This is a genomic window from Pseudomonas sp. W5-01 (assembly GCF_046540435.1).
Taxonomy (GTDB): Bacteria; Pseudomonadota; Gammaproteobacteria; order Pseudomonadales; family Pseudomonadaceae; genus Aquipseudomonas; species Aquipseudomonas graminis_B.
This window is the reverse complement of record NZ_JAXCIP010000002.1, coordinates 57,672-115,342: the sequence shown is the minus strand read 5'-3', so window position 1 is coordinate 115,342 and position 57,671 is coordinate 57,672. Positions and strand designations below refer to the sequence as shown.

Here is a 57,671-nt window from a genome sequence, read left to right as displayed (position 1 = left end):
AACGCCAGAACGCGACCGACGTAGGGATAACTGCGCAGCAGGTCGAGGTTGAAGTCAGGCCGGAACACCGGCTCGGCCGATTCGCCTTCGTGCAACGCGCCTTCGTCGCCGTACAGGCACAGCACGTCAGGCGAGTGGGCCGCGCGTTCGGCAAGGATCAGCAACGCACAATCGGTCAGCCGATCCCCCGCCCGCAGCAAGTAACACCAGTCGCCCCGCTCAAGCTGGGGCAACAGCTCATTGAGTTGCGCCAGCCAGTCGGGCTGCAGCGGCAAGGTGAACACGCGGCCGTCGAGCACGGGCGTCTCGCAGGCGCTGGACAGCACCAGGGTCAGTTCGGCGGCATACAACTGTGCGTCGAGACTGCCAAGGGTCATGGCGACTCCGGCGGCACTGGCGTGTTCGTCGAGCACCACCGCCACCATCTTCGGCTGCGACGGCCAGGTGGCGACGTTATCCGCCACGCGCAGCCGATCGGCGCCAAACAGGGTTCGGAAGCTCAGCCACTGCTGGTACAGCTCGGCAAAACTTTCGCTGTCGGTGCCGACTCGCCACGGCAAGGAGGCCTGTCGGTCACCGAGCATGCGGCTGAGGGGCAGCTCTTGCCAGACGCGAGGCTGCACCAGCGCCTCAGTCAGCGGCACAAAGCGCACCCAGCCATATTCGGGGGCGTCTTCGCCGGTCCGCGCCTTGAGCATCTTGCCCAGCCATTGCCGCTCGTCGCTGATCAGGTCCCTGACCCACTGCTGGCGGCTCAAACGGTCCGGGTGCAAACGTTCGGCGCTGAGGACATCGTTGAGCATGACCATGTTGCCGCGCTTGAGCAGGCACACGTAGAGCACGAAATCCACCAGCGCGGTGAAGCCATCGCCGACTTCCCTGAGCGCCGGCAGAATCACCTGCACGTCGCTGCGGCGCATCAGTGAGCTGCTGAATCCGCCGAGAAAGTTGGTGGGCGAGATATCGAACACCGAGAGCAGGTCGGCGCCGTAGAACACCGAGCTGGATTCGGCGAGCGGCGCGTTCTCGATGCGCACCGGCAACTGAACGTCCTGGGGGTCGCAGAAATAACGCTGGGCCAGCACCAGGCTGACGTCGTCATGCTCCACCAGAATGCTCGCCTGACGCGCGACGGCCGCCGGAAACAGCCGATCGTCGTCGCAGAAGAACTTGATGAACTCACCCTGCGCTTCGTCCAGGCACACCAGCAGGTTGCCGACGAAGCCCTGACGCTTCGGGTTGCGCACATAACGCAGCGTGACCGGGCTTGAGTCGAGGTATTTTTCGACCGTGCGCCGGATCTCGTCGGTCGCGCTGTCGTCGCAGACCACCACTTCAAGGGGCCGATAGGTCTGGGCCAGGGCGTCCAGCAGGGCTCGCTGGAAAAAGCGCGGGTTGTAGGCGGGAATGACGAGGCTGACGAGGGGAGCTGAATTCACGGGCGGGACTCACGAGCGGCGCCGCACCCCGGGGAGAGGATCGGCATAACCGCTGACAATACGGTTGACGCTCAACGGTGGCGACACCTGTTGGTCAGGTGTCGCGCGCCGCTGGGCCGATTACAGCTTGCTGAACAGGTTCAGCGCGGACAGTTGGGTGAACACCAGCTGCGAGGCTTGCAGCATGGTTTTCTGCAGGGTCAGACGGGCGATGGCATCGACCGGGTCGGACGCGGTGATCGTGCCCGATTCGGTGGTGCCGTTGTCGATCATGGTCTGGTTGGTCACGCTCTGATCGGTCGCGGTCTTGGCCCGGGCACCGCCTTCGCTGGTGGCATTGATGATCTGCTCGGCCGCACTTTTCAGGTTGCCGATGGTGGAGGTCATCGTGGCCTGCAGTTTCTGCTGGGCAATCGGGTCGCCATCGACCTTGCCGTTGAGCGCCGTGATGACCTTGGACAAGGTGTTCAGCACGTTCTGGCTTTGCTGGGTCGAAGACTGCGCGGTGAACTGGTCACCTGCCGCCATCGCCGGCGGCGTGCCGCTGAAGGTGAACGTCACGCCGGAGGCCGTCGCCGTGTTACCGCTCAGCGTGCCGGTGGACACCGCTTTGCTGGTCGCCGGGTCATAGGGCGCTGCGTACAGATTGAAGTTGGTGGCATCCGTGAAGCGCACGACAGCGCCGCCCGACGGGAAGGTTTTGTCGAACGCGGCCTGATCGGTCACCACCGAGCTGGTGATCACATCGGTCGAGGTGTTCGCCGGCAGACGCGAAGTGCTCACGGTGCTGGGGGAAACACCCAGCTGGAAGGTGTGGTCCTTGACGGCCGCGTCGGCGGCGCTGGTGCTTGCGTACTGATCTTTGGTCAGGTTGATGTTCAGGTTCAGTTCCAGGCCCCGGAAGGTGATGGCCTGGTTCGCCGAATTGGTGGACGCAAACTTGCCCGCAGCCGACGCCTCACCTGTCACATCCTGGTTGTTCTTGTCCAGGATGGTATAGGCCGTGCTGCTGGTGAAGGAGATCTTGTAAGGCTGACCGGCGGTGAAACTGGTGTCGTAGGTGGCGGCATTGCTGACGCTGCCGCCGGACAACGAGATCACGCCGTCATCCGCGCCAGCGACCAGGGTCGTTGAGGTGCGCGTGGTGTTGGTCGCTTGTTCGAATGCATCCCAGCCGGTGGTGTTGCTGGCCATGGAGATGCCGGTGCCAACGGCCAGCAGGTTGCGCGTCTGGTCGCCCTGATAGCTGTAGGTGCCGTCGGAGCTGACGGCGTATGGCGCGGTGGTGCCCTTGGACCCGGAGAACAGGTAGGTGCCGTCGGCGTCCTGGCTGTTCATCAGGCCAAGAATCTGCCCCTGCAACTCCTTGAGCTCGGAGGCGTTGGCCTGGCGGTCCTTGTCGGTGAACGAGGTGTTCGCCGCGCCCAGTACCAGCTCTTGCGCGCGCTGAATCGCCGAGGTGATCGACGTCAAGGCCGTCTCGGTCTGCACGACGGTGGTATTGATCGTGTCGATGTTGGATTTGTACTGATTGAGCATCGTGCCCTGCTGCTGCAACTGCAGCACACGGCCCGCGCCGACCGGATCATCGCCGGCCGTGTTGAGCTTGACCTGGCTGGCCACTTCGTCACCGGTTTTGGTGACGTTGGCGTAACTGCGCGAGTAGTTCGTGGCGCTGGTTTCGTAAAACTGGGTCGTTGAGATACGCATGGATTACGATTCCTTAAAGACTGTTGATCAGCGTGCTGAAAATGGCTTGAGCGGCTTTGATGATCTGCGACGAAGCGGTGTAGTACTGCTGATACTTGACCAGGTTGGCGGCTTCTTCATCCAGCGAAACACCGGAAACGCTGTCGCGCGCACTCTTGGCCTGGGTAAGGACGGCGGTGGTGGCCGTCGAATCATTCTTGCCCTGCGCCGCCTTGCTGCCGACGGTGGTAATCATGTTGGCGTTGGCGCCGCTCAGGCTCATACCCGTGCCATTGCCGGCTGCGCTGTCGAGGGTCTGTTTGGTCTGCAGGGTACCGACCGAGGTCGCGTTGCGGTTGTCCAGAGACCCGGCGCCAGTCATGGCGATGCTGTAGGTGTCGCCACTGTTGGCCGAGCCGGCGAGGGTCATGCCGAACTTGAACGACTGCGCGGTGCCCGACGAGTCGGTGTAACCCACTTCCAGACTGATGTCGTTGGACTGGCCTGGAACAATTGAACCCTTGATCGCATTACCAGATTTGTCTTTGACCGCCGCGCCCTGTGCATCGACCAGCGAATAGCTCTGAGCACCATTGGTGACATCGCCCATGAGCAAACGCATCGGCGTCGAGGCCGTCAGCGCGTTTCGCAGATCGGCCGTCGCGGTCGGGTTGTAGATGTCGGCCTGGGTCGACAAGACAGGCTGGGTGAACGTGCCCGAGCCTTTGCTCACGATGGAGCTGCCGGTCAGCGGACTGGCAGAGGCGATGGCTTTCGGGTCGGTCATCACCACCTTGATACCGTCGGCACCGGTCTTGGTCGGGCTGATCTTGAAGCTGTCACCCTCGGTGGAGGTGCCATTGAATTTCAGCGAGAAGCCGTCGATGACCGGCGCAGTGGTGGCGCTGGTGTTGTACGAACCCATGTCCCTGCCGTCCGGCAGCCGCTTGACGCTGTACTGGCCGCTGGCATCGGTGAAGGTCACCTGATAATCGTTGGTCTGCAGCGCGCCGCTGTTGGCAATGGACACCGCGAAGTTGCCCGAAGACTGATCGTTGGTCGTGTTGGCAAGGCTGCGCTGGCTGGTCAGGCTCGGGTCATTGACGCTGGCGAACAGGTTGGTGCCGAATTTGCCGTTGGCGTCGACACCCTGGTTGAGCTGGCTGTTGATCTGGTCGGAAGCGACCACCGCCAGACGGCCCAGCTCGCTGGCGGCCGGCTGCAGCACGTCGCTGCGATAACGCAGCAACCCGCCAAGCGAGCCACCGGTTACCACACTGGAGACATCAACTTCGTTGTTCTGATATTTCAGTTTTAGCGCATAAACGCTGGGGTCGCTGTCACTGGGCACGGCGCTCAGGGTATTGGCGGTGGTGCCGGTGACCAGCGGCTGGCCGGTGCCGATGTACACGTCATAGCTGCCGTTGTTTTCAACGACCTTGGCGCCGACCAGTTCATTGAGCTGACGTACCGCCTCGGTCCGCGAATCGAGCAGCGTGTTGGGCTGACCGCCGGAAGCCTGGGTCTCGGTGATCTGCTTGTTGAGGACGGCAATGGACGACGCCAGTGCATTCACCTGCCCTGTTGCCGTGGTCAGCTGGGTATTGATGCTGGCGTTCTGGTCCTTCATCTGCGCCGAGATGGTGTTGAACTGACCGGCCAACGCCGATGCACTGGTCAGAAATGTCGTGCGCGCAGCCGTGTCAGTCGGCCCGGACGCCAGAGCGCTCAGGTCAGTGAAGAACTTCGCCAGCACGGTGCTCACGCCGGTCGAGCTGTCGGACAGCATCGAGTCGAGCTTGCTGGCCTGGCTCAGGTACGCGGTGGCGTCGGCGTTGAGCGATGTGCTGGTCTGCAATTGGTTATCGAGGTAGCCGTTGTAGATGCGGCGCACGTCGGACAACGTCGTACCGGTGCCGATGAAACCGACGCCGATGTTCTGCTGAGCCCCGGCGGCGGTCATCACTTGCTGACGCGAGTAGCCCTGCGTGTCGACGTTGGCAGTGTTGTTGCCGATCGTCGTCAATGCTGCGCTGCTGGCGGTGAGTCCCGAAAGCCCGATTGAGATCAGTGACATGGTTCAAACCTTATAAAGTCGTGGAAGAGCCCGAGGCGGATGCGTAGGTCTGGTAACTCTTCATCTGTTTCGCTATCTGAGAAATCTTGCTGGCATAAGACGGGTCGGTTGCGTAGCCGGCCTTCTGCAGCTCTTTCACAAACTGTTCCGGGTTATCGGCGGATTTCAGGGTTTCTTGATAGCGATTGTTGTTCTGCAGGAAGCTCACCAGGTCGTGGAAGCTGCTGGCGTACGAGTCGTAGGCGCGGAAGTCCGCGGTTTCCTTGACCATCTGGCCGTCGCGGAACTCGCTGGTGATGGCGCGGGCTTCCGGCCCTTTCCAGCCGCCCTGGGCCTTGATGCCGAACAGGTTGTGGCTGCTGCCGCCATCGGACTGACGCATGATCGATTTGCCCCAGCCGGTTTCCAGCGCCGCCTGGGCCACCAGCACGCTCGGATCGACACCGATGCGCGCAGCGGCGTCCTTGGCCAGCGGCATCATCGTGGCGACGAAGTCATCACGGTTGGCGAATGCACTCTTGCCCGGCGCGAGCGGCGTCTGCACGCGGCTGCGCACATAAGCGTCGGCGTCGGCGGCGTACTGCGGCCCGACCGTCCAGTCGCCATTTTCCTTGGAACCTGCGCTTTTCGCGGCGGCCACGGCATTGGAGACGGCAATGCGGTTCTTCAGTGTGGTAGCGCTGGTGCTCGCGTCCTGGGCGGCGGCGGTGGCGGTGTTCGGGACGATGCCGGCCATGATGCGGTCGCTGAGTTTGCTCGGCAGCGAAAGGCGACGGGAATTGAGCGCCGCCACGTCGCTATGCACGGTACCGTCGCCGGCCTCCGGCGCGGTCACCGAACGGGTGGCCCACAGCGGACGCTGGGCAATGCGTGTGGCCAGGCCGGCCTGTGCAGGCGCGTCGGCTTTGCCGTCGACCTTCGCCTCCGTTTTGCCGCCGGCGACAAGCCCGGTGTTGGCCGGGGCGATTTCGGCGCCTTTGTTTTTCGACAGCTGACGCATGAGCACGTCCTGCAGACCAATACCGCCACCCTCGCGCGACATGCTCACCGACAGTTGCTGGTCGTACATGTCCTGATACTGCCGCGTCGCCGCGGTGTTCATCGGGTTGTCCTTGGCCAGCACTTCGTTGGCCGAACGCATGGCCTTGAGCATCTGGCTGACGAACAGCGACTCGAATTCCTGCGCGACTTTCTTGAGGTTGCCCTCGCTGTCGCGATCACCGGTTTTCATGGCAGTCAGACGGTTGAGGTCGGTATACGCCCCTGAATCACCTGAACCTGCCTTTGAGACAGTCGTACCGCCGCTTGGAATGCTCATTCAGTCTGCCTCTTAAATCACGATCAGGTCGGCTTGCAACGCGCCAGCCTGTTTCAGTGCTTCGAGAATCGCCATCAAGTCGCCTGGCGCTGCGCCCACCTGGTTAACCGCGCGGACAATTTCATCCAGCGTGGTGCCCGGACCGAACTTGAACATCGGGTGCATTTCCTGCTGGGCGTTGATCTTCGAGCGCGGGACCACAGCGGTCTGGCCGTTGGAGAACGCGCCCGGCTGGCTGACCACCGGATCTTCAGTGATGGTCACGGTCAGGCTGCCGTGGGTGACGGCTGCCGGCGAGACCTTGACGTTCTGGCCGATAACGATGGTGCCGGTCCGCGAGTTGATGATGACTTTGGCGGAGGTCTGGCCCGGATCGATTTCCAGGTTTTCCAGCACCGACAGGTAATCAACACGCTGGTTGGGGTCCAGCGGCGCGGTCACCCGCACAGAGCCGCCGTCCAGCGCTTGAGCGACGCCAGGGCCGAGCATGTCGTTGATCTTGTCGACGATGCGCTTGGCGGTGGTGAAGTCGTTGCGATTGAGGTTCAGGGTCAGCGAGTTGCCCTGGTTGAAGCCACTCGGCACGGCACGTTCAACCGATGCGCCGCCCGGGATACGGCCGGAAGACGGAACGTTGACGGTGATCTTCGAACCGTCGCGGCCTTCGGCATCAAAGCCGCCGACCACCAGGTTGCCCTGGGCCACGGCATAGACGTTGCCGTCGATACCCTTCATCGGGGTCATCAACAGGGCACCGCCGCGCAGGCTTTTCGAGTTACCGATGGACGACACGGTGATGTCGATCTGCTGGCCCGGCTTGGCGAACGGCGGCAGGTCGGCGTACACGGCCACGGCCGCGACGTTTTTCAGCTGCACGGTGCCGGAACCCGCCGGCACCTTGATGCCGAACTGCGAGAGCATGTTGTTGAAGGTCTGCAGGGTGAACGGCGTCTGGGTGGTCTGGTCACCCGTGCCGTTGAGCCCCACCACCAGACCGTAACCGATCAACTGGTTGGTCCGTACGCCGGAAATGCTGGCGATGTCCTTCAGGCGCTCGGCGTGGGCGCCCAGTGCGGTGGTGAACAGCAGCGCTGCCGCTATCAGTTGCTTGAACGTGATCATGGCTATCCCGCTATCAGAAAGGGAACAACGGGCTGAGGAAGAATCGGTCGAACCAGCCTGGCTGACTGGAATCGGCAAACGCGCCTGTACCGGAATAAGTGATGCGTGCATCGGCGATACGGGTCGACGACACGGTGTTGTCGGTGGCGATGTCGTCGGCGCGAATCAGGCCGGCGATGCGCACCAGTTCGTCACCGGTGTTCAGGGTCATCCACTTCTCGCCGCGCACCAGCAAAATGCCGTTAGGCATGACGTCAGCCACGGTCACGGTGATCGAGCCGGTCAGGCTGTTGCTCTGCGCGGCCTTGCCGTCGCCCTTGGTGGCGCGGTCGCCGGTGTAGCCGGCGTCCAGGCTGAGATTGCCGCCACCGACCGGGTTGTTGGTGCTGACGCCAGCGCCAAACAGCGAGGTCAGGCCAAGGCTGGTTTTACTGGTCTTGCTGATCCCGGAGCTGGCGGCTTTGCTGGCGGCCATCTTCTCGGAGAGCGTGATGGTGATGATGTCGCCGACGCGATAAGCCTTGCGATCGCCATACAGGTTTTGCTCGAAACCGGCCTGATAAATCGATCCGTTGCTGGCCGCTGAAGGCAGCGGCGTGCGCGGCAACACCGGCGCGTAATAAGGGTCATTGGGTTTGGCCGCAGGCGCAACGCAGCCGGTCAGCAGCGCGATACCGCACACAGGAGCTGCCAACAGGGAAAGCCGCAATACAGAGAGCCGTTTCATGACACTTAAAACCTCGCGGTGTAGCAGGCGTTTTTCAGGCGCCCCTCGTAATTGATCAGGTGTTTCACAGCAGGACATCAGGCGTTTCAAGAGCGGCTTACAGGTTCTGGGTCACGTACTGGAGCATCGAGTCAGCGGTCGAGATCACTTTGGAGTTCATCTCGTAGGCACGCTGGGTGGTGATCATGTTCACCAGTTCTTCGACGGTGCTGACGTTGGAGTTTTCCAGTGTGTTCTGCTTGACCACGCCCAGACCGTTGAGACCCGGAGTACCGACCTGCGGAGCGCCGCTGGAAGCGGTTTCCAGGTACAGGTTGCCGCCCTGGGATTGCAGGCCGGCCGGGTTGATGAAGTCGGCGGTCTGCACGTTGCCGATGATCTGTGGGGTCGCGGTGTTGGCCGAGGTGGTGATCGACACGGTGCCGTCTTCGCCAACGGTGAAGGTCTGCGAGTCTTGCGGCACGACGATCGCCGGCTCCAGCGCGTAGCCGTTGGCGGTCACGATCTGGCCGTTGCTGTCCAGGTGAAACGTACCGTCGCGGGTGTACGCCAAGGTGCCGTCAGGCTGACGGATCTGGAAGAAACCGCGGCCGTTGACCGCCATGTCCAGCGGCTGGTTGGTGGTCTGCAGGCTGCCGGCGGTGAAGTTTTTCTGGGTGCCGACGATGCGCACACCGGTACCCAGTTGCAGGCCCGATGGCAGCTCGCTGTCCTGAGTGGACTGGGCGCCTGGCTGACGCTTGATCTGGTAGAGCAAGTCCTGGAATTCCGCGCGGTCGCTTTTGAAACCGGTGGTCGAAACGTTGGCCAGGTTGTTGGAAATGGTCGTCAGGTTGGTGTCCTGGGCGGCCAGACCGGTTTTAGCAACATAGAGTGCCGGAAGCATGTTTGAATCTCCTCGAGCGCCTGTTTATCGGCGCAAGCTGTCAGTCATTAGCCCATTTGCAAGACGCGAGCCATCGACTCGTCATCCTGCTCGGCGGTCTTCATCATCTTGATGTGCAGTTCGAATTGGCGGGACAGCGCCAGCACCGAAGTCATCTCGTCAACGGCGTTGACGTTGCTGGCCTGCAGAAACCCGGATTCGACCTGCACGTCGGCATCGGCCTGGGCCGGTCTGCCGCTTTTGGTGTGCATCAGACCGTCGGGACCTTTTTCCATGGTGGTCTGGTCGCCCTTGACCAGCTTGATGCGGTCAATCTGGGCCATGACCTGCGGGCTCTCACCCAGCGAACGAACGCTGATGGTGCCGTCGGCGCCGATCTCGATCTGCTGCTGCGGAGGCACGGCAATCGGCCCGCTGTTGCCCATGACCGGCAAACCATTGCCATCACGCAACACGCCGAGGGCGTCGATGTTCATGCTGGAGGTGCGGGTGTAGGCTTCACCGCCGTCGGCTGTCTGCACCGCCATCCAGCCATTGCCTTTGACGGCGACGTCCAGATCACGACCGGTGTCGACCATCGCGCCCTGGCTGAAGTCGGTCCCGGGACGTTCGCTCATGGCGTACGCCCGGGACGGGTTGACCTCGCCGAACACGGGCATTGAGCGCGCCTGCTCGAGGTCGCGCTGAAACCCGTTGGTCGAAACGTTCGCCAGGTTGTTGGCATGGGCCTTTTGGGCGATGGCGTTTTCCGACGCTCCGCTCATGGCCACGTATAGCAACTTGTCCACAGTCTTCCTCCTCCGACAGACGCTTGCCGCCTGTAGCTGTACTGAACAGGTCATAGCAATAATCGAACCAGTTTTTCAGCGGTGATACAAAGCGTTGATTCTTCAATGATTCCGGCCGGATTTGGCGGACTGGGATCCGGTTTGAGCCGCTGCGCGACAGCGGACCGCCGGTTTCCTGCAAATCGACGGCAGCGAGCGCCAGAAAACTCTCCATGGGGTGCGAAACTTGCAGCGTTTTGTGAATTCGCTTCAGTCGCTACGGAAAACTGTTATGGGTCTGCGCACCGCCCTGCTCCTTACATTGATTGCCTGCTCGTTTGCCGCCTGGGCGGCGCCGGCACCTTATTTCCTCTGGCAGGGCGCCCACCGCACGGTCTGCGCCCAGACCAGCCCCGGCGAAGGCTGGACCCGGATCAGCGCCGCATATGTGAAGTCGGATTGCTCGATTTGAGTTGTTTCGTTTGGACCGTGACGGACTGATCGTCTGACACGCCGCCTTCCCGGCTAAAGCCGGTCCTACGTTAGCGTTCACACCCAATCTCACTGATTGCGCACAGCTTTTGTAGGACCGGCTTCAGCCGGGAAGAGGCCGGCTGGGCTGCCGGGATTGATTGTGGGAGTGAGCTTGCTCGCGAAGGCGGTTTGTCTGTGATGAATCAACCGTCCGACACGCCGCCTTCCCGGCTAAAGCCGGTCCTACGTTCGCGTTCACACCCAATCCCACTGACTGCGCACAGCTTTTGTAGGACCGGCTTCAGCCGGGAAGAGGCCGGTGAGGCTGCCGAGGTTCATTCCCGCATCGCGATTTTCGGCGGGCGCGTAATCAAGTCGCGCGTATCAACGTCTGCATCAGTTCCGCCTCCGTCGACAGGGTTTTCGAGTTCGCCTGATACGCCGTCTGCGCCTGGATCAGCTCGACCAGCTCATTGGTCAACGTGACATTGGAGCCCTCCAGCGAGTGCCCGATGACACTGCCCAAGGTGCCGACACCCGGCATGTCGTAATTGGCCACGCCAGAGGCCAGGGTTTCGACCCAGCGCGTGTCGCTCACCGGCTGCAGCCCCTGGTTGTTGGCGAAGCTGGCGAGCATGACCTGACCGACGTTGCGGTGCAGGCCATTGCTGAAGCCGATCATCAGCATGCCGCTCTTGTCGATCGTCAGCTGGTTCGCCTGCCCTGCCGTGTGGCCATCGATCACGATGTTGCTGCTGCCGGTGGCGGCGTTGTGCTGACTGATCTTGTTGAAGTCCATGACAATTCCGTCGGCATTTCCCACGGCGCCATTCGCGCCCCAACGCCCGCCCGGTTTGTTGCCGTCCAGCGGTTTGGCCGGCACCCAGCCTTCGAGGGTCAGGGTGTTGTTGGCGGCGGTCAGCCATTGACTGCCGATCAGCGATTGCAGCGAGCCGCCGGAGTCGAACAGCATGCTCGCCGTCGAGGGCGCCGTGCTGGTCGGGTCCTGCGGGTTGCGCCCGTCAATCAGCGTATGCATCTTCCAGCTGTTGCTGCCGTCTTTGACAAAATACTGGGTCATTTCGTGGCGCATGCCGAGGCTGTCGAACACGCCATAGGTGGACGCCTTGGTGTAGGTGGTGATGTCCGCAGGATTGAAGGTCGGCACGGGCCGCGGCATGAGCGGATCGGCCGGGTCGAGCACCGGCAGGCCGCCGTCCAGCAACGGCAGTGAGATCGGTCCTGGAGACGGCGCGGGGCTGGCGGTCCAACTGCCGTTGACGTTCACCGCCGGGCGCCATGTCTGCAGGGACAACTCGGTGTCGGAAATCATCTTCACCGCCGCCGTCGGGCCGGTGAGCGAAAGCCTCCCCGCCGCAGACACCTGCAAACCGATCTCCAGAGGCGCGGTGCTGGTGGGGTCCAGCGGATTGACGCCGTCGACGAGAATGTACGACGTCCAGTTGTCGTCTTCAGTCTTGACGAAGTACTGCTTGAGCTCGTGATCCGTTGGCGGAACGCCGGCATCCTGAATCAGCCGTCCCGTTACCCGCGTGTAGGTAGTCGGGTCGCCAGGGTCGAAGCGCGGAATGGCGCCAAGTGACGCCGACGCCGCGTTCAGGTTGAGGGTCTGCTCCATCTTGCCCGTGGCCTTGGGCGACATGTCGGCCGCGTCGATCTTCAGATCCGTACGAACGCCGCTGATCACCTCCCCGGCGTCTGTCACCCCGTAGCCTTGCAAGCGGCTGCCGTGGGCGTCGACGACAAAATTCTGCGCATCCTTGATGAACGCCCCGGACCGGCCGTAACTGATGGAACCGGCGTCACTCATGACAAAAAAACCGCTGCCCTGAATGCGCATGTCGAGCGCCCTGCCCTCGCTGGTGATGACCCCGCCGGGCGCAAAATTCTGCGAAACGTTGGCCACTTGCACCCCATCCCCCGAGGCCGTGCGGCTGCCGCCGAGCATAGAGGAGGAATAGACCGCCGAGAACTCGGCGCGAGAGGATTTAAAACCGGAGGTGTGGACGTTGGCGATGTTGTTGCCGGCCACTTCCATGCGCTTGTGCGCTGCGTGCAAACCTGAAACCGCTGTGTTGAATGACATGAACACTCCCTGAGTCGTTGTTCAACGACACGCTCGTCGATGCATCGAGATCGCGGGCAAAGGAATGCAATCGAACGGGCCGCATAAACGGCGCCGCTCAATGGCATTTATTTGTCAGCGAACTTGATTCTCGCAAAGACGAAAGTAGGAAGTTTCCAGTTGTAGAGTGGGATGGCTCTCGATATTTCCGTCAAAAAAAACCATAAAAAAAGCCCCTCAGAGAGGGGCTTCGTTGACCGTGTCCAGCGACCGTTATCAGGTCATCTGAATGATGGTCTGCATGATGGTGCTCTGGGTCGAAATGGTCTTGGCGTTTGCCTGGTAGTTGCTTTGCGCCTTGATCAGGTTGACCAGCTCACCGGTCAGGTCGACGTTGGATTCTTCCAGCGCCTGCCCGGTCAAGTAACCCAGCGTACCCGACTGTGGAGCGCCCGTGACCGGGATGCCCGACGAAGCCGATTCGCGCCAGTTGGTGCCGCCCGCCGGGGACAGGCCCTGAACGTTGGCGAAGTTGGTCAGCGACACCTGACCGATCACCTTGGACTGACCGTTGGTGTAGGTCGCGAACATGTTGCCGGTGGCGTCGATGTTCATGGCCGTGATCTGGCCGGTGGCGTAACCGTCCTGGGTCTTGCTGATCGCACCCGACACGGCGTTGGTCTGGGTGGTCGCCAGCATGTTGAGCTTGATCCCGCCCGCGTTCGCGGCCGCACCATTGCTCGCCCAGGTGGTGGTGCTGCCAACAGTTGTCTTGGCGGCCGGCACCCAGTTGTTGATGGAGAAAACACCGTCCGTACCAATGCTCACGTTGGGCGAGTTGGTGGTGTCCGGACTGCCGGTACCGCTGGTGATCAAGCCACCCGACGAATCGAAGGTCACTGCGGTCGCGTCAGCGGTAGTGGACGTTGGATCGTTGATGCTGCGGCCATCGACCAGGCTGTACATGGTCCAGGTATTGGTGCCCGTCTTCGCGAAATACTGGTCGAGGGTGTGCTGGTTACCCTGACTGTCATACATCGGCGTGCTGTAGGTCGTGGTGTAGCTGCTGGTGTCCGACGGCGAAAATGTCGACACCGTCGGCACGGTCGACGAGGAGTTGAGGTTGGAGGCGACGGTGATCAAACTGGTGCTTTTCGGCGCCAGGTTCGACGAATCGACGCGCAGGTTGCTCAGCACGCCCGTGGCGACATTGCCCTGACCGTCGACGCTGTAGCCCTGCAGATTGTTGCCCGATTCGTTGACGATGTAGCCATCGGAATCGGTGTGAAATGCACCGGCGCGGGTGTAGAGCTTCTCGCCGTTGTTGCTCATCATGAAGAAGCCGTTGCCGTTGATCGCCAGGTCCAGGCTGCGACCGGTCCCGGTGTTCAGCGTGCCCTGGGTGAACTGCTGAGAAACGGCGGCGGTGGTGACGCCACTGCCGGTGTTGGTGCTACCGGAGGTGCCGCGAATCGATTGGGCGTACTGGTCAGCAAACTCCGCACGGGAAGATTTGAAACCGGTGGTCGCGACGTTGGCAATGTTGTTGCCGGTGACGTCCAGACTTTTGTTTGCGGCGTAGAGCCCACTAAGACCAACATTGAAAGACATGATTAACTCCTGCGCCGTCTAGTCGGCTCTAAATTCCGATTTGCTTGATTTTTGCCAGTGCCACCTGGGTGCCGCCGGCGAGGTTCAACGTCATGTCAGAGCCCGTTGTGCCCATGGTCACGCTGTTCACTGTCGCCGGCAGATAGGTGCTCAGCTGAGTGGCGGTGCCGTTGAGGCTGCCGTTGGCGACGAAACTGTAATTGCCCGCTGCCACCGCTGCGCCGCTGTCATCCGTGCCATCCCAGCTAAAGGAGGTGGTACCGGACGCTTGAGTGCCCAGGTCGATGGTGCGCACGACGTTGGTACCGGTGCTGTCGTAGACCTTCACCGTGGTGTCGGTGCTGGACGATGGCAGCACCACCGAACCTGTCATCGCCTTGCTGGTGTCGACGTAAGTAGAACCGGCGTCCACGGTCACCGAGCGGCCAACCAGGGACGAGGCCTGCAACGCCTGGGACGACTGATACATGGTGCTGATCGAGTCGACCGAGGTGCTCAGGTTCTGCATGGTTTCCAGGCTGCTGAACTGAGCCAGCTGGGCCACGAACTCGCTGTTGTCCTGGGGATCGAGCGGGTTCTGGTTCTGCATTTGCGTCACGAGCAATTGCAGGAATGAATCCTTACCCAGGGAACTTGAGCCGGTGAGGCTGCTGGTGTCGGTGCTGGATTTGGTGCTAGTGCCTGTGGTCCCGGGGGTCGTGCTTTGCAGCCCTTTTAGGAACGTCGAGGTAGCGTCTGTGCTTGAGACCGTCATGGATTTCGCCCTTTATCACTGACCCAGGGTCAGGACCTTCTGCATCATTGTTTTCGCGGTGTTCATGATTTCCGCGTTGGTCTGGAACGAACGACTGGCCGAGATCATGTCGGCCATCTCGTTGACGACGTTGACGTTCGGGTAATAGACGTAGCCGTTTTTGTCAGCCGAGGGGTGGTTTGGCTCGTAACGTGCTTCGAGGTTTGAGGCGTCTTCGATGATGCCGGAAACCTGTACGCCGGTCCCGGCCTGGCCCTGGTCTTCGAACAGCGAGGCGCTGCCGCCGGATTCCTGACCCTGGAAGACCGTGGCGAACACCGGATGGCGGGCGCGGTAGGTCTTGTCCATGCTGGAGGACACGGTTTCGGCGTTGGCGATGTTGCTGGCCACGGTGTTGAGACGAGTGTTCTGGGCACTCATGCCGCTACCGGCAATATTGAAAACACTGGACAGGGACATGGATTACTCTCCGCGCAGGGCTGCAACGAGCCCTTTGAATTTGCTGTTGAGCAAGGTGAAGCTGGCCTGAAAACCGATGGCGTTTTCGGCGTAGTTGGCATTTTCGACTTGGGAGTCGACGGTGTTCTGATCCAGCGACGGCTGCGACGGGGTGCGGTAGAGCAGGCTGGCTTCGCCATCGCTCATGCCTTCGGCTTCGATGTGACGGCTGTTGGTCATGTCGAGGGCGAAGTGGCCGTTTTTGCTTTTGTCGCTTTCGGCGGCCAGGACTTTGGAGAAGTCGAGGTCACGGGCCTTGTAGTTGGGGGTGTCGGCGTTGGTGATGTTGTTGGCCAGCACTTCAGCACGCTGGGCGCGGAAGTTGAGCGCTTTTTCGTGGATGCCGAGGGCGTTTTCAAAACTGATGCTCATGTCGGGACCTTTGAGGGCTGACCAGATGTACGTGCAGGAGTTATAGCAAGGTGCGTGCCACTTGCTGAAAGTGCCGTTTTTAGCGGGCTGCAGGGGTGTTGGTGTTGGGGGATGACAGAAAAGCGGCAAGGGATTTCCGCTCGATGGGAGGAAAGCGGCAAGGGCGGTGCCGTTTTTTTGCCGTTGCCGACGCTACCGCTTTCAAAAGCCGGAGTCGGCGTCTGCATTGTGTACATCCCTCGCTACTCGGCGACGCTGATGTTTTGGGCTCGGCCTAACGGCCTCGGTTTCGCCTTCGGCGAGTTACTTGGAAAAGCACCCCAAGTAACCAAGGGTGCTTGCTCCTGGCTTGGCCCTTCGTTCCTCAGGGTTCCCTCACTCCGACGACGCTCCGTGGGCCCGCGCCGAACGGGCATCCATGCCCTGACGGCGCTCTCGCGGCATCCATGCCGCTCGGCCCACTGCGCGTCGTCTGCGTTCAGCCTGCACCCAAGTCGCGTTCTGCGGTGTTTGAGCTTTTTGCGTACGAAGATCAACAGCTTCCCGGCTGAAGCCGGTCCTACTAATACACCGCGTGCAGTCAGTGATGATCGTTCCCACGCTCCGCGTGGGAATGCCGCTCCGGACGCTCCGCGTCCCGCAGACGACGCACATTCAGGCCGTGGAAGTGACGCAAAGCGTCACGGGATGCATACCCACGCGGAGCGTGGGAACGATCAGATATCTCTGACACGGCGCGCACGTCGTAGGACCGGCTTTAGCCGGGAAGCTGTTGATCTGTTTTAAAGCGCTTTTGATCTTCTTACACAAAAGGCTCAAACACCGCAAAACGCGACTTGGGTGCAGGCTGAACGCAGGTCTCGCGCAGTGGGCCGAGCCGCAGGGATGCGGCGAGAGCGCCGTCAGGACATGGATGTCCGTTCGGCGCGGGCCCACGGAGCGAGACCGGAGTGAGGGTATTCCGACGGAGGAGGAACCCAACCAGGAGCAAGCACCCTTGGTTACTTGGGGATGGTGCGACTTTCGACTTTTCCAAGTAACTCGCCGAAGGCGAAATATCTGCCGTGAGGCAGATGCTCTTGACCTTGGCGTAATAAGCCGCACCGCGCACTCGGGGACAGATTGATTTACGGTGAAGCGCTGTAAATAAATCAGTCCCCTTAAAAATGAAGCGCTGTAAATAAATCAGTCCCCTTAAAAATGAAGATCAAAGGCTTCCCGGCTGAAGCCGGTCCTACTAACACACCGCGTGCAGTCAGTGATGATCGTTCCCACGCTCCGCGTGGGAATGCCGCTCCGGACGCTCCGCGTCCCGCAGACGACGCACATTCAGGCCGTGGAAGTGACGCAGAGCGTCACGGGATGCATACCCACGCGGAGCGTGGGAACGATCAGATATCTCTGACACGGCGCGCACGTCGTAGGACCGGCTTCAGCCGGGAAGCCTTTGATCTGCTTCTGATCTGCTTCTGATCTGCTTCTGATCTGCTTTTGATCTTGATCTTCATACGCAAAAGGCTCAAACACCGCAAAACGCGACTTGGGTGCAGGCTGAACGGAGGTTTCGCGCAGTGGGCCGAGCCGCATGGATGCGGCGAGAGCGCCGTCAGGACATGGATGTCCGTTCGGCGCGGGCCCACGGAGCGGGACCGGAGTGAGGGCACTCCGACGAAGGAGGAGCCCAACCAGGAGCAAGCACCCTTGGTTACTTGGGGATGGTGCGACTTTCGACTTTTCCAAGTAACTCGCCGAAGGCGAAATATCTGCCGTTAGGCAGATGACCTACAGCGCCAACACAAAACAAAAAACCCCGCCTAAGCGGGGTTCTCATCAAATCAAAAGCGCAGCCAATCACTTGGCCTGATAAATAATGCCGGGACTGCACTGCACCATCTGATAGTGATCCGGCAACCCGTTCAACGCCTCAGACGCCCCAAGGAACAAATACCCCCCCGGCTTCAACGTCGAATGAATCCGCAACAGAATGTCCTTCTTCACATCCGCCGAAAAATAAATCAGCACGTTCCGACAGAACACGATATCGAACTTGCCCAACGCCGCATAACTGTCCAACAAATTGAACGAACGGAACTCCACACGGCTCTTGATCGGCGCCTTCACCGTCCAGCGCCCTGGCGTCTTCTGATCGAAAAAACGCTGCAGACGGTCCGGCGACAAACCCCGGCCGATGGCCAGACTGTCGTACTCACCCGTCTTGCAATTGTTCAACATCAAACCCGACAAATCCGTCGCCACAATCTGCACACCCGACTTCAACTGCCCCGGGTTACTGCGCTCGAACTCATCGATAGACATCGACAGCGAATACGGTTCCTGCCCCGAAGAACAGGCCGCCGACCAGATGCGCAAACGCTGGTTGGGGCTGGCCTTCATCGCCTCCGGCAAGACCTTGTTCTTCAGCACCTCGAAGGGGTACGTATCGCGAAACCACAACGTCTCGTTGGTCGTCATCGCATCGACCACCTGCTCGCGCAAGCCACTGCGCGGCTGGGTCTGGATACGCTGGATCAGCTCGCCCAACGACTTGATGGACTGCTGCTCCATCAACTTGTTGAGGCGGCTGGAGACCAGATACTGTTTATTTTCACCCAGCAAAATGCCACAGGCTTTTTCCAGGAATACCCGGAACTGATCAAAATCCAAATTACCTGTAGACATGCCGCCCCTCAAATCATGTGAACAGCAAGGAGGAAAATCCCTCCTCAGCTGATATCCGCCGCCTTGATACGATCCACTACCCTCGCCGCCAGATCATCCGGCCGGAACTTGGCCAGGAAATCATCAGCGCCGACCTTCTTGACCATCGCCTGGTTGAACACGCCCGACAGCGAGGTGTGCAACACGATATGCAGCTTCTGCATGCGCGGGTCGCTGCGAATCTCCGCAGTGAGGGTATAGCCATCCATCTCCGGCATTTCAATGTCGGAAATCATCATCAGGAATTCTTCTTCGGGCTTTTTGCCCTCTTCCACCAGTTTGCGCAGGTAATCGAGTGCCTGACGACCGTCATTCAACGCCGTGACTTCCACGCCGACGGTTTGCAGGCAACGCGTCACCTGTTTGCGCGCCACGGAAGAATCATCGACCGTCAACACGCGCAAGGACAACGCCTTGTGCTGCACCTCCGCCGTGACCACGCCGACCGAGATGTTCTCGGAGACCGGCGCCACTTCGGCGAGGATCTTCTCGACGTCGATGATCTCCACCAACTGATTGTCGAGACGCGTCACCGCCGTGAGGTAGTGATCGCGGCCCGTGCCCTTGGGTGGCGGATGAATGTCTTCCCAGTTCATGTTGACGATGCGTTCCACCGCATGCACCAGGAAGCCCTGAATCTTGGTGTTGTACTCCGTGATGATCACGAATGAATTGGCAATGTCAGACAGCGGCTTGCCGCCGGTCGCCAATGCCAGATCGAGGATCGGGATGGTCCCGCCACGAATGTTTGCCACTCCGCGCACAATCGGACTGGATTTGGGCATGTGGGTAAGTTTCGGGCACTGAAGCACCTCTTTTACCTTGAACACGTTGATCCCATACAACTGCTTGCCGTCCAACCGGAACAGCAACAGTTCAAGGCGGTTCTGCCCTACCAGTTGAGTGCGCTGGTTTACTGAATCCATCACACCAGCCATGCACCACTCCTCCCAAAACGACCAATTGCGCTACCGGATCGGTAAGCGGCACGGGCCTTGCTATTTACTCATCATGAACACACAAACGACAGTATCCCGACGCCCGGCACCCGCAACCCGCAGCTTTCTCTGCGTGCTGGTCGCGCTGTGTCTGTTGTGTGCTGCCAGCCTGAGCCGCGCAGACAACATGACCCTGCCTGAAACACTTATCGGCGTGACCCAGGGCTTTCTTGAATTCACAGTTGAAGACTACATGTCGACCAACCAAACCGCCGGCCGCTACGAGATCGAAGTCAAGCAACTGGATCCGCGTCTGCGTATGCCGCTGTGTGACAAGGATTTGACAGCATCACTGGAAAGCCCGGCCCAGCCCATCGGCCGCGTCACCGTGAAGATACGCTGCGAAGGCACCTCGCCGTGGACGGTGTTCGTGCCGGCCCAGGTCCATCTTTACCGCAATGTGGTCACGGCCGTGCGGCCAATGAAGCGCGACGCGATCGTGACTGAAAACGATGTGGCGCTGCGCGAACGTGACGTGAGCCTGCTGGGGCAAGGCTTCCTGGATTCAGTCGATCAGGCAGTCGGGCAGAAAGTTGTCCGACCAACGGTCATCGACCAGATCCTGACGCCCGTCCATCTCGACCAACCGCAAATGGTCCACAAGGGCGATCAGGTCGTCATCAGCGCGCGCAGCGGCTCAATGAGCGTGCGCATGCCGGGCGAGGCGTTGTCCGACGGCGGTTTCAACGAGCAAATACGGGTGAAGAACCTCAATTCGCAACGGGTGATCAAGGCCAACATCGTTGCGCCCGGGCAAGTTGAGGTTGCTATGTAACTCACATGTGAAGGTAAGACCTCTGGCGCTGCGCTTGCGCTTTTCCTACACTCGGAACCCCAGTGCTCCGCGCGACGTCCATTCGAGACTGTTTTCGCGCGAGCCCTAAAGTTATTCCGGGTATGGCCGAAACCAAGGCAAGCGTCCTAGAACCCAGAGGTTTTTCAATCATGGTCATCGACTTCAATCGTTTGAATAGCTCCACTCCCGTTGGCGGTACAACACGTACTGCCAGCACCAAGGAAGCCAGCAAAACCGAAGCTACGGCAGCGGTCAGCGGCACCTCGAGCGTGCCCGGCAGTGGTGAGGCAGTACATTTGAGCAGCGAAGCTCAACAGTTGCAGAAGATCAGTGATTCGTTGCGTGATCAGCCTGTCGTCAACAGCGCCCGTGTGGCTGAGTTGAAGCAGGCGGTCGCCGACGGCAGCTATAAGGTCGACAGCAATCGTGTTGCTAGCAAACTGCTTAACTTCGAAGCCCAGCGCTAGCCCCAGGTCTGCGCGAGGGGCTTCTGGACGCTTAAACACCAGGGCATGCGATGCAAGACACTACATTGCTTCAACTGATCACGGACGACATTGCGCCAACCCGGCATCTGCTGGACATCCTGAAGGCCGAGTCAGTGGCGCTTCACGGGCGCAATATGGTCGAGATGGAACACATCCTGGCGCAGAAACAGGCGCTGGTGATCGTGCTCGAGCAGCATGGACGCCGACGTACCCAGCTGATGACCAGCCTGGGTCTGCCCGCCAATCGTGCGGGACTCGAAGAAGTGGCCAAACATTCGTCAGTGGGTGAAGCCCTGTTAACCGCAGGTGATGAACTCAGCACACTGATGAGTGAATGCCAGGCCGCCAACGAACAGAACGGCAGCCTTATCCAGCTCCAGCAACTCACCACGGCACAGCAGTTGAGGATTCTCAACGGCGGCGATACCCCGACGCTGTATGACAGCCGCGGTTCGACGTCGGGCAAGGCCAGGCCACGTCCGCTCAGCCAGGCGTAAGTTCTTGTATCAAGGTGCGCACCGTGATGGCAATATGCCGCACGCTGAACGCTGCCGTTATTTGCCTGGAGATGGATAGACCGTGAATGCCTCAAGCGCGGAAGATGTTCCGCAGCCCCCGAAGGTACTGACCACCCCGTTGGAAATCGCCGCCAATCTGCGGCTGCTGATGGAAAGTCATGACCCGTTGATCATCACGTTTCACGAGCGCACCCAGCGGTTTCAGAGCTACGTGATCGACGTCAATCGCGACACCAACGAGATGATTTTCGACGAGATGATCCCCCGTGACGGTGAGCGTTTCCTCGCCAGCGGTGAGCCCTTCCGGGTAGAAGGCTTTCACGACGGCGTGCGCATCGCCTGGGAAAGCAAAGACCAACTGACCGTCATTGCAGAGCCGCGCAGCTATCGCGGGCCTCTGCCTCAAGAAGTCGTTTATCACCAGCGCCGCAACGCGTTCCGCGCGGCGCTCAAGCTCGCGTCCCTGATCGATGTCGAGATCGGTGGCGACCGGCTTAAATTCCCGTTGCGCGGCAAGCTGCTGGATGTCTCTGCCACCGGCTGCAAGCTACGGTTTGAAGGCGATGTCTCGGAGCGCATGCAGTTGGGTCAGGTCTATGAGCGGTTCATCGCTTCCCTGCCCTTCGGCAACATGACCACCCCGGTGGAACTGCGCCATCTGCACTTCGAAGAAAGAATCAACACTACATTCGCCGGTGTGCGCTTTCACAACATGAGTGGATTGGTGCAGCGCCAGGTCGAGCGTTTTGTGTATCAACTGCAACGCGAAGCGCGACGCTTCGACAAAGACGACGATTTCTGATCGTTGGTGGTGACCCGGCTGGCGCGTTTCATGGCGCGCTGGCGGGTGGCTTGATCAGCCACTATCGCTTACCCAAGGCGCACATCAAACAGCGTTCTTCTCTTCAATCGCCCCACAACTCCCCTCCCGCTCCCGCCTCCGAATCAGCTTTTCGCCCCTCAAAATGCGAGCTTCATCACGCCACCTGTAGGACGCTTCACCGCGTCAGCGTGGGACGCGTCTTGAAATAACCTGTACCACTTTCAAGCCCCCGACCCTGTGTTAATTTCGCCGCTCAAACGCACCGGAGCATGGACGCTCATCGCGGCCACACCTCAGGGAAGTTTCGTCATGCGCCCCATCATTGTTCTCAACGACCCCACCCTCAAAGGCGGTCGAGTCATCCAAGGCTCGCCCTCCACCTTCCTGCACGGTCTCGAAGTCGCCCGCCACGGCGACGGCGTGCTCTGCTTTCACGGCCCCTGTGCCATCGCCGAAGGGGATGAAACCTGCCTCGTCGATGACCGGCCCATTGCCCGCGAGGGGGACCGCCTTCTGTGCGGCGACACCCTTGTGGCGACCCACGATGACTGCTTCATCCTGTAGGGGGCGTCATGAACGCATTCATCAAGCGACTGTTCGGCAAACATGTCGAGCTGCCACCGCCTCCTGCCCCTCAACATTACGTCCGGCCGAAGCGGAACATGTACGACCGGCTCGCCGAGAAACGGCTGGCACACGAAGCCGCCCAGCGCCTGCTGGACCGGGCCAAGCCTCGAGGTGATTTCTGCGCGCAGAGCGTCAGCGTCGAGGACCTCTGGCTCCGATTGCCCGGGCATTCCCTGGATCAGCGGTTACCTGTCCAGGACATACCCAGGCACGCGAACGCGCTGAGCCACGATTCAAGGCTGATGGCTGCCGATGGCTCGCGCCGACTGTTGCGGCGGATCGAGATCGAAGCGATTCCCCTGCCATCGATCAACCCACTCGCCCGCGCCCTCGAACTGCTCCAGGCAACGCTGACCCAGTGTCCGCTGCTAGACCGAGTCGCGGACTGGACGCAGATTGAAGTGCATCTGTTCCCGCCGTCCCATGTCGATCCACTGATCTGGTTTGAAACCGTGGTGAGTGTGTGGCCCCAGGTGTGGCTGCCCGGCGGCGGTTTCCGCATCGCCGTCGATGCACCGGGACCGTGGCTCGCCGAATTGCTGTCCAGCAACCTGAGCATGCCCAAGCATCTGTGCCTGAGCATCGACAGCTGGGCCACTCTGCCGGCCAACGCACACGCTGCGGATCCGGCGCCCTTGGGTGAGGTGGTATCCCTCGTTTCACTCAAGCGGGACGCGCGGACCGATACCCCGAATACCGTCCCCGAGCAGACCTTCAATCAGCACGTTCAGGCCCCGTCGCTGTGCGGCCAGGTCGGGACCGTTGCTGCCGAATGGACGCGGATGGCCCTAGGCTGCCTGGCGGCCCGCGCCTCCTCCGTCCACCCCCGATGGGTGCTTGATCTCACCGACAGCGATTCGAGCAGCGGATTGATCATCGCTGAATCTAGCGCTGTGCCCACTGCCCCGACAGGAAGTCCGACATGACCTTCGCCATAAACTCCCCCTTCACCCTCGCTGGCATCAGCCAGGAACGACGTCTACTGGAATTGAAGACACCGCTGACCGAGCCGCTGCTTGCCGTGCGCGTCCACGGCGTCGAGCGACTCGGCCGGATACCGCGCTACTGCGTGGACGTCGTCAGCGAATCGACACGCATCGATCCCAATCAACTGATCGGCGAGCCGGTGCGTCTCGCCATCAAGCTGGCCGACGGCAGCCACCGCTACAAACACGGCTTCGTGGGCAGCGTGCGGTACCTCGGCAGCGACGGCAGTTTGCAGGACTGGCAGCTCGAATTCGCGCCGTGGTTCAGCCTGCTGGAATACCGCCAGGACTGCCGCATCTGGCAAGACATGACGTTGATCGACATTTTCACCGAGGTATTCCGGGGGCATCCCCAGGCGCAGGGCCGTTACGAATTCAATTTGCGTCACGCGCATGCGCCGCTGTCCTACGTCACCCAGTTCAATGAGAGCGACGCCCACTTTGTGCAGCGCTGGTGCGAGCACGCGGGCATTTATTGGTACGTCGTTCATGAGGCTGACCAGCACAGGATCGTGTTCGTCGACAGCGTCCTTGACCTGCCGGCGCTGGAGCCGCAAGCGCTGCCTTTTCACACCCAGACGGCCGCGCTGGATCACGACAGCATCGTGGAGTGGAGTCAGGCCGACACGCTGCTCAATGGCCACGTTCTGTGGAGCAGCAACAATTACCGGGCGCACCGCCAGCCGCTCTCTGTCCGCTCCATGGGCCTTAATCCGCCCGGGGCGGCGAAGACGCTGGAACGCTATGAATACCGAGGCCAATACGCGTGGCACAGCGAGGACGACGGCAACTGGCAGACACGGGTGCAGATCGAGCAGGTGGAGTCCGCAGCGCGGCGCATCACCGGGCAAGGCGGCGTCCGGCACATGCTTCCGGGTCATGGGTTCGAGCTGCGAGGGCACCCGTTGTACGACAATGGCCCGCGCGACCGCCGGGCGTTCATGCTGATCGCTGTCGAGTTCTTCGCGCAAAGCAACCTGCCCGTTGCACTGACACTTCGCGAGCGGCCCGGCAGCCTGCAATCGCGGCTGAGAGGTCTCGGCGCCGACAAACCGTCCGAGAATGGCGAAGGCTTCTATTGCAACTCGTTTGAGCCTCAACGCCAGGACGTCCCGTACCGCAGCGCCTTCGAACACCAAAAGCCTGCTAACCCCGGGCCGCAGACCGCCGTCGTCGTGGCGCCCAATGGTGGGCCTGTGCAAACCGACGCGCTGAATCGGGTGTGCGTGCGCTTTCACTGGGACCGCCTCAGAGCACCGGAAAAAGCGCCCAGTTGCTGGCTGCGCATGCTGCAAAACAGCAGCGGCGCCGGTTGGGGCAGCGTCTACGTACCGCGCGCAGGCGAAGAAGTGGTGGTCACCTTCCTCGACAACGACATCGACCGCCCGCTGATCCTCGGCCAGGTCTACGGCGGCGACAAACCGGCGTGGCATTCCACGGGCCGGATGAGCGGCTACAAAAGTCAGGAAATCGGCGGGTTGGGTTACAACCAATGGGTCATGGACGACACCACCGCGCAATTGCGCACACAGATCCACAGCAGCCACGGCCACACCCAGCTGAACCCCGGCTGCCTGGTCGATCAACAGGGCAATGACCGAGGCGCGTGGCGCGGTGACGGGTTTGAATTGCGCACCGAAGCCTCCGGCGCCATTCGCGCGCCGCAGGGCTTGTACCTCAGCACCTGGCGCCGGACCAAGGCACAAAGTGGGCATCTGGACAGCAGCGAAGCCGGTCAGCAGTTGAGCGACGCCCTGCAGCGCATGGCGGCGCTGTCCGAGCAGGCCGGTCAGCACAATGCACTGGCGCTGGACGAAGGCGTCGACAATCTGAACCGCCTGCATCAGGCCGCGACGCACTCGCACCGCCAGGGCAATGAGACATCTCAGGGCTATAACGCGCCGCTGATCGTCGCTTCGGCGCCTGCCGACATCGCCGCTGTCACGCCCGAGAACATCCAGCTGCACAGCGGGCGCCACACCAGCCTCTCCAGCGGCGAAGACATCAACCTCGCCAGTGCACGCTCGCTGCTGGTCAGCGTGGGTCGCAGCATCAGCCTGTTTGCCCGCGACGCCGGGGCGAAACTGTTCGCGGCGAAGGGCAAGGTGGAGATTCAGGCCCAGGACGACGCCATCGAACTGACCGCCAAAGATAGCGTGCGCATCACCTCCACGGCGCGAACCATCGAGATCGCTGCCCAGGAGGAGATTCTGCTGACCTGCGGCGGTGCCTTCATCCGCCTCAAGAACGGCGATATCCAGATTCACGCCCCCGGCACCATCGACATCAAGGCGGCGAAGAAAAACATCGGCGGCGCCAGCCGGATGGACCGCGAACAGACGCCATGGCCACAAAGCACGGCGGGCCAGACGCTGACCTTGCTGGCCGCGCAAAGCAGCGCCGCCAGTCACCAGCCGTGGACCGGCATGCCTTATACGGTGTTCGCCGACGGGGTTGAGATTGAAAAGGGCGTGATGTCGAGCGACGGGAAAATCAGCGTCGAGCACCGCGTATCGCGCTCGCGCTACCGCGTCGAACTGGCCAACGGCGCCAGCTATGACATCCCGGTCAGCGGCGATTACCTCGGCGATCAGGACAACGGCGCCCGCGCCAACCGCGGCCTGCACCGCCACCAACACAGCCTGACGCCCGGTTCGGGCGAAGCACCCAGCCAGTACCGCGAAGACTACGACCGCCTCAACGACCCGGACACGGAAGCCTGAAGATGAACACACCCAGCATCACCTGCCCCATCGCCACCCGCCAGACCTCATCGGCCGTCATGAACCAGCGCTGGATGGTCGAGTGCAGCGAGTATTCGCCAAAGCCTGCGACGTTCGAGCCGCTGGTGAATGGTGAGCGAGCGTTTGGCGCGGTTCACGACGCGATCATGGCGGCAAAACATTCGGTGGAGATCATCTGCTGGGGGTTTCAGCCTTCGATGTATTTCAAGCGCGGCGGTGGTCAGGCGCAGTGCATCGGCGAACTGCTGGTCAATAAAGCCTCCCTTGGCGTGAAGGTGCGCGTGCTGTGCTGGTCAGACAGCGCGCACCTCACTGCGATGTTCGCGGAGAACATGACACCAGGCCGCAATGTGGCCTCTGTTGTATCGCACGCCGGCGACTGGCGCTCCGATTGGCAGAAGGCGTTTGACTGGGAATGGTACCGCCGCGCATCAGAGCCTTACACCGAAGCCAGTTCGCCGCTGGACAGGTTGTTTCCGGCACTCAAGCCATTCCGATTGAAGGCCTTACTGGCGAAAGAAGTGTTCAGCCTCGGCGCGAAGCCATTCGAAAACATCGAGTTTGCGGTCCGCGACCTGGGGCTGGCCGACCGAGCCGAGATTGCCTATCAAATATGGACGCGCTCCCGGGAGCAAGGCGCGGCAGAACTTGAGGCGGCCGGCAAGGCAGCGGCGATGTCGGTGATCCCCACTCATCACCAGAAAATGGTGCTGGTGGACTACGAGCACGCTGACCGGGCGGTCGGTTTTGTCATGGGCCACAACATGCTCGACCCCTATTGGGACCGCGATGACCACGCCCATGCTCGTGCCGATGACCTGTACGGGCGCAACGGCTCCACGCCACGCCAGGACATCTCAAGCCGCGTCACCGGCCCGGTCCTGCAAGACCTGAATGCCAACTTCACCCAGGCCTGGCTGAAGGCGACCGGCATTGACCTGCAGACCGCCCGCGAGCCCCTCGCCGCCCACCTGAAACCGCGCAAAGGCTTTGGGCCGCCGATGATGGCGCAAGTGCTGCGCACCCAGACCGAGGCAGGGAAACGCGACATCCGGACGATGTACCTGCAAGCGGTCAAGAACGCGACCCAGTTCATCTACATCGAGAACCAGTACTTCCGCTGGAAGCCGTTCGCCGACGCCGTTGTCGACATCGCGCGGCGCCATGCCGAAGGCGGCCGCGATCCCGGCGAACATGGCTACCTGCACCTGTTCGTCGTCACCAACTCCTCCGACGAAGGCATGGCTGACGGCGCACTCGGGACCTTTCGCATGCTCCGGCAGTTGGGCCGCAGTGAAGTCATGCCCTCCGTGGAGCGTTTGGAACACGATGATTACTGGCAAGCGAAGCTCGATGCGCTGCACGAGGAGTACATTGCCGCGCAAGTCAAACTGGCCGCCTACTACAACCGTGTGGACGCGATGGGCAGGCTTGATGGACCCATCGAACGGTTGGAAATCGAACGCGATGAACTGGCCAGACAGTACGCAGAACTAAAAAGGCAGCTCAAGAGCGAGAAAAGCGCACCCATCACTCCGACTGATGTGCCTGGTTTAAAAGTCCACATCTGCACACTTGTTGCGCCAGACTCTCCGCCCGATAACTGGCTGGAAGTGTATATCCACAGCAAGTTGATGATTATTGATGACGTGTTTACCACGTTGGGCTCGGCGAATATCAATGAGCGAAGTATGAGTTCGGACAGCGAGTTGAATATATGTGTCGAGGATCCTGCGGTGGCGAAGCCGTTGAGGCGGCAGTTGTGGGGATTGCATACGGGGGGCAACAGCTCGAGTGAGGACATATCAACGGAATTCCAGACATGGAGTGATGTGCTGACTGAAAACAGTGACCGTCGAGACCCGATGAGTCAAGCCAAACTACGGACACCCGCTTGTTCGCTCGTGGAATTCTTACGACTCAGCCCGAGCCGCAAAAATGTTGACTAAATGCAATTTTTATCGGAGCTCATTGTTCGCACTTATTTTATCCTTAGCTGGTTGTGATTATGGAGACAAACCAATGACATCATTTGTTCCAGAAAAAGCAGATTGGGAAGTCGCGTTCAAACGATTAGAGTTTGAATGTATTCATGAAAAAGATCGTCTGCCTCCACTGGACCCAGCTGCACATCGCCTATATCAATATGGATTACACCTATCGCAACTTTCCGGGCCAAAGGATTTCGATCAGACGGCGCGCTACTATCGGATCGCCGCCGCGCATGATCACTATCGTGCTGCGACAAACTTGCAAGCGCTGCTATCACAGGGCCTAACAAACGCCCCGCGCCCCGCGAAAGAGACTATTGATTTGGTAGAAGATTTGATTAACCGCGGCATCCCAGGAGCTTACTATGATATGGGTCACTATCTTGAACTCGGATATGGTGTCAGGCAGGATGCTGAAGCAGCTCGCTACTATTTCAGACGCGCGGCTGACTATGGAAATCCGGAGGCTCAATATTACGTAGCTAATTTATTGGCGAAGACTGGTAAAGCTGAAGCCATCCCACTTGCCATGATGCGCTGCTCCATGGAACAGGGACATCGCGAGGCGGCGCTGAGATACGGCGTATCGAGAAAGAATGAAGGTCTATTCATTGAAGCTCTTGAAGCTTATCAATCAGCATCTGAATTCGGAAATCCCGCTGGAGCGCGCAGGCTTAGAGAGGCATTTAACTACAGCAAGACAAGCAACGAAACCTATTACTTAGCAGCCGATATTGATAGCGAAAGATCACGACGATATAGCCTTATAACTAACTTTTTGAATAAATACGAACACCTCGGCGCCAAAGTCCCGGACATCGACCAGATCGTACCCCTCCCCCCCGCCAAACTCCCCGAGTGGGACGAAACATTCGAATGGAAGCGCAAGCGCGACGCCGCCGTACCTCCATCCCCCCCCAGTAAGGAACTGATCGCGCGAATGTGCGAGGAGAAAGACCTTGATCCAGCAACAGGTTGGCCGTTGAGCGGATTGAGGTGATAGCACTCGGCGCAGATTGTAGGTTACATGGAGATCAACTGTAGGAGCGACCGGGGTGGCGCTCCACCTTGCCCACGAATTGGGGTGGGTCAGACAAAATCCATTTCGCAGACAGATCGCCTTCGCGAGCAAGCTCACTCCTACAGTGGCTTGTGTCGGCCAAGGTTTGAGGGTGTGACACAGAACCTGTGGGAGCGCCACCCCGGTCGCTCCCGCAGAGTTCTACGGCGCAGCGCAAAAAGCGGATGGCAGCAAGATCAAAAAGATCGGCAAGCCTCCATCACAAAGGCCGATCCACCCCAACATCCCGCCGCACTTCGGTCGTCTCCTCCGGCCCAGCCGCACCAGGTTCAGCAGCCACTTCCTCATCCATAATCGCCACCGGCCGCACAACGCCCTCACCCGATGCCACAACCCGCTCCACCATCTCTGGCGGCACGTCAGCTTCAGCCGCCACATCCGGCGCAACCTCTGACGAAACCTCTGGCTCAGGCTCAACGTCCTGCATCTGATCCTGCACCACCTGTTCATCCACACGCGGGTCAAGGGCGACCACCAGCGGTGAGCTGGACATGCTGTCGGGCATGGCGATGTGGTGCAGCGGGGCGTCTTCGACCTGGTGCAGGTTGGTGACGGCTTTAGGACGGATACGCAGCACTAGCACCAGCGCCACGAAGCAGACAAAGGCATAGAGCATGTTGCTGCCGAACATCTTCATCAGCACGCCGGACACCAGCGGGCCGATACTCGCGCCGACGCCGTAGGTCATCAGCAGCATGGCGGTCAGCGACACGCGCCGCTCGCCTTCGACGTGGTCGTTGGAAAACGCCACGGCCAACGGGTACAGCGAAAACTGCAACAGGGATGCCAGGAAACCCACCGCCAGCAACAGCTCCATGGGCACACTCGGGAGGATCGCCAGAGGCAGCGATGCCAGCACCAGCAAGCCGGCGACGCCACGGATCAGCCAGGCACGGTCATAGCGGTCTGACAGCTTGCCCAGCGGGCCTTGCACGATAAGGCCCGCGCCGATGCAGCTGGCCATGAACAGACCGACATGCTCGGTGGACAGTCCCTGTTGCGCGGCATACAGCGGCGCCAGGCCGTAGAACGAGCCGATGATCATGCCGGCGCTCAACACCGTGGTCAGCGACTGCGGCACACGTCGCATGAAGAACAGCGGCTCCAGCGGTGCCGGGTGCATGGGCGCCGGGTGAATGCTGCGGGTCATTGCCACCGGCACCAGGCACAGCGCAAAGCACATCGCCACGAGCATCAGCAGTTCAGGGCCGAGCTGCGGGTGGATGACCAGAATCAGCTGGCCGAGCACCAGCCCTAGGTACGAGGCGATCATGTAAAGGCTGAACACGGTACCGCGCTGCTTGGGCGAGGCCTGCTCGTTGAGCCAGCTCTCGATGACCATGTACTGGCACATCATGCCCAGGCCGACGATCATCCGCAGGAAGATCCACGCCGGGAGATAGTCGAACAGCCCGTGACCCAGCACCGCGGCGCCGACGATACCGGCGCACGTGGCGTACGCACGGATGTGCCCGATCCGGCCGATCAGCCGGTGGCCGATCTTGCCGCCCAGGGCCAGACCGACGTAGTTCGCCGCCATCAACGCACCGACCCACAGGCCATCGACCTGATCGGCGGCCAGACGCAAGGCAAGGTAGGTGCTGAGCAGGCCCGAGCCGATCAACATCATCAGCGAGGCAAAATACAGCGCTCGAAAGGACTTCCAGATTTGGCGCATAGCTTTCCAAAAGACGGAAACCCTCGATTTCAGAGGATTTCCGAACAGCGATTCTTAAGCCTGAGCGGCCAGAACGCGGCGCTCCCAGGGGGTGATTTCGTTGAAGAAGCTGATCAGTTCCAGGGTCTTCGACGCGACGTAGCCTTCGATGAATTCGGCACCAAACAGTTCCTTGGCCAACGTGCTGCGAGTCAGACGTTCCAAGGCAGCGTGCAAGGTACATGGCAACGACAGATTATCGGGCACGACGAACTCACCTTGAATCGGTGGCGACGGTTCGAGCCTGTGCTCAATACCATGAAGCCCCGCAGCCAGACTGGCCGCAATGGCCAGATACGGGTTGGCGTCGGCGCCGGGCAGACGGTTCTCGACCCGACGGGCGACCGGTGCGCTGGCCGGAATGCGCAGGCCCGCCGCGCGGTTGTCGTGGGACCAGCAAGCATTGTTCGGCGAAGCAAACGGATGGCACAGGCGCTGATAGGAATTGACGTTCGGCGCGAACAGCGCGGTGAAGTCGGCCATCGCCGCCTGCTGCCCACCGATGAAGTGATGGAACAGCTCGGTGGCCTCGCCCTGATCGTCGCTGAAGATGTTCCGGCCGGTGGCGGTTTCGACCACGCTCTGGTGAATGTGCATTGAGCTGCCGGGGGTGTGCGCCAACGGTTTGGCCATGCACACCACGATCAAGCCGTGCTTGAGCGCGACCTCCTTGAGCATGTGCTTGAACAGGAACGTCTGGTCGGCCAGCAACAACGGATCGCCGTGCAGCAGATTGATCTCGAACTGGCTGACGCCCATCTCGTGCATGACGGTGTCGCGGGGCAGACCCAGCGCCGCCATGCAGGCATAGACCTCTTTGAAGAACGGCCGCAGGCCATTGTTGGAACTGATGCTGAACGCCGACTGGCCGTCTTCGCGACGACCGTCCAGACCGACCGGCGGCTGGAAGGGCTGGCTCGGATCGGAGTTGGGCGCGAAGACAAAGAATTCCAGTTCGGTGGCCACCACCGGTGACCAGCCATGGCGGGCATAGCGGGCAATCACCGATTTGAGCTGACCGCGGGTGGACAGCGGCGACGGTTGGCCGTCCAGCTCGTCGGCGTCGCAGATTGCGAGGGCGCGCGGCTCGTCGCTCCACGGCAGACGATGGGTCTGCTGCGGGTCGGCGATCAGGGCCAGATCGCCATCGTCGCTGCCGTAGAATTTCGACGGCGGGTAGCCGCCCATGATGCATTGCAGCAGCACACCCCGCGCCAGCTGCAACCGACGGCCTTCGAGAAAGCCCTCGCCGGACATCACCTTCCCTCGTGGCACGCCGTTCAGATCCGGCGTGACGCATTCAATTTCATCAATGCCCATCAGTCGCTGCGCGAGTGAATGGTGGTCATCGCTGCTCATGACTCAAATCCTTTTTCGTGGGGCACGCCGCAGTGCGGCAAGGCGTACAAAATAAGCGTCGGGCGTTCGGAATATCAAGCGCATCTTCGCAGCACGGCGGGTTGGCCGGGTTCTTGCTTTTTCGGTGCCATAGCGCCGCAAACGCCATTTCGATGACGGCGAGCGTTCGACGACGCCAGCCAACACAGCGCGGGCGTTCCGCCGTGCGTCCACGAGCACAGCCCGCAGCGCGTCAGAGAGCACAGGAAGCTTATGAGTAAAACGATCCCGGTCACCCAGCCTTTGCTGCCGCCGCTGGAAGAGTTCATGCCTTATCTGCAGCAGATATGGGACAGCAAGCGCCTGACCAACGCCGGCCCGTTCCATGAAAAGCTGGAGAAGGACCTGGCCGCGTACCTGGGCGTCGATCATTTGTGCCTGTTTTCCAACGGCACACTGGCGCTGCTGACCGCATTGCAGGCCTTGCGCGTGACTGGCGAAGTCATCACCACGCCCTACTCGTTTGTCGCCACCGCCCATTCGCTGCTGTGGAACGGGCTCAAACCGGTGTTCGTCGACATCGCGCCGGGCACCTTCAACCTCGACCCAGACCGCATCGAAGAGGCCATCACCCCGGCAACCACCGCGATCATGCCGGTGCATTGCTATGGCATGCCGTGTGACGTCGACCGCATTCAGCAGATCGCCGATCGTTATGGCCTGAAGGTGATTTACGACGCCGCTCACGCCTTCGGTGTGCAGCACCAGGGGCAGAGCCTGTTGCGCAACGGCGACCTGTCGGTGCTCAGCTTCCACGCTACCAAAGTCTTCAACACCTTCGAAGGCGGCGCTATCGTCTGCCCCGACGCGAAGACCAAAAAGCGCATCGATTACCTGAAGAACTTCGGTTTTGCCGATGAAGTGACCGTCGTCGCCCCCGGCATCAACGGCAAGATGAGCGAAATCAACGCCGCGTTCGGCCTGTTGCAGCTCAACTACATCGACGGCGCGCTGGAACGCAGAAAGCAGATCGACACGATGTACCGGGAAGCCCTGACGCAGATACCCGGCATCGATTTGCTCTGGAGCCCCGGCGAGCACCACAACTATTCCTACTTCCCGGTGCTGGTGAGCGACGCCTTCCCCATCAGCCGCGACGCCTTGTTCGAGCGCTTTCGCGAGCAGGACATTCTGGTCCGGCGCTATTTCTATCCGCTGATCTCGTCGTTCCCGATGTACCGCAGCCTGGAGTCGGCCAAACCGGACCGCCTGCAGGTGGCGAGCGATGTGTCGAATCGGGTTCTGTGCCTGCCGATCTTCGATAGCCTGACCCCGGATGAATTCGCCCGCATTATCGCGATCATGCAGACGGTGCTGGCCGAGCACCGCTGAGCCGCGCCCACATTCACATCGCCGGTCCGCACCCATGAGCGCAAACCGGCGCCCGTCATCCGTCGCAAGGTAACCCGATGAGCGCTTCACGCCTGGTCAGCATCGTCATTCCCGCCTACAAACCCACGTACTTCGAGTTGGCGCTGCGCAGCGCATTTGCCCAGGACAACGATCAGTTGGAGATCGTGATCTGCGACGACTGTCGTGACGGCGGCATTCGCGCGCTGGTGGATCAGTTGACGCCGGAAAGCCCGTTCCCGATTCGTTATTTCTTCAACGAACAGTCACTGGGCGAAGCGCTGAACGTCGCGCGCGGCATCAAGGAGGCACGCGGGGCGTACATCAAGTTTCTCTACGATGACGACCTGCTGGAACCCGAGTGTGTCAGTGCGCTGGTCGAGCTGCTGCATGGCCATCCGGACATCACCCTCGCGGCGGCAACCCGTCGCCTGATCAACGAAAACGGCGAGTTCCTGCGGGAGAACATGCTGACGGTGTTCCCGTTCAAGGAAGACGTGGTCATCCACGGGCCGGAGCTGGTGGCCCTGCTGTCGGAACTGCCGTTGACGTTTATGGGCGAACCCAGTTCGATCATGTGCCGGCGTGACAGCGCGCTGGCCTATGGTCAGGACCTGATGGCGCTCAAGGGTCTGCCGATCCACTGGCTTGGCGATATCAGCCTGTACGTCAAACTGCTGCGTGAGGGCAATCTGGCGTTCATCAGCCGTCCGCTGTCGCGCTTTCGCATGACCGACACCCAGAGCAGCAGCATTGTCAGGTCAACGCCGCAGATCGCCAAAGAAGGCCACGCCAACTTTTACCGCATCACCAAAGAGCTTGAGTGGCTTCGCCCGCTGGCGGACAACGGCGACGTCAAGGTCGCGCCGCTGCATGATCGGGAGAACTTCGTCCCCTTCAATCTGCGTGCCTGGTTCTTGCAGAAGTCGGCAACGGAGGTCCGCCACGACCAGATCCAGGAGTGGGCCTGGCAGCGTCGCCCCGCCGGGCCGCAGAAGCCGCACATCGTGCAGTACTTCCAGCAGCACCACGGCGCGCCGACCTTCGCGATCATCGTCTCCGATCTGCATAACCGCCAGCAGGCACTGGTCAAGACCCTGGTCAGTGTCGAGGCGGCCACCCGCGGCTGGATGCCGCCACGGGTGTTCGTGCTCTACGACGGCAGCCGCGAGACGCCGCAACAAGTGGCGGACAACCCGGCTGTGTATGTGCCGGTCACGGGGCGCAACTGCGCGGCGCCGCTCAACCGGCTGATGGATGAGCAAGGCTTCGACTGGTTTCTGATGCTCGATGCCGGCGCGACAGTCAATGTCGCCGGGCTGTTCAAAGCGGCGGTCAAAATCAGCGAAGGGCCGACCACCCGGGCCCTGTTCGCCGATGAAATCGCCCAGACCCAGGACGACACGTCGGAAGTCATGCTGCGGCCGGACTTCAGCCTCGATTACCTGCTCAGCTGCCCGGGGGTGACCAGCAAGCACTGGATCTTCAACCGCTACTCGGTCATTGATGCCGGGCGGTTCGATGCGCACTACCCCGAGGCGCTTGAACTGGACCTGATCCTGCGCCTGATCGAGCACGATGGCATGGGTGGCCTCGAACACATTGCCGAGCCCCTCGTCACCCACCGACCGCAAGCGCGGGAGTCGAACCTCGATGAAGCGCGAACGCTGCAGCGCCACTTGCTCGCCCGAGGCTATGAAAACGGCCAGGTGATCGAGACACGCCCTCGGCAGTACCAGATCAAGTACGGCCACGCGGGTCAGCCCAAGGTCTCGATCATCATTGCCACTCGGGACCAGATCCTGCTCGTGCAGCGTTGCGTCGAGAGCATTCTGGAGAAAACCACGTACCCGAATTACGAGATCCTCATCGTCGACAACGACAGCCAGACGTCTGAGGCCATTGACTGGCTGAACGGCGTCGCGGCCATGGGCCTGGAGCAGGTGCGCGTGCTGCGCCATCCCGGCGAATTCGACCGCTCAGCCCTCTACAACAGTGCGGCAAGCGAGGCGACCGGCGATTACGTGTTGCTGCTCGACACCAGCACCGCGGTGTTGCACGGCGACTGGCTCGACAACCTACTCAATCATGCGCAACGGCCCGAAGTCGGTATCGTCGGCGCAAAACTGCTGGCGCCGGACAACACGATCCGCCACGCGGGCCTCATCCTCGGTTTACACGAGCCTGTCACCCCGATCTTCAGCGGCCAGAGCGGCGCCAGCGAAGGCTATATGCAGCGGCTGGCGGTGGATCAGAATTACAGCGCGGTCAGCGACGCCTGCCTGATGATCAGCCGGGCGCTGTTCGAAGCGGCGGACGGGCTGGACGAGGGTGAGCTGAACAACACTTATCGCGGCGTCGACCTGTGCCTGCGCGTGAAGGAGTCCGGGCGGTTGATCGTCTGGACGCCCCACGTGGTGCTGCTTCACGAGGCCGCGCAACTTCCAGAAGCGGTCCCGCCCGAAGCGCCAGACGACGAGGCCAGCGCTGCGCTGTACCGCAAATGGCTGAAGTACATCGCCCATGACCCTGCGTACAACGATAATTTTTCAGCCCGTGCCCAGGGCTTGCAGCTCGAAATCAATACGGCACTGACCTGGCGGCCGCTGTCATGGCGGCCCGTGCCGATCGTGCTCTCGCACCTGAACGACCTCTGCCCGGCGAGCCAACGCCTGAACGGTGCGCTGGACACCCTCGCTGACGCACTGCTGATCGAGCCTGTGTCCGTGCCTGACGTCCTGACCCTCGGCGAGTTCGCCCGCCTGCGCCCGGAAGCAGTGATCCTCCAATGCCCCTTGAGCGAAGCGTCCCTTGACGACATCCGCACGATCAAGGCGCACACCCAGGCGCTGCGCCTCTGCGACATGGATCAATACCCGCCGTCAGCCGAGCGATTGCCCGGCGCGCCTTTAGCCCAACAACTGCGTGACGGTCTTCAGACCAGCCTTGCACTGATGGACAAGGTGGTGGTGTCCAGCCCAGGGCTGGCCAATGAACTGAGCGCGCTGCATCCGCACATCGAGGTCATCGAAACCCGCTTGAGCGAACGCTGGCAGCGGGTGCAGTGCCATTCGCTGCCCCATGACAAGCCACGGGTCGGCTGGGTCGGCACGCAGGCGGAAGTAAACGATCTGGCGCTGATTGCGGACGTGATCGAAGCATTCGCCGACCGGGTCGAGTGGATCATCATGGGCCCGTGCCCGCAGGCCCTGCGCCCTTATGTTCATGAATGGCGCAGCCCGGTGGAAGGTGTCCTGTATCCCGGCGTGCTGGCGTGTCTGGACCTGGACGTCGCCCTGATTCCCGCTGACCACGATGTGTTTGGCGAACACAGAAGCTGCCGCCTGGCGCTGGAGTTCGGCGCCTGTGGCTATCCGGTCATCGCCACCGACGTGCAGGGCCTGCGCAACCACCTGCCGCTGACGCGGGTGCAAAATACAACGGCCGCCTGGACCGACGCCATCGACCAGCACCTCAACGATCTGGACGAATCAAAACGACTCGGGCAGGCCTTGAAACAACGCGTGATGAGTGACTGGACGATGGATGAGGCGTATCTGCAGCGCTGGCGCCAGGTGTTGCTGGACCGCTGAATAAAAAGGGCTCCTTCGTGGAGCCCTTTTTGTACCGGTGAACAGGCACTTTACGCGCTTGAGGGTGACCCATTCGCTCACCAGCGAATCACGCACCCACCCCACGAATACCCCACGCCGAAACCCACCGCCGTGATCACGCTGCCGGGTTGCACCTGGCCGTTCTTCAGCGCTTCTTTCAGCGCGATGGGAATGCTGCACGACACCGTGTTGCCGCAGTGCTTGAACTCGGTGATGAATTTCTCCGGCGGCAGCTTCAGCCGGCGGCGCAGGGCTTCGAGCATGAACTGGTTGGCCTGGTGAAAGACGAACAGGTCGGAATGCTCGACCGTGAATTGCTCGTCGAACAGGGAGGCGAACAACGCCGGGACACGCGTCATGGAGAATTCGAAGATCGCCGGGCCGTTCATGTACAGGTCCGCGTCCGAACGGACATTGCCGCTGTCGTCTTCGTACTCGACGGGCATGTGTTCCGCGTCGAACGGCCGGCGGGCAGCGCCCATGGGCACGATCAGGTTGTTCGCGCCGGCGCCGTCGCTGCCGTAACGGAAGCGATCGAGGCAAGGCCCCTCCTCGTCCGACGCTTTGATCAACGTGGCGGCCGCCGCATCGCCGAACAGCGTACGCACGCTCTTGTCCCGGGGGTTGATGTAGCGGCTGTAGGTTTCGGCGGTGATCAGCAGCACGTTCTTGCACTGTCCGGATTCGATGAAACCTTTGGCAATGCCCAACCCGTAGATAAACCCCGAACAACCCTGATTGAAATCGAACGCGGCGCAGTGCTGCGGCAGTTGCAGGCGATGCTGCAGGATGCAGGCGGTGGCCGGGAGCATGTGATCGGGGCTTTGGGTGCAGTAGATCAGGCAGTCGATCTGCTCGCGCGGCGTGGCGCTGGTGGCGAAGAGTTTTTCGCAGGCGCGAAACGCGAGGTCCGAGGCGGTCTCGTCGTCGGCAACGATGTGCCGCTGACTGATCCCGGTCTTCTGGAAAATCTTGTCGACGTCCCACTCCGGAAACGCGTCGGCCAGCATCTGGTTGTCGAGCACGCGCTCAGGCAGTTCGTATTCGATCTCGGCAATTCGAGCGTAGGTAGGCATGTCGTTCTTATCCTGAGATGCACTTGGCCGGCACACCGAAAACCACGCTGCCGGGTTTGACCGCGCGCAGCACCACGCTGCCCGCGCCGACCACAGCCCCTTTGCCGACGCGCACCTTGGGCAGCACGGAGGCGCGCGAACCGAGGAACACTTCGTCTTCCAGCACCGCGCCGCCGGTCAGATCACAGTGCCCGCTGAGGGTCGAGAACTGGCCGATGACGGTGTCATGGCCGACGGTACACAGCGAGTTGATCGTGACGAAATCGCCAACGACCAGGTCCACCGACAACACTGAAAACGGGCACACCAGCACGCCCCGCCCGATGGTCACGTTCTCGCCGACGATCGCCGTGGGGTGAATCAGCGTGAAAAACGCCGCGCCCTTGGACAGCAGCTTTTCCACCACGTATTTCTTGTCAGCGGGCTTGCCGATGGCGCAGAGCAGCAGCTCATCGTCGGCCGGTTCGTAGGCGTCGATGGTCGAGATAATGTCGGCGTAATGACTGAAGCGATTGAGGGACAGGCTGCCATCATCGATGAAGCCGCCGATGACGTAATCCGGGTTGTGCTCGACCCAGTCCTTGAGCCAGGAATGGACCTCCCGGCCCAGACCGCCTGCGCCGACGATAATGAGTTTTGTGGTGTTCATTCGGCCAGGTAACCTCCATCGACAACCAGCGAAGTACCCGTGACCCAGCGCGCGGCCGGTGACAGCAGATAATTGACGGCGTAGGCCACGTCCAGCGGATGACCGAGCCCCAGCGGATGTTTGCGTTCGATGGCGGCCATGGCGTCTTCGCCGACCAGGCCTTCGAGCTTCTGCGCCATTTCGGTCTTGATCACGCCAGGTGCGATGGCGTTGACGCGGATGCCTTCCCGCGCCAGCTCAAGGGCGGCGGCGCGGACCATGGATTCGACCGCGCCCTTGCTCGCGCAGTAACCGATCAACGCGGGTTGAGCGACCTGAGCCATGACCGAGGACAGCATGACGATGCTCGACGGGTTGCGGCACACGCCTTTTTGCCGGAACGCCTTGATCAGGGAAAACCCGGACGTGACGTTGGTGGCAAAGATGGTTTCCCAGTGGTCCAGGCCCATGGCCCGAATCGGCAACGGTAATTGCACGCCCGCGGCATGCACCAGACCGTCGAACGGCGAGCCATTGCGGGACAGGCCTTTCAGCCAGGCGGAAACATCGCCGCCACCCAGAAAATCGAACACCTCGACCGAGTGACCTTCGCCGTGCAGCTGGCTGAGGGTTTCCTCCAGGCGCTGAGTGTCACGGGCCACGGCGACGATGCGCGCGCCCTGCCGGCTCAGCCAGATGGCGACTTCACGGCCGATCCCGGAGGACGCGCCCGTGACCAGGATGGACATGCCGTCCAGTGAGAAAGGATTGCTCTGCACTTACGCCTCGCTACTGTCTGTGCCGACCAGGGTCAGCGGGCTGATCCACGTGTTGTCGAGATCGACGACGCACCCGGCCCACGAATACCCCACGCCGAAACCGGCGAGCAGGTGCTGGCCGTGCAGGGTCGATCCGCTGTCGGCCGTGGCCGCGTTGGCGCTGAGACTCAACGCCAGGGGAATCGACGCGCTGCTGGTGTTGCCGACGTTCTGCAGATTGAGCACGACCTTTTCCGCCGGCAATTTAGTCTTCTTCGCCAGGTGCTCCAGCATGAAGCGGTTGGCTTGGTGGAACACATAGTTGTCGATGGGGCGTTGCTGCTCCTCGGCGTGTTGTTCCAGCGTACGCACCAGCCCCGGCACGCGGGCCAGGGTGAAGGCGAAGATCTCGGTGCCGTTCATGTACAGGTCGAACGGCCCGCGCACGTTGTCTTCACGGGTGGAGCCATCGGCCCCCTTGCGGTCACGAAACCCGCCGCCGGGGACGATGAGGTTCTTCTCGCCACGGCCGTCGGTGCCGAGCACGAACGGTACGCCCGCAACAGTACTGTCGTGGTCGAGCAACGTGGCGGAACCGGCATCGCCAAACAGCGCGGCCACCGAGCGATCACCCGGCGCCACCAGTTTGCTGATGGTGTCGCCGACCAATAGCAACACCCGTCGGCTGCCGCCACCGGCGATCATCGCCGAGGCCATCCACAGCCCGTAGACGTAGCCCGAACACCCCATGTTCACGTCGAGCGCTGCGGTGGTCACCGGCAATCCAAGGCGCCGCTGCAAGGTGCAGGCGGTGGCCGGGAGCACGTAGTCCGGGGTCTGGGTGATGAAGATCAGCGTGTCGATGGACGACTTGTCGATGCCCAGATCCGCCAACAGACGCTCGGCCGCCTCGACACACAGGTCCGAGGTGCACTGGTCCTGCACCACATGCCGGCGTTCGATGCCGGTGCTGGCCATGATCTTGGTGATGCTCTCGTCGCCGAAGCGCCCGGTCAGGTCCGCAACATCCGACACGGCCTTGGGCAGCGCACAGGCGATGCCCCTGATTTTGACGTTGGCAATGCTGCGCACTGCGTCAGCGTTATTGCCCGTGACGCTACTCATACCCGTTCCTCGCCAACCGTTGTAGCGGCACCGGCCTGTCGTGCCCACTCCGCGCAGGACGCCCGAAAATGCAGAAGCTTGGCTTCCAGCGAGCTGTAATAACGCGGGGCATGCCAGGACCAGGTGTCGCCAGGAATTCTCTTGCAGATAGTGTGATCTTCTTCAAACACGGTCCGGTTGTTGTCGGCCGTGGAGGTCATGAACGTGGACACGATCTCGTCGTATCGCTCGGACGCGGCACGCAGCGGGTACAGCTGGCTGGTGAACCAGGTCCGGTCGGGTTGGGCAGAAGGAAAGAAATTCTGCATCGACCACGAATAACCGTAGGTCGAGGACAGCATCGAAAACGGATACAGAAAAAGGCTCACGTACCCTGCGTAGGCCTCCCGCGGGGCGAAAAAGCGCGACAGGCTTTCCAGCCGCCGGGCGACCTTTTCGTTCTCCACCGGGGCGTACCAGATGGAATTCTCGCCGTGGAACACATTCTCGCCGACGCCCAGTTTCAGGGTCGCCAGGGTGTCCCGGTGCACGAGGGGGATGTGGTACGGCTCGAGGGCGTTTTCCAGGGAAATCGGCCAGTCGGCTTCGAAAACGTAGCGATTGAAGTCCGCAGGCTTGTTCAAATTCGGCGTTGTCTGCTCAAGCAGCGTGAAGATGTGCTGACCCAACTGGTCAAGCAGCGACGCCCGGGGCTCGATGGCAAAAAACACCAGCTCGCCGCAGGTCGCCAACTTGAAGAAGTTCAGGCTGGCGCTGCCGATGTCACAGCCGACAAAACGCTTGGCGTCCGGGATGCGCAGCTGTCCGGCGGCGTAGTTCCAGCCGTGGTAGGGACACAGGATCCGCTGCTGGCCGGCGTCTTCGGTGAAAAACCGCGTCCCTCGGTGGGGGCAGCGGTTGTCGAAGGCGATCAGATTGCCCGCGTCGTTGAACACCACGACTTCGAAATCCAGCACGTTGAAGCGCACAAAATCCTTGTCGTCGGCCACTTGCGACTTCAGGCAAAGCGGATGCCAGTAGGCTTTCACCAGGTCCGGCGCGATCCGTTGTGAGGCTGTGCACGTCATGAGTCTGTCCAGAAAACGGGGGACACGCTTCAGAGCGCCACACCGAGGGCCGCATGGCTGCCCGGATGATGAAACGCTTACGCCTGGAAGCGCTGGATTCGGATACCGGGGGTTATTCCGAAACGAGCGTAATGACGTCCCGGACGGTTTCGCACTTGTTCAGGCGCGAAGCCGAAATCGTTTTCTCCAGGCGCTCGTCGACCAGGGCCATGAAGGTGACCAGGGCAATCGAATCCCAGTCCAGCGGCTGGTCGACCTTGAGGGTGCCCTCATCGGCTTCCATCGCTTCTTCGATCAGCGCGACGACTTGCTCTTCCAGTGCCACTGCTTGCTCTACCATCTCTCGCCACTCCACAGAACTTGATCGGACGCCTTCGCCGATGCGTGGTGGGACTGAAGCAAGTTCCGAACCAGAACCCGAAAAGCAGGTGGCGGAGCCCTGAATACAAGGGCTGCAGGCCATGTGAGTAAAAACGCGGAATTCAGGCGAGACAAAAAAACGGCGCGCTTGAGATGCGACCAGGCCGTTGTATCTGGATTGACTGCAGCCAACGACGTAGGTCAGGCGTTCTGCGATCAATTGTGGGAGCGAGCTTGCTCGCGAAGACGCCGGTACACCCCGTCAATCTCCAGCGGCGAAATGCCGTCTTTGCAGGCCACTATTGTGGCCCGCGCTGGATCAGCGCCCACCGTCATTACTCTGCAGTTCTTTCGTCACCGATTGTCGCGCCACGCATGTGAAACACCAGCATCGTGCCTTCGATGTGGTACAGCTCCAGACTGCCAGCCAGCTCTTCCAGGTAGCGAGTCAGCTCCGGGAATTGCGGGTTACCGTAGTCGTGCCAGACGATGCAACTGCTGTCGCCACCCAGCATCTTCAGCGAGTTTTCGGTGTCGCGCTTGACGTACTCATACTCGTGGTTGGCATCGACGAAGATGAAGTCGAACTTGCCCGCGTAGGGCGACGGATCGAAGGCCATGGAGTCCTGCAGAATCTGCCGAACCATTGCCTTCTTCGGCGACTGATTGTACTTGCGGCTCGACAGCACGGCCTTTTCGGCAAGCAGTTTGTCATCACCCTGGAACACGATGCCGTCGGTGTCCGGCAGGTCCAGCGTGTAAATGCGTGGCTCGCTGTCGCCGTTGTCCGGCAGGTCTTCCAGCACCAATCGGGTGGTGCGCCCGTCGAAGGTGCCGAACTCGAAGACGAAGTCCGGGTTGATGGCGCGGACCAGCTTGAGCAGCATGACCGACTCAAATGCCGTCAGGCTGCCTGCGCCGTCGGCGGGGGGCATGAAGAATTTGACCTCTTCTTCCCGGCCGTCCTCGATGCTCAGCACACGGTAGGGCCGAATGTGCATCAGCGCTGAAGGGGCGTACGTCCGGGTCGCGAGACAGGTATCCATTTTCTCTCCTCAAGTCGGATCTGGCGCTGAGCAATGCGCGGTGCGCAGAGGCCGATAAGCCTCGTCAGCTTTAACAATGTTCGGGGTCAATAACGACTGATCACGGCAACGCGCGAACCGTACGCCGCATTGAGTCATTCGGTGGTACCGCTCGCCCTGTGTACGGCGTCGGCCTTCAACTGCGCCAGTTCTTTCTCGTAGTTAACGATTTTCAGAATGCGCGAGTTAACGAAGTGGCGGGTGATGTCCTTCGGCGAAAAAAAGACATCGGTCTGCCATTCGCCGCAGATGAGTTCTTGCCCGGTAGGGTCGTCTGCCGGCTGAATAATCATGTCGGCCAGGATGCGATCAACCCCTGAAATGTTCGGTCCCGACTCATGCCACAGGCGACTGTCCATGATCACGAAATCGCCCGGCGCCAGTTCGGGGGTGACGGTCGGCCACTGCACATCGAAACTCGCTGGATTGATTTCACCGGCATCGCCGAGCGAGCCCAAGGCATGGGAGCCCACATGAAAAGTCATGCCGCCGTTGTCTTTGTTCACCGCACTGATTGCCACAAAAACGCTGCACTTGTTGGTATTGCCAGCGTGATAACAACTGTCCTGGTGCAGGAACACTTTGTTGGCACTCAGCGCGTCCTTGATGACAAAGCGATGGTTATACAACGCGATGTGCTCGCCCATGAGCGGTTTGAGCGTCGAGGCAAAAACCGGCTCGCGGTACATGTGCGCGAGGCCTTCAGGCAATTGTTCGTTGAGCGACACCGGGTTGGCGCGATTGACGTCCCGCCCCTTTTCCAGCACCTCCCTGTAAAAACGTTTCCACTCGTTCTGCCATGCATCAACCACGTCCCGGGGCACGGCATTACGCACCACAAAAACGCCCGTCTTGCGAAACACGTCAACGTCGAATGCCTCGGACGAGAGCCGGGGAATCAGCGCGTCGAGGGATTTCACGCTGTTGTGCACGGCGCTGTTCATATGAAGCGGAACGTCAGTTCGCTGTCTTTGGTTTCCTTGAACTTGTTGCAACGGGCAAGGACGTTATACCGAATCGGGAACAGTTCACGGTCCGGGGATTCAAGGATATCGATCTCGACGATATCGAAATCGCGCAGCAACGCATTCCAGCCATGTTCGGTGATGCGCCAGCAGTCCGGGCTCGGGCCATGGATGCGCCAGTTCAGCGGTGCGGAAATCAGCAAATAACCCTCGTGTTTGAGGATGCGGCGAATTTCCTTGATGGTGTCGAACGGGTTCAGCGTGTGCTCGATGACTTCCATACAGACGACGCAGTCATAGGCGCTGTCGGCAATGAATTCGTTCTTGCGGGTTATATCGCCAACAAGGGTCGGGCCATAAGTGTCAACGATGTCGAAGGTATCAACGGCAAACTGGGTGAAGCTTTCCCTGACCAGCGAACGTTCCTGGGGGCCGACTTCCAATAAACGTCCGGTCTGTTCGTGGAGCGACTCGGCGGTCTTCTTGACGAAGTGCTGCAGGTGATCACGGGCCAGCTGGAAGGTGTCGTTATCGAATTTCGAAGGTGTCGCCATGATAAGTCCCGCTGTCTGCCTGGGGCAGTGATTGGAAGATAACCGGCGTTAAGCAAAGACGCCTGTCTTTCGAGTATCGGCATGAATCCGACGATCATTAATCTACTCAAGCACGCTTTCCATCAGGCCTCAAGACCTATCACGCGAGCACAACTGGCCACCCCCACAGGGCCACTAATTGGCCAGTAACTTCGAGTTTTACGGCGAAACCTGATGCCCATCCGTTGGCCGGGATATTGCTTCACCGGATGTTCATGCCCGAGGCGTCATTTTCATGACGGGTCGCTTGCGCCCCCCGTTCTCCTGTCAATGCGCCGATGTTCGAGGCAAGTTTTTTAACTACCGGATACCCCCATGGATTCTCAACGACTGGTTAGCGTCGTCATCGCCGTCTGCCGCACCGAGTTTTTTGAAACCGCGCTGAGAAGCGTGATCGGGCAGACCCACGATGCCATTGAAATCGTGATCTGCGACGACGCCACCGACGGTCTGGCAGAAACCGTGACGGATCTGTACCGGGCGTCGTGCCAGTGGCCGATTCGCTACCTGCGCAACGAATCTCCACTGGGCGCTGACGCCTGTTTCAACCGCGCCGTTGCCGACGCTTGCGGGCGGTACATCAAGTTCATGGCCGGTGACGCCGTGCTGGCGCCGGACTGCATTCAGCAGATGGTCGCGGCGCTGGAGGTCAATCCTCAGGCCTCACTGGTGGCGGCGCACCGCCAATGGTTGAACGCCGAGGGCGCGCCGCTGCAAGAGAATCTGGCGACCCGTTTTCGCGTCAGCGAGCCCACGGTATTCAACGGGCCTGACATCGTCGGGCTGCTGGGGGAGTTCACCTGCCATTTCATCGGTGAGTTGAGCAGCGTGCTGTGTCGCCGCGACGACCTGCTGGCGTTGGGCGCCGACCTGTTCGCCCTCAACGGCGAGTCCGTGGGTCCGCTGGGCAATCTGGCGCTGTACGCCACCTTATTGCACGACGCCGAATTGATCATGCTGCCCGCCACGCTGACGGGCACGCGCATCGCGCCGCAGCAGTTGACCCAGCAGGGCATCGAAATTGCTGGCACGGACAGCGATCATCTGCCCGCGTTTCACCGGCTGGTCCGTGAAGCCGGGTGGGCCAGCACCTCGCTGGACAACGGCTGGGTCGGCGCTCGCCCGCTGTCGGCAACCCAGGGCTTTACCGATTTCAATCTGCTCGCGCAGTTGTCTGCGCCGTTGCCGCAACGGCTCAACCCGCAACAGGTCGAGGCCTGGCTCGGTCATCGCGTCCCGACGCCCGAACAGCAAACGCAGATCGACCGGCACCTGGCCGACGTCGGCGCGCCTTCGCTGTTGGTGGTGATCAAGGATTTTGGCGACGCCCCGGAGAAGGTTCAGCGCAGCCTCGACAGCCTCGGTTCCCACAGCGCCCTGCACGCGGCTATGAACGTGGTGGTGTTGACGGACGCGACCGTGCTCCCGACCCTCGCCCTCGGAGTTCGATTGAACACGGTGGCCATCGGCAACCTGAACACCGCCGCACTGCTCAACCAAGTGATTGAAACCCAGCGTTTCGACTGGCTCATCGTGATCGATGCGGGCACCCAATTCACACCGTTCGGCCTGACTGCCGGCGCGCTCAAGCTGCTCGAGTCCCCTGACGCCCGTGCTGCCTTCGCCGACGAAATGCACCGGCGACCTCGGGGTGGTCTGAGTTCGGCCATGCGCCCGGACGTCAACCTCGACTACCTGCTGAGCTACCCGCTGCTGACGGCGGGTCATTGGCTGTTCCGACGGGAGACGCTGCTGGAGCTAGGCGGGTTCGATGAAGGCTTCGCCGATGCCGCGGAGTTCGACCTGATTCTGCGTTTATACGAGCGTGAAGGCGCCGGGCAGATCATCCACATCAGCGAACCCCTGCTGGTCTGTGACCTGCCGGAAGCGGTGGACAATCCCGACGAAATCGAGACGCTGCAGCGCCATCTGCAGGTGCGCGGCTACCCCCAGGCGACCATCGAACACACCCTGCCCCGCCGCTACCACGTGCAGTACGGCCACAGCGATCAACCGTTGGTGTCGATCATCGTCCCGACCAAGGATCAGCTGCCGTTTTTGCAGCGTTGCGTCGAAACCCTGCTGCACATCACCCGCTACCTGAATTACGAACTGCTGATCGTCGATAACAACAGCGAAACCCCCGAAGCCCTTGAATGGCTGGCGCGCATCGACGCCCTGGGCTCGGCGCAGGTGCGCGTGCTGCGTTACCCGCACCCGTTCAACTATTCCCGCATCAATAACGTCGCCGCGGCCCAGGCCAAGGGCGAGTACCTGGTGCTGCTGAACAACGACACCGCCATCGTCCACAGCCGTTGGCTCGATGAACTGCTCAATCACGCGTTGCGCCCTGAGGTGGGCGTAGTCGGCGCCAAGCTGCTGTTCCCCAACGGACGCATGCAGCATGCCGGCGTGCGCCTGGGCATGGACGGGCCGGCCGGTCATCAGCACATCGGTGAGCCCGGTCACATTCAGGGCTACATGCAGCGCGTGCAGGTGGATCAGGATTTGAGCGCGGTGACGGCGGCGTGCCTGATGGTCCGCCGCTCGATTTACGAGGAGGTCGGCGGCCTGGATGAAGAGGCCTTCGTCGTGTCCTATAACGACGTCGATCTGTGCATGAAAGTTGGCGCCCTTGGCTACCTGAATGTCTGGACGCCCCATTCGGTGTTGATTCACGAGGGCAGCGTCAGCCAGACCCACGTCGACACCGCCACGCAGCAGGCCAAGCGCAAGCGCTTTGTCGGTGAGCAACTGGCGATGTACCGCAAATGGCTACCGACCCTGGCGAACGACCCCGCCTTCAACACCAATCTGTCGTTCGACCTGCAATCGGTCGAGCTCGAACTCAACATGCCGCTGGTCTGGCGGCCAATGGCCTGGCGCCGCGACCCGGTGGTGCTGGCCTACCCTGAAGGCCTTTGGGCCTCGCCCCACGAACGGGTGATCGCGCCGTTCGAGACGCTGCAAGCCGCCGGTGTGGTGGACGGCATGCTCAGCAGCCAGCCGCTGTCGATTCCTCAGGAAGGACGGCTCAAGCCGAAGGTCGTGGTGTTTCAGGCCCGGCTCGACGCCGACCACCTGCAAACCATCGCCCGCGCCCAGCTGCTGCCGGATGCCTTCGTCGTGCTCGACATCAATGACCTGCAACTGGGTTCCCGGACGCCGGGCGAAGACCCGTTCGCCTTCGATGCCGAGTGCGTTGACCTGCTGCAGAAGAGCCTCCATCAGGCCCATCGCGTAATCGCTTCGACCCAAGTGCTCGCTGATATCGCCGGGGAGTTTCACGCGGACGTTCGATTGCTGCCTTCGCGCCTGTCGCCGCAGATCTGGGGCAACCTCGTCTCGAGCCGTGGAGTGGGTGGCAAGCCGAGGGTCGGTCTGGTCAGTGATCACTGGCAGCCACAGGATCTGCATATGATCCTTGCCGTGGTCGAGGCCCTGGCAGAAGAGGTGGAGTGGATCGTGCTGGGCGATGACCAGGGCGTGCTGCGCGGCCATGCCCATGAATCCCATGACCGGCCGCCCGCCGAGCATTACGCTACAGCCGTCGCCGGACTGAACCTCGACCTGGCCCTGCTTCCCGCCGTGGATAACCTGTTTGGCGCCTGCAAGAACAACATCACCCTGCTGCAACTCGGCGCCTGCGGTGTGCCGGTGATCTGCAGCGACGTTCGCGCCTACGCGGGGGATTTGTCGGTGACGCGGGTGCCCAACACGCTGGAGGCCTGGGTGAACCTGATTCGCGCCCACACGATGGATCTGGCCAGCGCGGCGCTGCTGGGCGACGATTTACGCAAACAAGTGCTTCGCGACTGGATGTTCGACGAAGAGGCTGTTCAGGCCTGGCGCGAGGCGTGGTTGCCCTGAGACCAAAGGCGCCTCATCAGTCCTCAGTCATGGGTGATTGGCGGTGTGCTTTTTGCGGTAGCCGCCCGGACTTTCCCCCGTCCATTTCTTGAACGCCCGGTGAAACGCGCTGGGCTCCTGAAAACCCACCAAGGATGCGATCTCCACGACGCTCAGTTCGGTGTCGCGCAGCTTCTGCTGGGCGATGCCGCGGCGGACGTCGTCCTTGATCCCTTGAAACGCACAGCCCTCACGCTCCAGTCGACGGCGGAAGGTGGTGGCGCTGAGTTTCAGCTCATCGGCCATTTCCAGCAGCGTCGGCCAGTGCCCGTAATGGCTGTTGCGCAGGCGCTGATAGACCTGCGCCGCGAGCCCGCGCTGGTTGCGATAGCGAATGACCAGCCACTGCGGCGCGGTGCGCAAAAATGATTTGAGCGACGGCAACGACTGCACCACCGGCAGACGCAGATAGTGGCTGGAAAATTCGATCTCGGTGCGCGGCTCGCCAAAGCTCAGGTTGAACCCCCACAGCAGTGAGTCGTCGCTGAGGCGCTCACGGCGCTGGCGAAACTGCGCGCGGTCGATGCTGATGCGGCGCCCGCCGAGCCAGCACAACAGGCTGATCATCAGCAGCAGAAATGTCTCTTCACCGAAGCGCTGGCGGACCGGGTCGTCTGTCGTGGTGTCCACCGCGAGCACAGCCCGGGCGCCGCGAACGATGAGGCTGCCGCGAAAGTCGCGCAGGAACAGGCCGAAATTGCTCAGGCACTGGCGCAGGGCCTTCTCCAGGTTGGGTTCCTGAATCAGCCCCCGGCAAATCAGGGCGAAGCTGCCCAAGGGCATGCCGTGGGAATCGAGGCCGAAAAACTCGTCGCCCAGTTCCTTGATCTGAATCAGCCACAACGCCGCGAACGCACTGGCCGACACCCGCGCCGTGGGGTCGTCGAGCAGTGCCATGTCGATGTCTGCTGCTTGCAACACGGACTGCAAGCGCAGCGGCTGGTCGCGTATCCCGTGGACGATCAACTGGACGAAGTAGATCGACACTGAATCCTTTTCCCGCATGACCGCCTTTCCCTTTTTGAATGGTGCACCACGGATCAGGCGCTGATGGTAAAGAACGCCAGCCCATCTGGACAGTTTCGGCATAGGCCCGTCCCGAACGCCGATCTAGACTTGCCCGCAGTCAGCACCGGCCGAAACGCCGTTTTTGCGGTGCTGCCCCCACAATTCCAATACCTGTCAGGAGTCCCCATGAGCACACCCGAAGTTTTCGTCGTCAGCGCACTGCGTACCGCCATCGGTGGATTCGGCGGTTCGCTCAAGGAGGTCTCGCCCATTGAACTGGGCACTCAGGTCAGCCGCGCCGCACTGGCCAAATCGGGGATCGCACCGGAACACATCGGCCATGTGGTCATGGGCCACGTGATTCCTACCGAAGTCCGCGACGCCTATCTTTCCCGCGTCATCGCTCTGGAAGCGGGCCTGACAAAAGAAACCCCTGCCATGAACGTCAATCGCCTGTGCGGCTCAGGTCTGCAGGCCATCGTGTCGGCGGCGCAATCGCTGATGCTCGGTGACGCCCAGGCCGTGCTGGCCGGTGGCGCCGAATCCATGAGCCGGGGTGCCTACATCATGCCCCAGGCCCGTTGGGGTGCGCGCATGGGTAACGTGCAGGCGTTCGACTACATGCTCGGTGCGTTGCACGATCCGTTCGCCAATATTCACATGGGCATCACCGCCGAGAACATCGCCGAGCATTACGGCATCACCCGCGCCGACCAGGACGCTCTGGCGCTGACCAGCCAGCAGCGCGCCGCCCACGCCATCGCCAAGGGCCGTTTCGAAAGCCAGATCGTGCCGATCGAAATCGCCACGCGCAAAGGCACCGTGACCTTCGCCCAGGACGAGCACGTGCGCGGCGACGTGACGGCCGAGCAGCTGGAGAAGATGAAAACTGCATTCAAGAAGGACGGCACCGTCACGGCCGGCAACGCCTCCGGCCTGAACGATGGCGCAGCGGCGCTGGTCATGGCCAGTGGCGACATGGTCCGCGAGCACGGTCTCAAGCCGATGGCGCGTCTGGTGGCCTATGCCCATGCCGGGGTTGATCCGTCGATGATGGGCCTGGGGCCAATTCCCGCCAGCCGCAAAGTGCTGGAACGTGCCGGCCTGACGGTGGCGGATCTGGACGTGATCGAATCCAACGAAGCCTTCGCCGCCCAGGCCTGCGCCGTTGCCCGTGAGCTAGGCTTTGATCCGGCCAAGGTCAACCCGAACGGCTCGGGCATTTCCCTCGGCCACCCGGTGGGCGCCACGGGCGCCATCATCGCCACCAAGGCGATCCACGAGCTGCACCGGATTCAGGGCCGCTACGCCTTGGTGACCATGTGCATCGGCGGCGGTCAGGGCATCGCCGTCATCTTCGAACGTGTGTAAGGAGGCTTGTCGATGAGCATGCAACACATCGCCGTGATCGGCGCCGGCACCATGGGCAACGGCATCGCGCAGGTGTGCGCGGTGGCGGGTTTCGACGTGACCCTGCTGGACATTTCCGACACCGCACTGGAGCGCGGCATGGCGACCGTGCGCAAGAATCTTGAACGGCAGGTGACCAAACAGACGGTGGCGGCCGATGTCGCCGAAGCGGCGCTGCGGCGCATCAGCGTCACCACGGACTACGACCAGTTGAACGGCGCGCAGCTGGTGATCGAAGCGGCCACCGAGAATCTGGAGCTGAAGCTGCGCCTGCTCAAGCAGATCGCCAGCCATGTCGACCGCGAGTGCGTGATTGCGTCGAATACGTCGTCGCTGTCGATCACGCAACTGGCGGCCAGCGTCGAGCACCCGGAGCGGTTCATCGGCCTGCACTTCTTCAACCCGGTGCCGATGATGAACCTGATCGAGGTCATTCGCGGTTTGCAGACGGCGGACACCACCCACATCGCGGCGATCAAGCTGGCCGAGCGGTTGAACAAGACCGCCATCACTGCCGGCAACCGGCCTGGGTTTGTGGTGAACCGGATTCTGGTGCCGATGATCAACGAGGCGATTCTGGTGCTGCAGGAAGGTCTGGCCACCGCCCAGGACATCGACGACGGCATGCGCCTGGGTTGCAACCAGCCCATCGGCCCGCTGGCGCTGGCTGACCTGATCGGGCTGGATACCTTGCTGGCGATTATTGAGGCGTTCCTCGAAGGCTTCAACGACAGCAAATACCGCCCTGCGCCGCTGCTCAAGGAAATGGTCGCGGCGGGGTATCTGGGGCGCAAGACCGGGCGTGGTTTTTTTGTTTATAACTGAGTGAACGCGGATGTGGGACAGCGTGCTTCTGGTAGAACTGGCTTTAGCCGGGAACGCGTCGGTCGCCACACCGTAAATTTTGCGGTGACAACGCCGGCCTCTTCCCGGCTGAAGCCGGTCCTACTAGGGGACCGCACACTGAAAGGGGACTCACACTGAAAGGGGACTGATTTATTTACAACGCTTCACCGTAAATTAATCTGTCCCCGATCCACAAGTTTTGCGTGTGCAATACCGGCCTCTTCCCGGCAGAAGCCGTTCCTACCAGGGCACCGGGTGTGGTCAATGGGAAAACAACCACACTGAAAGGGGACTGATTTATTTACAACGCTTCACCGTAAATTAATCTGTCCCCGATCCACAAATCTTGCGTGTGCAATACCGGCCTCCTCCCGGCAGAAGCCGTTCCTACCAGGGCACCGGGTGTGGTCAATGGGAAAACAACGAGTTCCCGACCTTGCCCGCCATCTTCTCCGGTTTGATCAGGAACCGCGCCAGCGCTGGCAACAGCCACAGGGCGCCGAACATGTTCCACAGCAGCATGAAGGTCAGCATCAGGCCCATGTCGGCCTGGAACTTGATGGCCGAGAAGATCCAGGTGCATACCCCGATCGCCAGGCACAGGCCGGTGAACAACACCGCTTTGCCCGTGGATTTAAGGGTCTGGTAATACGCTTCCTGCAACGGCAGCCCCGCCCGCAGGAAACTCTCCAGTCGGCTGTAGATGTAAATCCCGTAATCGACCCCGATCCCCACCCCGAGCGCCACCACCGGCAGGGTCGCGACTTTCACGCCAATCCCCATGAACGCCATCAGCGCGTTACCCAGCACCGACGTCAGCACCAGCGGCAGGACGATGCACAGCGTCGCCGCCCATGAACGGAAGGTGATCATGCACATCACCGCCACGCACACGTACACCAGAATCAGAATGGTCAGCTCGGCCTGCTTGATGACCTCGTTGGTGGCCGCCTCGATCCCGGCGTTACCCGCCGCGAGCAGAAACTCCAGGCCATCCTTGTTGTTCTGCTGAGCAAACTCCTGCACCGCATGCACGGCCCGGTCCAGAGTTTCGGCCTTGTGGTCATTGAGGAAAATCAGCAACGGCGCCAGGGAACAGGTGTTGTTGTACAAACCGTCAGCGCGGGAAATTGAGCTGTTGAGCACGTCCTTGTTGCGCGACAACGACTCCCATTTCAAATTGCCCTCGTTCATCCCCTTGATAACCTGTTTGGACACGGTCACCAGCGAAATCGCCGATTGCACCCCCGGCGTGTTTTCCATCTTCCACGACAGCTCGTTCATGGCCGACAGCGTCTGATACGCCGAACACCCCTCGGGCGGCGTCTTGACCATCACCACCAGCACGTCGGAGCTGGTCGAGTAATTGTTGATGATGAAGCTGTTGTCCTGGTTGTAGCGCGAGTCTGGCCGCAGTTCCGGCGCGCCCTGATCGAGGTCGCCGATCTTCAGGTTATGGCCGTACCATAGACCGCCGACCAGCGCGACAAGGGCCAATGTCACTGACACGCGGGCGACTTTTGGCGCGGCGAAGTTCGACAGCAGACGCCAGAACGGGTGCTCACGCACGGCATCCTCTTTACTGCGCACCACGGCTCTTTTGCTGATGCCAACGTAGGAAATCGCCACCGGGAGAAGGATCAGGTTGGTGAACACGATCACCGCCACGCCAATGGACGCGCCAATGGCCAGCTCGCGGATCACGCCGATGTCGATGATCAGCAACGTGATGAAGCCGACAGCGTCGGCAAGAATGGCGATCATCCCCGGCAGGAACAATTGGCGAAAGGTGCGGCGTGCTGCGGTAAGCGCACTGTCGGCATCGCTGGATTGCAGGGCGATGCCGTTGATCTTCTGCACGCCGTGGGAAATACCGATGGCGAAGATCAGAAAGGGCACCAGCATCGAGTAGGGATCAAGCCCGAAACCCACTACATGCATCAGGCCCAGCTGCCAGATCACCGCGATCAACGTGGTGCTCAACACCGCGATGGTGCTGCGGGCGCAGCGGGTGAACCACATCAGCAGGACCAGGGTGATCAGGAAGGCGATGCCGAAGAACATCACCACCATGATCAGCCCGTCGATCAGGTCGCCGACCTTCTTGGCGAAACCGACGATGTGAATCTCGACGTTGGGGTTCTGTGCTTCGTACTTGTCGCGAATCTTCTCTTCGAGCTGGTGGGAGAACTGACGGTAATCCAGCGGCAGCAGTTTGCTCTGGTCGTTGGGGTCCGGGTAGAACTCCTGCAGCGGCACATCGACGATGCTCGACTTGAAGTTGTTGGAGACCAGTCGCCCGACCTGCCCGGACTTGAGGACGTTATTGCGCAGCTTGTCGAGGCTCTGTTGCGAACCGTCGTAGCTCTGCGGAATGACCTCGCCGCCGGCAAAGCCCTCCTCCGTCACCTCGGTCCAGCGCACGCTGGGGCTCCACAGAGATTTAAGCCCGGAGCGGTCGACGCCGGAAATGTAGAAGACCTCGTCGTTGATCTGCCGCAGAGTCTCCATGTAGTCCCTGGAGAAGATGTCGCCCTGCTTGGCCTCCACCGAGATACGCACGGTGTTGCCCAGGTTCGCGAGGTCGTTGCGGTGTTCCATCATGTTCTGAACGAACGGATGCCCCAGCGGGATCATTTTTTCGAAGCTGGTGGACGGGCGCACCAGCGTCGCTTGCCAGAACAGGAAGACGCTGACCAGCAGGCAGATGCCGATCACCGTCTTGCGGTTGTTGAAAATCAGCTGTTCCAGGCGCGTCGGCTTGTCGTGAGGGTGTTGAAGGTTGCTCATGGAGACGTATCCTCGCCTGCTTGTTCTTATTGTTGAGCGCCGTCAGCGCCCGTTGGCGAGGTGACGCGAACGCCGCCCTGTCCCACCAGAACCAGATTGCCTTTGTCGTCCTCTGCTACGCCCGACAAGGAAAGCCGGTCCGGGCGATTGGCAACCGTGAAGCTTTGGCCATCGTCCGTACTGCGCATGACGCTGCCGCCGTTGCCCACCAGCACGATGGAGTGGTCGGGCATCAGCGAGGCATTGGCGATGCTGAACTCCAGCGGCCCGCGCTCACCCTGCAGCGGGACGGGCTCCCACGTGGTACCAAAATCGGTCGAACGAAACAGATTGCCGCGCAGGCCGTAAACCAGGAGCGTGTTGGATTCAGCAGTGCCTACCGCGCCGAACAACGAGCCCTGGTAAGGGCCTTCAAGTTTCTCCCAGGTCTGGCCATCGTCCGGGGACCGAAACATGCTGCCCTGTTCACCGACCACGAACAGGCCCGCGTCCTTCACGTACGCAATGCCGTTGAGGTGGAACTGGTCTTCGTTGTCCAACCGGTCGCCGATGTCTTTCCAATGCTGGCCGCCGTCGGTGGTTTCCAGCACCGCGCCATAGGCACCCACGGCGATCCCGGTGGTCAGGCCCTTGAACCAGACATCCAGCAGCGGTGCTTCGCGTTTGAGGTCTTCGAACTGTTTGGTCCAGGTGGCGCCGGCATCGCTGCTGGCAAGGATCTGCGCATCGTGGCCCACCGCCCACCCGTGTTGCTCATCGACGAAATACACCGCCGTGAGCATCTGGCGCGTCGGCACTTTGGCCTGGGTCCAGGTTTTGCCCTGGTCGTCGGAATAGAGAATGTGGCCGCGATCCCCCACCGCCACCATGCGCTTGCCGGCATGGGTCACGTCCAGCAGCAGACTGCGGGAGGCTTTTGCGGATTCGAGGGCATAGACGGCGGAATCGCCAGCGCTAGCAGGGGCTTCAACGGGCGTGCTGTCAGCGGGCATGCCATTGGCGGGCGTGCCATCAGCGGCCAGGGCTGCGCCGCAGAAGATCGGAGAGATAAGGAGCGACAGAGCCGCATGGAGAGGCAGGTTCTTGAAAAGCGTCCGGGCGCTGAAATGGCCCCGGATGACCGCAAACCGAGTGCGCCGAATGACGGGCTCACGCATGGAGCTACCCCTTCCTTTATTTTTATTAGGTTCTTCTGACGGCCGTTTGAACCGCGCGGGCGCTCTAGCCTGCACGCGACGCTGGCTTACCGAAGCGAGCCCATCCTAGTCAGCTTTGGAAACGTATGACAATCGACATGACGTTATCTTTTGTTAAGCCACGGAGCCCTGATTGGCGCGTTATCACTGGGACTGATTGAGCTCACCTACTGCGCGTAGCGTAGCTGAGCCGTGGCCCCCCAATTCAGGCGTAAACCGTGCCGGGGATCTCGGCGCCAGCACGGTGTGGGGCATGGCTCAGAAGGCGTAGGTGAGCGCCAGGGTGGACATCGTCGTCCTGGCGGACTGACTCCCCGCGTCACCCGCGATACGGAAGCGATCGCCGCTGTGAGTGTCCTTGATCAGCGTGCTGCCTTTCGCCTCGGCGTATACCTGATGATCCACACCCGCCCGTAACGAAAGCTGCGGACTCACGCGGTAACTGAGCGCAACCGCGAGGCTTTGCATACGGCCGTTGTTGCCATAATCGCCGTCGTAGGTGACGCCGCGGACATGATGGCGGTCGTGATCTCGCGCCCGGACCCACTGGCTGTATTTGAACGTGCCTTCCAGCGTCCAGTTGCGGAACTGGTAGAGACCGACCAGCCCCAGGTAAGGCGTGTCGTAGGTCTGCTGATAGGAAATGCCTTTCTGCCCCGCCGGGAATTCACCCGACTCATCCCGAAACCCATCCTCTGAAGAGTAGGTATACCGCCCGCCTCTCGCCTGCCAGCCGAACTGGCTGCGCTGATAACCGAGCATCACGCCGAGGGCGAGAGCATCACGCTTGAGCGCCCAGGCGGTGGCGGCGAAATCGGCCTGCCAGGCTTTGCTGACCTGAGTGTCCGGGTGATCGGAGTAGTCACTCCAGCCGGCGTTCTCGTCATCCCAATCGTAATCCTTCAGATGCCCGTCACCCTTCGCCACCCGCGTCCAGCCGTTCAGGTCAAGGGACAGCCAATCTATGGGCTGATACTTCAGGCCCAGATGCAGCGTCGGTACCTGCTTCATGCTCCAGTTCAACTGGCTGAGCTTGCGACCGTTGTCAGCGTCGTACACCTTTTCCCGCGCCTGACCATTCAGCAGACCGACACCCAGGCTCACCCCAACCGCCCCCAACTGAAACTGCTCCTCGCGGGTTGTCTGCGACTCGGCCAACGCCTCGGTTGCGAACGCAGCCAGCCCC

Annotated in this window: 45 protein-coding genes (2 of these 45 cut by a window edge); 15 read left to right on the top strand and 30 right to left on the bottom strand. The window is 61.2% G+C overall.

Going from position 1 to position 57,671, the window contains the following annotated elements; all coding sequences use genetic code 11:
• The 8 genes from SLW75_RS05905 to SLW75_RS05870 form a co-directional block, all read right to left on the bottom strand.
• Positions 1-1,439, bottom strand: partial view of a glycosyltransferase gene (locus tag SLW75_RS05905; RefSeq protein ID WP_410933884.1) — the start only. It extends 2,137 nt beyond the left edge of the window; the window shows 1,439 of its 3,576 coding nt (coding positions 1-1,439); the start codon lies at positions 1,437-1,439; the stop codon falls past the left edge of the window.
• Positions 1,440-1,559: 120 nt separating this feature from the next.
• The gene (locus SLW75_RS05900; protein WP_065987271.1) at positions 1,560-3,149 is read right to left on the bottom strand and encodes a flagellar hook-associated protein 3; all 1,590 of its coding nucleotides are present in this window, start codon (positions 3,147-3,149) and stop codon (positions 1,560-1,562) included.
• Positions 3,150-3,162: 13 nt separating this feature from the next.
• Positions 3,163-5,205, bottom strand: a complete 2,043-nt coding sequence (gene flgK / locus SLW75_RS05895; protein WP_410933883.1) for a flagellar hook-associated protein FlgK — start codon at positions 5,203-5,205, stop codon at positions 3,163-3,165.
• A gap of 10 nt (positions 5,206-5,215) precedes the next feature.
• Positions 5,216-6,523, bottom strand: a complete 1,308-nt coding sequence (gene flgJ, locus SLW75_RS05890) for a flagellar assembly peptidoglycan hydrolase FlgJ (RefSeq protein ID WP_410933882.1) — start codon at positions 6,521-6,523, stop codon at positions 5,216-5,218.
• A 12-nt stretch (positions 6,524-6,535) separates the two neighbouring features.
• Positions 6,536-7,645, bottom strand: coding sequence for a flagellar basal body P-ring protein FlgI (locus tag SLW75_RS05885; protein ID WP_410933881.1), 1,110 nt, complete (start codon positions 7,643-7,645; stop codon positions 6,536-6,538).
• Positions 7,646-7,658: 13 nt separating this feature from the next.
• On the bottom strand, positions 7,659-8,372 hold the full coding sequence (gene flgH, locus SLW75_RS05880) for a flagellar basal body L-ring protein FlgH (protein ID WP_065987267.1): 714 nt from the start codon (positions 8,370-8,372) through the stop codon (positions 7,659-7,661).
• A 97-nt stretch (positions 8,373-8,469) separates the two neighbouring features.
• The gene (flgG, locus tag SLW75_RS05875) at positions 8,470-9,258 is read right to left on the bottom strand and encodes a flagellar basal-body rod protein FlgG (RefSeq protein WP_065987266.1); all 789 of its coding nucleotides are present in this window, start codon (positions 9,256-9,258) and stop codon (positions 8,470-8,472) included.
• A 47-nt stretch (positions 9,259-9,305) separates the two neighbouring features.
• Positions 9,306-10,046, bottom strand: coding sequence for a flagellar basal body rod protein FlgF (locus tag SLW75_RS05870; RefSeq protein WP_065987265.1), 741 nt, complete (start codon positions 10,044-10,046; stop codon positions 9,306-9,308).
• Between the two features lie 271 nt (positions 10,047-10,317).
• Between SLW75_RS05870 and SLW75_RS05865 the strand changes: the two genes are divergently transcribed.
• On the top strand, positions 10,318-10,497 hold the full coding sequence (locus SLW75_RS05865; RefSeq protein WP_065987264.1) for a hypothetical protein: 180 nt from the start codon (positions 10,318-10,320) through the stop codon (positions 10,495-10,497).
• A 372-nt stretch (positions 10,498-10,869) separates the two neighbouring features.
• Here the strand turns inward: SLW75_RS05865 and SLW75_RS05860 are convergent, their stop codons facing one another.
• The 7 genes from SLW75_RS05860 to SLW75_RS05830 all read right to left on the bottom strand — a co-directional run bounded on the left by SLW75_RS05860 (position 10,870) and on the right by SLW75_RS05830 (position 19,476).
• Entirely contained in the window at positions 10,870-12,606 is a 1,737-nt protein-coding gene (locus SLW75_RS05860) for a flagellar hook protein FlgE (RefSeq protein WP_410928764.1), read from the bottom strand.
• Between the two features lie 255 nt (positions 12,607-12,861).
• The gene (flgE, locus tag SLW75_RS05855; protein ID WP_065987262.1) at positions 12,862-14,196 is read right to left on the bottom strand and encodes a flagellar hook protein FlgE; all 1,335 of its coding nucleotides are present in this window, start codon (positions 14,194-14,196) and stop codon (positions 12,862-12,864) included.
• Between the two features lie 28 nt (positions 14,197-14,224).
• Positions 14,225-14,950 carry a flagellar hook assembly protein FlgD gene (locus tag SLW75_RS05850; RefSeq protein WP_065987261.1) on the bottom strand — a complete coding sequence of 242 codons (726 nt, stop codon included), beginning with the start codon at positions 14,948-14,950 and terminating at the stop codon, positions 14,225-14,227.
• 15 nt (positions 14,951-14,965) lie between these two features.
• Positions 14,966-15,409, bottom strand: coding sequence for a flagellar basal body rod protein FlgC (flgC, locus tag SLW75_RS05845; protein WP_065987260.1), 444 nt, complete (start codon positions 15,407-15,409; stop codon positions 14,966-14,968).
• A 3-nt stretch (positions 15,410-15,412) separates the two neighbouring features.
• Entirely contained in the window at positions 15,413-15,820 is a 408-nt protein-coding gene (gene flgB / locus SLW75_RS05840) for a flagellar basal body rod protein FlgB (RefSeq protein WP_065987259.1), read from the bottom strand.
• Between the two features lie 1,851 nt (positions 15,821-17,671).
• A complete protein-coding gene (gene cheR, locus SLW75_RS05835) occupies positions 17,672-18,499 on the bottom strand; it encodes a protein-glutamate O-methyltransferase CheR (protein ID WP_065987257.1) in 828 nt (275 codons plus the stop codon).
• 44 nt (positions 18,500-18,543) lie between these two features.
• Entirely contained in the window at positions 18,544-19,476 is a 933-nt protein-coding gene (locus tag SLW75_RS05830; protein ID WP_065987256.1) for a chemotaxis protein CheV, read from the bottom strand.
• A gap of 73 nt (positions 19,477-19,549) precedes the next feature.
• Between SLW75_RS05830 and flgA the strand changes: the two genes are divergently transcribed.
• The 9 genes from flgA to SLW75_RS05785 all read left to right on the top strand — a co-directional run bounded on the left by flgA (position 19,550) and on the right by SLW75_RS05785 (position 29,509).
• A complete protein-coding gene (flgA, locus tag SLW75_RS05825) occupies positions 19,550-20,311 on the top strand; it encodes a flagellar basal body P-ring formation chaperone FlgA (protein WP_192130015.1) in 762 nt (253 codons plus the stop codon).
• 170 nt (positions 20,312-20,481) lie between these two features.
• Positions 20,482-20,799 (top strand): flagellar biosynthesis anti-sigma factor FlgM, encoded by a 318-nt coding sequence (flgM, locus tag SLW75_RS05820; RefSeq protein WP_065987255.1) that lies wholly within the window; start codon positions 20,482-20,484, stop codon positions 20,797-20,799.
• 50 nt (positions 20,800-20,849) lie between these two features.
• A complete protein-coding gene (locus tag SLW75_RS05815; RefSeq protein WP_065987254.1) occupies positions 20,850-21,317 on the top strand; it encodes a flagella synthesis protein FlgN in 468 nt (155 codons plus the stop codon).
• A gap of 82 nt (positions 21,318-21,399) precedes the next feature.
• Positions 21,400-22,140 (top strand): flagellar brake protein, encoded by a 741-nt coding sequence (locus SLW75_RS05810; RefSeq protein WP_141695117.1) that lies wholly within the window; start codon positions 21,400-21,402, stop codon positions 22,138-22,140.
• 330 nt (positions 22,141-22,470) lie between these two features.
• The gene (locus tag SLW75_RS05805) at positions 22,471-22,725 is read left to right on the top strand and encodes a PAAR domain-containing protein (protein WP_410933880.1); all 255 of its coding nucleotides are present in this window, start codon (positions 22,471-22,473) and stop codon (positions 22,723-22,725) included.
• Positions 22,726-22,733: 8 nt separating this feature from the next.
• Complete coding sequence (locus SLW75_RS05800; RefSeq protein ID WP_410933879.1) at positions 22,734-23,714, top strand: hypothetical protein; 981 nt, start codon at positions 22,734-22,736, stop codon at positions 23,712-23,714.
• Positions 23,711-26,497 carry a type VI secretion system Vgr family protein gene (locus SLW75_RS05795; protein ID WP_410933878.1) on the top strand — a complete coding sequence of 929 codons (2,787 nt, stop codon included), beginning with the start codon at positions 23,711-23,713 and terminating at the stop codon, positions 26,495-26,497. Before SLW75_RS05800 ends, SLW75_RS05795 begins: the two co-directional genes overlap by 4 nt.
• A gap of 2 nt (positions 26,498-26,499) precedes the next feature.
• Entirely contained in the window at positions 26,500-28,467 is a 1,968-nt protein-coding gene (locus tag SLW75_RS05790) for a phospholipase D-like domain-containing protein (RefSeq protein WP_410933877.1), read from the top strand.
• A gap of 73 nt (positions 28,468-28,540) precedes the next feature.
• The gene (locus tag SLW75_RS05785; RefSeq protein WP_410933876.1) at positions 28,541-29,509 is read left to right on the top strand and encodes a DUF6396 domain-containing protein; all 969 of its coding nucleotides are present in this window, start codon (positions 28,541-28,543) and stop codon (positions 29,507-29,509) included.
• 280 nt (positions 29,510-29,789) lie between these two features.
• Here the strand turns inward: SLW75_RS05785 and SLW75_RS05780 are convergent, their stop codons facing one another.
• Both SLW75_RS05780 and SLW75_RS05775 read right to left on the bottom strand, forming a co-directional pair.
• Complete coding sequence (locus SLW75_RS05780) at positions 29,790-31,268, bottom strand: MFS transporter (RefSeq protein ID WP_410933875.1); 1,479 nt, start codon at positions 31,266-31,268, stop codon at positions 29,790-29,792.
• A gap of 54 nt (positions 31,269-31,322) precedes the next feature.
• Complete coding sequence (locus tag SLW75_RS05775) at positions 31,323-32,564, bottom strand: glutamine synthetase family protein (RefSeq protein WP_410934359.1); 1,242 nt, start codon at positions 32,562-32,564, stop codon at positions 31,323-31,325.
• Positions 32,565-32,918: 354 nt separating this feature from the next.
• On the opposite strand from SLW75_RS05775, the gene vioA reads away from it, so the two are divergent.
• The gene (gene vioA / locus SLW75_RS05770) at positions 32,919-34,037 is read left to right on the top strand and encodes a dTDP-4-amino-4,6-dideoxy-D-glucose aminotransferase VioA (RefSeq protein WP_065987252.1); all 1,119 of its coding nucleotides are present in this window, start codon (positions 32,919-32,921) and stop codon (positions 34,035-34,037) included.
• A gap of 77 nt (positions 34,038-34,114) precedes the next feature.
• A complete protein-coding gene (locus SLW75_RS05765) occupies positions 34,115-37,648 on the top strand; it encodes a glycosyltransferase (RefSeq protein ID WP_410933874.1) in 3,534 nt (1,177 codons plus the stop codon).
• Between the two features lie 77 nt (positions 37,649-37,725).
• Here SLW75_RS05765 and SLW75_RS05760 read toward each other — a convergent pair whose 3' ends face one another.
• The 9 genes from SLW75_RS05760 to SLW75_RS05720 form a co-directional block, all read right to left on the bottom strand.
• Positions 37,726-38,745 carry a ketoacyl-ACP synthase III gene (locus SLW75_RS05760; RefSeq protein WP_410933873.1) on the bottom strand — a complete coding sequence of 340 codons (1,020 nt, stop codon included), beginning with the start codon at positions 38,743-38,745 and terminating at the stop codon, positions 37,726-37,728.
• A 7-nt stretch (positions 38,746-38,752) separates the two neighbouring features.
• Positions 38,753-39,394 carry an acetyltransferase gene (locus tag SLW75_RS05755; protein ID WP_410933872.1) on the bottom strand — a complete coding sequence of 214 codons (642 nt, stop codon included), beginning with the start codon at positions 39,392-39,394 and terminating at the stop codon, positions 38,753-38,755.
• A complete protein-coding gene (locus tag SLW75_RS05750) occupies positions 39,391-40,152 on the bottom strand; it encodes an SDR family NAD(P)-dependent oxidoreductase (RefSeq protein WP_296311675.1) in 762 nt (253 codons plus the stop codon). Before SLW75_RS05750 ends, SLW75_RS05755 begins: the two co-directional genes overlap by 4 nt.
• Complete coding sequence (locus SLW75_RS05745; protein ID WP_410933871.1) at positions 40,153-41,256, bottom strand: ketoacyl-ACP synthase III; 1,104 nt, start codon at positions 41,254-41,256, stop codon at positions 40,153-40,155. It lies immediately after the preceding gene.
• Positions 41,253-42,323, bottom strand: coding sequence for an aromatic ring-hydroxylating oxygenase subunit alpha (locus SLW75_RS05740; RefSeq protein WP_410933870.1), 1,071 nt, complete (start codon positions 42,321-42,323; stop codon positions 41,253-41,255). Before SLW75_RS05740 ends, SLW75_RS05745 begins: the two co-directional genes overlap by 4 nt.
• Before the next feature lie 112 nt (positions 42,324-42,435).
• Positions 42,436-42,663: an acyl carrier protein gene (locus SLW75_RS05735; protein ID WP_237254702.1), complete on the bottom strand. Its 228-nt coding sequence runs from the start codon at positions 42,661-42,663 to the stop codon at positions 42,436-42,438.
• A 355-nt stretch (positions 42,664-43,018) separates the two neighbouring features.
• Complete coding sequence (locus SLW75_RS05730) at positions 43,019-43,729, bottom strand: class I SAM-dependent methyltransferase (protein WP_296311657.1); 711 nt, start codon at positions 43,727-43,729, stop codon at positions 43,019-43,021.
• 134 nt (positions 43,730-43,863) lie between these two features.
• Positions 43,864-44,712 (bottom strand): phytanoyl-CoA dioxygenase family protein, encoded by an 849-nt coding sequence (locus SLW75_RS05725; RefSeq protein WP_410933869.1) that lies wholly within the window; start codon positions 44,710-44,712, stop codon positions 43,864-43,866.
• Entirely contained in the window at positions 44,709-45,287 is a 579-nt protein-coding gene (locus SLW75_RS05720) for a class I SAM-dependent methyltransferase (protein ID WP_065987244.1), read from the bottom strand. The genes SLW75_RS05725 and SLW75_RS05720 overlap by 4 nt, the downstream gene beginning before the upstream one ends.
• A 354-nt stretch (positions 45,288-45,641) precedes the next feature.
• Between SLW75_RS05720 and SLW75_RS05715 the strand changes: the two genes are divergently transcribed.
• Positions 45,642-49,196, top strand: a complete 3,555-nt coding sequence (locus SLW75_RS05715; RefSeq protein WP_410933868.1) for a glycosyltransferase family 2 protein — start codon at positions 45,642-45,644, stop codon at positions 49,194-49,196.
• Positions 49,197-49,223: 27 nt separating this feature from the next.
• Here the strand turns inward: SLW75_RS05715 and SLW75_RS05710 are convergent, their stop codons facing one another.
• Positions 49,224-50,240, bottom strand: coding sequence for an AraC family transcriptional regulator (locus SLW75_RS05710; protein ID WP_410933867.1), 1,017 nt, complete (start codon positions 50,238-50,240; stop codon positions 49,224-49,226).
• 189 nt (positions 50,241-50,429) lie between these two features.
• Here SLW75_RS05710 and SLW75_RS05705 point away from each other — a divergent pair, with 189 nt between their 5' ends.
• Both SLW75_RS05705 and SLW75_RS05700 read left to right on the top strand, forming a co-directional pair.
• Entirely contained in the window at positions 50,430-51,614 is a 1,185-nt protein-coding gene (locus SLW75_RS05705) for an acetyl-CoA C-acyltransferase family protein (protein WP_410933866.1), read from the top strand.
• A gap of 12 nt (positions 51,615-51,626) precedes the next feature.
• Entirely contained in the window at positions 51,627-52,478 is an 852-nt protein-coding gene (locus SLW75_RS05700) for a 3-hydroxybutyryl-CoA dehydrogenase (protein WP_410933865.1), read from the top strand.
• A gap of 429 nt (positions 52,479-52,907) precedes the next feature.
• Here SLW75_RS05700 and SLW75_RS05695 read toward each other — a convergent pair whose 3' ends face one another.
• From SLW75_RS05695 to SLW75_RS05685, 3 genes are all read right to left on the bottom strand, one after another.
• Positions 52,908-55,289, bottom strand: a complete 2,382-nt coding sequence (locus SLW75_RS05695) for an efflux RND transporter permease subunit (RefSeq protein ID WP_410933864.1) — start codon at positions 55,287-55,289, stop codon at positions 52,908-52,910.
• A gap of 26 nt (positions 55,290-55,315) precedes the next feature.
• On the bottom strand, positions 55,316-56,281 hold the full coding sequence (locus SLW75_RS05690) for a WD40/YVTN/BNR-like repeat-containing protein (protein ID WP_410934358.1): 966 nt from the start codon (positions 56,279-56,281) through the stop codon (positions 55,316-55,318).
• A 462-nt stretch (positions 56,282-56,743) separates the two neighbouring features.
• Positions 56,744-57,671 carry the 3' portion of an omptin family outer membrane protease gene (locus tag SLW75_RS05685; protein WP_410933863.1) on the bottom strand. Its footprint extends 29 nt past the window's final position, so 928 of the gene's 957 nt are visible here — the last part of the coding sequence; its start codon lies beyond the right edge, outside the window; the stop codon is at positions 56,744-56,746.

Excerpts from the sequence above, each read along its gene's own strand:
- SLW75_RS05900 (WP_065987271.1), bottom strand. The coding sequence starts at position 3,149 with ATGCGTATCTCAACGACCCAGTTTTACGAAACCAGCGCCACGAACTAC.
- flgK (WP_410933883.1), bottom strand. The coding sequence starts at position 5,205 with ATGTCACTGATCTCAATCGGGCTTTCGGGACTCACCGCCAGCAGCGCA.
- flgJ (WP_410933882.1), bottom strand. The coding sequence starts at position 6,523 with ATGAGCATTCCAAGCGGCGGTACGACTGTCTCAAAGGCAGGTTCAGGT.
- SLW75_RS05885 (WP_410933881.1), bottom strand. The coding sequence starts at position 7,645 with ATGATCACGTTCAAGCAACTGATAGCGGCAGCGCTGCTGTTCACCACC.
- flgH (WP_065987267.1), bottom strand. The coding sequence starts at position 8,372 with ATGAAACGGCTCTCTGTATTGCGGCTTTCCCTGTTGGCAGCTCCTGTG.
- flgG (WP_065987266.1), bottom strand. The coding sequence starts at position 9,258 with ATGCTTCCGGCACTCTATGTTGCTAAAACCGGTCTGGCCGCCCAGGAC.
- SLW75_RS05865 (WP_065987264.1), top strand. The coding sequence starts at position 10,318 with ATGGGTCTGCGCACCGCCCTGCTCCTTACATTGATTGCCTGCTCGTTT.
- SLW75_RS05860 (WP_410928764.1), bottom strand. The coding sequence starts at position 12,606 with ATGTCATTCAACACAGCGGTTTCAGGTTTGCACGCAGCGCACAAGCGC.
- flgE (WP_065987262.1), bottom strand. The coding sequence starts at position 14,196 with ATGTCTTTCAATGTTGGTCTTAGTGGGCTCTACGCCGCAAACAAAAGT.
- SLW75_RS05850 (WP_065987261.1), bottom strand. The coding sequence starts at position 14,950 with ATGACGGTCTCAAGCACAGACGCTACCTCGACGTTCCTAAAAGGGCTG.
- flgC (WP_065987260.1), bottom strand. The coding sequence starts at position 15,409 with ATGTCCCTGTCCAGTGTTTTCAATATTGCCGGTAGCGGCATGAGTGCC.
- flgB (WP_065987259.1), bottom strand. The coding sequence starts at position 15,820 with ATGAGCATCAGTTTTGAAAACGCCCTCGGCATCCACGAAAAAGCGCTC.
- cheR (WP_065987257.1), bottom strand. The coding sequence starts at position 18,499 with ATGTCTACAGGTAATTTGGATTTTGATCAGTTCCGGGTATTCCTGGAA.
- SLW75_RS05830 (WP_065987256.1), bottom strand. The coding sequence starts at position 19,476 with ATGGCTGGTGTGATGGATTCAGTAAACCAGCGCACTCAACTGGTAGGG.
- flgA (WP_192130015.1), top strand. The coding sequence starts at position 19,550 with ATGAACACACAAACGACAGTATCCCGACGCCCGGCACCCGCAACCCGC.
- flgM (WP_065987255.1), top strand. The coding sequence starts at position 20,482 with ATGGTCATCGACTTCAATCGTTTGAATAGCTCCACTCCCGTTGGCGGT.
- SLW75_RS05815 (WP_065987254.1), top strand. The coding sequence starts at position 20,850 with ATGCAAGACACTACATTGCTTCAACTGATCACGGACGACATTGCGCCA.
- SLW75_RS05805 (WP_410933880.1), top strand. The coding sequence starts at position 22,471 with ATGCGCCCCATCATTGTTCTCAACGACCCCACCCTCAAAGGCGGTCGA.
- SLW75_RS05800 (WP_410933879.1), top strand. The coding sequence starts at position 22,734 with ATGAACGCATTCATCAAGCGACTGTTCGGCAAACATGTCGAGCTGCCA.
- SLW75_RS05795 (WP_410933878.1), top strand. The coding sequence starts at position 23,711 with ATGACCTTCGCCATAAACTCCCCCTTCACCCTCGCTGGCATCAGCCAG.
- SLW75_RS05790 (WP_410933877.1), top strand. The coding sequence starts at position 26,500 with ATGAACACACCCAGCATCACCTGCCCCATCGCCACCCGCCAGACCTCA.
- SLW75_RS05785 (WP_410933876.1), top strand. The coding sequence starts at position 28,541 with ATGACATCATTTGTTCCAGAAAAAGCAGATTGGGAAGTCGCGTTCAAA.
- SLW75_RS05780 (WP_410933875.1), bottom strand. The coding sequence starts at position 31,268 with ATGCGCCAAATCTGGAAGTCCTTTCGAGCGCTGTATTTTGCCTCGCTG.
- SLW75_RS05775 (WP_410934359.1), bottom strand. The coding sequence starts at position 32,564 with ATGTCCGGCGAGGGCTTTCTCGAAGGCCGTCGGTTGCAGCTGGCGCGG.
- vioA (WP_065987252.1), top strand. The coding sequence starts at position 32,919 with ATGAGTAAAACGATCCCGGTCACCCAGCCTTTGCTGCCGCCGCTGGAA.
- SLW75_RS05765 (WP_410933874.1), top strand. The coding sequence starts at position 34,115 with ATGAGCGCTTCACGCCTGGTCAGCATCGTCATTCCCGCCTACAAACCC.
- SLW75_RS05760 (WP_410933873.1), bottom strand. The coding sequence starts at position 38,745 with ATGCCTACCTACGCTCGAATTGCCGAGATCGAATACGAACTGCCTGAG.
- SLW75_RS05755 (WP_410933872.1), bottom strand. The coding sequence starts at position 39,394 with ATGAACACCACAAAACTCATTATCGTCGGCGCAGGCGGTCTGGGCCGG.
- SLW75_RS05745 (WP_410933871.1), bottom strand. The coding sequence starts at position 41,256 with ATGAGTAGCGTCACGGGCAATAACGCTGACGCAGTGCGCAGCATTGCC.
- SLW75_RS05740 (WP_410933870.1), bottom strand. The coding sequence starts at position 42,323 with ATGACGTGCACAGCCTCACAACGGATCGCGCCGGACCTGGTGAAAGCC.
- SLW75_RS05735 (WP_237254702.1), bottom strand. The coding sequence starts at position 42,663 with ATGGTAGAGCAAGCAGTGGCACTGGAAGAGCAAGTCGTCGCGCTGATC.
- SLW75_RS05730 (WP_296311657.1), bottom strand. The coding sequence starts at position 43,729 with ATGGATACCTGTCTCGCGACCCGGACGTACGCCCCTTCAGCGCTGATG.
- SLW75_RS05725 (WP_410933869.1), bottom strand. The coding sequence starts at position 44,712 with ATGAACAGCGCCGTGCACAACAGCGTGAAATCCCTCGACGCGCTGATT.
- SLW75_RS05720 (WP_065987244.1), bottom strand. The coding sequence starts at position 45,287 with ATGGCGACACCTTCGAAATTCGATAACGACACCTTCCAGCTGGCCCGT.
- SLW75_RS05715 (WP_410933868.1), top strand. The coding sequence starts at position 45,642 with ATGGATTCTCAACGACTGGTTAGCGTCGTCATCGCCGTCTGCCGCACC.
- SLW75_RS05710 (WP_410933867.1), bottom strand. The coding sequence starts at position 50,240 with ATGCGGGAAAAGGATTCAGTGTCGATCTACTTCGTCCAGTTGATCGTC.
- SLW75_RS05705 (WP_410933866.1), top strand. The coding sequence starts at position 50,430 with ATGAGCACACCCGAAGTTTTCGTCGTCAGCGCACTGCGTACCGCCATC.
- SLW75_RS05700 (WP_410933865.1), top strand. The coding sequence starts at position 51,627 with ATGAGCATGCAACACATCGCCGTGATCGGCGCCGGCACCATGGGCAAC.
- SLW75_RS05695 (WP_410933864.1), bottom strand. The coding sequence starts at position 55,289 with ATGAGCAACCTTCAACACCCTCACGACAAGCCGACGCGCCTGGAACAG.
- SLW75_RS05690 (WP_410934358.1), bottom strand. The coding sequence starts at position 56,281 with ATGCCCGCTGACAGCACGCCCGTTGAAGCCCCTGCTAGCGCTGGCGAT.